The following is a 48,041-nucleotide window of genomic DNA, read 5'->3' as shown; positions in this document are numbered from 1 at the left end:
CTGTGATCTGTTGCGCCTTTTGCCGCGGCAGGCAGTGTGCCCGCCCCTTCGGTTCCCACACCCCGGCAACGCGCCTCCTGGTGCCGTTTCCGTCAGGCGTGGCCGATAGAAGCTCGGCCATCATCTTCACAGAAAATCTGTCATGGCGGCGGTAGACATGCGGCCACTCGGGGATTAGGCTTTTCCGCGGACAGAACCGCAGTAGCAAGCAGGTCGGCAGGAGGAAGAGAAGGAGGCGGACACCATCAGGATCGCCCGGGCGAGGAAGTGAGCCGCTCGGGTACTGCGCGCTTCACCCTCCGGGCACCGCCTCAGGACCGACGTCTGAACTCCGTTTCCGCGCCCGCGCACGGCCGCCGCGCCCCGGGGACGTTCAGTCGCCGTCGGACAGGCCGGAGTCACAGCTGACCCGCAGCAGCCACGCAGACGAGCTCCGTCGATGTCGTCGCCGGAGCTCTTCGCCGTCAGCCTGACGCCAACCGGGCTGAGCACCGCGGTCGAGGTGTTACCTGATCTCGCGGCAGCCTCCGAGGCTCCGTGCCTCTGATTCACCGGGGGCCGGACGGGCCATCGGGACGTGGGACGGACGAGGCCCGCGCGCCAGGACACTGCTGTGGTCAGCAGACGGCGAGGGCCCAGCGGGGTGAGGGGTCGGGGCGCTGGAGGGCGTAGACCACCGCGCCCACGCTGTAGAGGAGACCGCCGGCCACGATCAGGGCGAGTACGGCCACTCCGCCGGTGTGCAGACCGTTCCGGCGTGGAGCCAGCCCCGAAGCTTCGGCTTGATCGGCTCCACCAGGTCGGCCGCCCGCTCCACCAGAGCGGCAGCCGGGTGAGAGCCCTCCCCGGCACTGTCACAGTGCTCTTCGCGGGGTTGGCCGGCTGGAGCACGTTCTCCCCTCACCGGGGCGAGGGGCACACTTCCGGATTCGGCGGCGTCGCGGGACACAGCTTCCGTCCTCCTTCGGGCTGTTGGGCCTCGCTGACAACCCGACAGCCACGGCAGGAGTCACCCCGCAACAGCGTGTGGGGAGGTCAGCCCCGGACCGCCGGGCCTGCATTGCCACAGCGGTCCGGTCAGGCCCGGGCCGGGTGCCCCAGCAAGGCCGACGCCGTCTCCAGTGGTGTGAGACCGGTCGGTGGCACGAGCGCGGCAGCCGGGCGGCACACGAAACCGAGGCGGCTCAGGGCTCGGGTCACTTCGCCGGCGGAGAAGTCACGACGGTCCTGCCCGGTGATGATCTCCCCGACCTGTTTGACGGGGTAATGGCGGCGGCCGATGAGCACGGACTCACCCGTGACGGGTTCGGGTTCGATGCCCTTCATCGCATCCTGCACCTCGGTCTTGAGCAGGTTGAAGGGGAAGCGGGCGATGACGACGCGCATAGTGCCTCTACAAGGTCGAAGAGAAGCCGGAAACGGATCACCGGCCCGGGCGGAGAAGTATCAACGGGTGAGGACGACGACGCCCGGGGCGTGCCCGTCCTCACCGATCACGGGTGAGGACAGGTCGACGATCATGTCGTCGCCGGCCTGCGATCCCGGCGACGTCATGACGGCGCCGGCTGCCTTGCCCGAGCAGTCCGCCTGGGAGTAGCTCTGGAGCATCAACGAAAGCCTCCGTGACGAGGGTGATCCGACGAGCTGGGGGTGATCGTCCGGGACCGGCCTAGGCGGCCCGGGCCGAGGAGGTCTGCCGCGCCGTCGGTGTCGCGGTTCGGGATGATCCGGCGGCACGGCGGGCCTGGGCGGGGCGGCTGCGGCGGCCGCGCGTGGAGGAGCCGCTGCGCTTGGCGCGTTCGACGACTGGTGCGGCGATGGTGACCGGGATGCCGGAGGGTGCCTGGGCGCCGGTGATCCGGCTCAGTTCGGCCTCGCCGGAGCGGACCTGGGTGGACTGCGGGGTGATGCCCGCGTCCGCCATCAGGCGACTCATGGTGCGGCGCTGGTTGGGCAGGACGAGGGTGACGACGCTGCCGGACTCGCCGGCGCGGGCGGTGCGTCCGCCGCGGTGCAGGTAGTCCTTGTGATCGCTCGGTGGGTCGACGTTGACGACGAGGTCGAGGTTGTCGACGTGGATACCGCGGGCCGCGACGTTGGTGGCCACCAGGACGGTGACATGTCCGGTCTTGAACTGGGCCAGGGTGCGCGTGCGTTGGGGCTGGGACTTGCCGCCGTGCAGGGCCGCGGCGCGCACGCCGCTGCTCAGCAGGTGTTTGGTGAGGTTGTCCACCGCGTGCTTGGTGTCCAGGAACATGATCGACCGGCCTTCGCGGGCCGCGATCTCGATGGTGGTGGCGTGCTTGTCGGCACCGTGGACGTGCAGCACGTGGTGCTCCATCGTGAGCAGGGCGGTGACCTGGGGCATGAAGCCCATGTCCGCCATCTGGTCGGCCTCGTCCAGCACGGTGATGGCGACCTGGTTCAGCCGGCAGTCACCGCGCTCGATGAGGTCCTTGAGCCGTCCCGGCGTGGCGACGACCACTTCGACGCCGCCGCGCAGTGCGCTGGACTGCCGGCCGATCGACATCCCGCCGACGACGGTGGCCAGCCGCAGCTTCAGCGACCGGGCGTAGGGGGTGAGTGCATCGGTGACCTGCTGGGCCAGCTCCCGGGTGGGGACCAGGACCAGGGCCAGCGGCTGGCGGGGCTCGGCGCGCTGGCCGGCGGTACGGGCCAGCAGGGCCAGACCGAAGGCCAGCGTCTTGCCCGATCCGGTGCGTCCTCGGCCGAGAACATCGCGTCCGGCCAGCGAATTCGGCAGCGTGGCGGCCTGGATGGGGAACGGGGCGGACATGCCTTCCGCGCCGAGGGCCGCCAGCAGCGCCGGCGGCATGTCCAGCTCGGCGAAAGTCTCGGCCGGGGGCAGGGCGGGAGTGTGGGTGACGGGCAGAGCGAACTCGCCCTGCAGTGTCGCGGGACGCCGTCCGGGGCCTCCGGAACGGCCCGTGCCCGAGCGGTTCGGCCCACCGGAGCGGTAGCCGCCGCGGCCTGAGCCGGACGAGCCGGCAGAGCGGGAGTAGCGGTCATTCGTGCGAGCTGTGCGGTTCATGGAGAACCTTCCTCGATGCGGTACGTCGAGGAATTCTCGGTGGCAATAAGCCGCACACAAGAATCGCCAGAACGAACCGATGAAATGAGATGAAACGAAGCGGGGCGGAATATTTCGCCCCTGCACGCCGAAGCGGGGCCGGCAACGCCGAAAAGAAGAGCGAAGCAGTTGCCGGATCATGGATCCGGGCGGATTGCCCGTCGCGGGATAGCGGCCGGGAACCGAACTCGCTGCCCGCCCGCCGCTTGTGCGGCCGTTGCGGGGCCCACGGGAAACACCGAAAAGCAACGAGCTGGGGCCCGCACCCAAGGTGCGGGCCCCAGCTACGGTGTACGCGTCAGCGTCAGGCGGGCACGATGTTCTCGGCCTGCGGGCCCTTCTGGCCCTGCGTGACGTCGAAGTTCACCTTCTGGCCCTCCTGCAGCTCGCGGAAGCCCTGGGCAGCGATGTTCGAGTAGTGGGCGAAGACGTCGGCGCCGCCACCCTCCTGCTCGATGAAGCCGAAGCCCTTTTCCGCGTTGAACCACTTCACGGTGCCAGTAGCCATGTCATATCTCCTTCGGGGCAGTGCCCGGAGCCCGCACCATGCGGGCTCCGTGTCGCTGCGTTGATTGCCCGTCCGGAAATAAGCACCGGAAATAAGAAAGCGCTCCGCCATGTACGACAGCGAGCACGCTTGAAGTCTTGGGAACCACAACTGCAACTGAGATCGACGGTAGCACGGTACTGGCGGCCATGCGCGGCACATGATCCCGACGCTTTCGGGAGCGTAAAAAACCCTTACCGCACCAGTGGCCATTTCTGTAGTTGCGGCATGAGATATTCAGCATCGGCGCTCGCCCCTATTCGACCGGAAAAGCGTCGCCCCCTCGGCCACCGCCCAGGCTCCGCAGGCACGGGCCGAGCACCAGCCGTGCCTGCCCGGATCACACCACACCGCACAACCGTCGGGGGCCCGACACTGCCTGAGGCAACCCCGACGAACCTTTGGAAGCGGGGTGGTGAGCACGCCGGCCCTGCACGCTTGCACCAGCAATCCGCCGCGAGTACCCGCGTGCCCCCTATTCCACCTGCCCGCAAGGGAACTTGACCGCAAGCAGTTGTCTCCCGACGACGCCCGTGCCCTCCGCATGCCCCGACGGGCGGTACATCACGGTCAATGCGGGCCCCCACCGACCCTCTTCACTCTGTCCCACATCCCGCGTTTACGCAGGGATGGGGGGCAGGCAGCCGGGTGGGGCGGGGCCGCGCGCCCGGCGCTCGGACGTGGTGGTTGTGCGCCGTGTGGTGTGGTGGGCGCTGGAGAGGGTGGCGGGGGCGCGGGCGGCAGCCGGGCGCAAGTGGGGGACGGCTGGAGCCCCCTGGTGCGCCTTCGCTACTGCGCGCAACGCCCAGGTGACTACTTGACTTTGGTCATCGCGATTCAGTCCCGCTTGTTGGGTATTGACTGTTCCATCCCGTTCTCTCTGGATATGCCAACGTGAATCGTTGGCGGCATGTGCTTGGAGGCGAACCCATGGCCGCCCGACCACTCGTCGCGCGTCAGACCAACCAGCGACTGCGGTCCCTCATCCAGGAGGCCTCGCTGTCCAACTCCGCTCTGGCTCGCCAGGTGAACGTCTTAGGGGAGGCCCAGGGCCTCGATCTGCGGTACGACAAGACGTCCGTGAGCCGGTGGCTGAGCGGTCAGCGGCCTCGCGGCCGGGTTCCCGCCGTCATCGCCGAGGCGCTGAGCGGCAGGCTGGGCCGCACGGTCTCGACAGAAGAGATCGGAATGGCCAACGGCAACAGCGTGACCTGCGGGGTCGGGCTTCATTTCGCGGCGACGGTGGAGGACGCGCTGGAGCAGGTCCGGGAACTATGGCACATGGATGCCGAGTCCCGGGGGCTTTTGTCCCGTTCTGCCATGACTGCCTCGGCGTTGGTCGAACCCAGCAGGGACTGGCTGATCAGCTCCCCCGACCCGCAGGTGGCGCGTAGCTGGCGGCTGGGGCCGCGGGTGGGGATGACCGATGTGGAGCTGGTCCGGGCGACCACCCAGGCGCTGGCCGAACTCGACCACCGGGTCGGCAGCGGGTACGTACGGCCGGTGGTGGTCTCGTGCCTCAGCAGCGTGCTGTCCGGGCTGATGGACGGGAGCTACGGCGAGTCCACGGGGCGGCAACTGTTCGCCGCCGCGGCCCGGTTGACGGAGTTCGCCGGGTACACGGCCCTGGACACCGGGCAGCCGGGCCTGGCGCAGCGGTACTACATCCAGGCGCTGCGGCTCGCGCAGGCCGCGGACGACCGTTGTTACGGCGGTTACGTACTGGCGGCCGGCCTGAGTCATCTCGCCGTCGGCGCCGGCTGCTCCAGGGAGGCGGTGCAGCTCGCACGGGCCGCCCAGGAAGGCACCCGGGGGCGGGCCCCGCTGGCCGCGCAGGCCATGTTCTACGCGACCGAGGCCCGCGGGTACGCCATGCTCGGGGACGCGCGGATGTGCAAAATACTCGCGGACAAGGCCATGGACGCCATGACGCATGTCGTTCCGGGGGACAGCCCCGAATGGATCGCACATTTCGACCGGGCCTACCTGGCCGACGAGTTGGCCCACTGTTTCCGGGATCTGAAGCAACCGCGCCCGGCCGCCCGCCGGGCCGAGGAAGCGCTTGCCCGGCACCCGCGGACCCGGGTGCGCCGCCGCGCCATCGACCTGCTGCTGCTCGCCACCGTGTTAGCGCAGGCCGGTGACGTCGAGGAGGCATGCCGGGCGGCGGTGCAGGCGGTGGCACTGCTCGGCCGGATGAAGTCGGCGCTCGGCGAGCGGTACCTCCAGAACTTCCGGGATGAGCTGCGGCCTTTCAGCGACGCGCAGCCGGTGCGCGAATTCGACGCTCTGGTCCTGGAGAGCGGAGTGCGGGTGCCCCGGTGAGGTGTGGTGCCCCGGTGATACGGGTCGTCGGGCGAGGCATCGGGCGGGCGGGATGCCTGCCGTACGGGTGCCGACGGCCGGCCGGCTCGTTCCGTCCCGCGGGGAGGTGCGGGGCCGGTGCCTGTCCGACCGTCGGCGGTAGGGAGTCACCCCGATGGGGTGCCGGTGCAGCGGCGGAGGTGTACCGGTCGCCGGTGGCGATCCGTCCGGCCGCTTGTGGTGGGGCGGGGTGGGGTGTGGTGCGCGCGGCCTCCGGTTCTCCGGACGGCTGCGTTGCCGGGTTGGGGTCCGCGCGGTCCAGTGGGGGCCGGTTCCCGGCTGAGGGTCCGTGCCGTCCGGTGGCGACCAGTTCCCGCGTGGGGCCCGTGCCGTCCGACGGGGGCCGGTTCCCGGGTGGGTGTTACGGCGCCATGCTGGTCGGTACGCCGGCTGTCAGCGGTATTGCTGCCCATACGGTGCAGCTGTCGTCGGCCTCGATCCTGCGGCCCCAACGTGACGAGGACTCGGCGACCAGCTCCAGTCCTCGGCCGTGCTCCTGCGCCTGGCTCGGCCGGCGCATCAAAGGCACCGACGCGGTCCCCCCGCGGTCGTGCACCTCGATATGCAGCAGGCTCGCCGATTTCCATATCCGGCAGGTGACATGCCTGCCGGCGGAATACTTGATGGCATTGCTGAAGAGTTCCGACAGGACCAGCAGCACCGGATAGCGGGTGTCGTCATCGTGGATGCCTTGTCCGTCGAGCCAGGCGCGGACCAGGTTCCGGCAGACCGGCACCGCCCGCTTCAGGGCCGGCAGACGAAATACCACGCAGGGTGCGGAGCGCCAGCAGTCGACGGGAATCAAGGAATTTCTTTCCCGAGGCCAGCTCGCGATATGCCGGGCGGTCACCATGACTTCGGCCGAATGCGTTGTGGTGGGTAACATGACTACCCCTTTCGTACGTGCCTCATGGACTTCGATGTCGCTTCTGCCTCATGAAGCACGGCCAGCGCCATCGCTCGATCTGTCCTGGCGGCGGCCTTCGCAGTGCGCCGCGCCTCCGGTGCGTACCGGGCCGCTTTCCGACTCGCTTTCCCGTCATCATTCAACCAGTCCGGGAGTCCGCCCGGGAAGGCGCACAGTGCAGCGGCGGGAGCAGGCGGGGGGATATCGCGACGCGAAATAATATCACCATAAAAAAACGGTTGCGCATTACCGTCGAGACAATTAACGGTAATGCGCAAGGAAGCGCCGGAGGGGGCGTCGCGGCAAGAATCTATCAGAAAAGGAAGTGGTTCGGAATTGCGGAATCCGTTTCTATGGCGTCGTGGGAGTGGGATGTTATGCGGGGGAGGCGGAGGGTGCGGGTGGGGGGTATGAGTGATGCATTTTCACAGGTTTTCTCCGGTTTTCTTGTGGGGGTCCGTTGCGGAAGAGGTGGGGGCGGACAGGGCGACGCCCGGCGGGCCGGGGAGCCCGCCGGGCGTGTGCGATCCCCGGGACCTGACAGGTCAGCTCGCCGTCAGCTCCAGGCCCAGATGCTGGGCGATACCGGCGGCGAGAGCGGCGAGGGTCGGGTGTTCCCAGACGAAGTTTCTCGGCAGGGAGATGGCGAAGGAGCGGTCGATGCGGACGCGCAGCTCCATGGCCAGCAGGGAGTCGAAGCCCAGCGATTTCAACGGCGTCTGCGGGTCGAGGGAGCTCTCCCCCAGCCGCAGGACGTCACGGGCGTGCCCCGCCAGATGCTCTTCCAGTGCGGCCCTTCTGGCCAGGCCGGGCGGCAGCGCGGTGAGCCGGGCACGGATGTCCTCGGTGTCCTCGCGCGGCGGGGCCGTCGCCTCCGGCGGGGCGTCCCTGGTCACCTGGCTGAAGAACGGGAGGTGACGGCCCGCCGGCGGCACCCAGGTGTCCGGCGGGCCGGGAAGCACCCCGGTCTGCACCCGCCGGTGGGCCAGCAGCGTCCGCAGCGCCGCCAGGCCGTGGTCCGTGGGAATGGTGCGGTATCCGCGGCGGCTGAAGTCGGTGGCGACCCCGATCTCGCCCCACGGCCCCCAGTTGACCGCCACGGTGGGCAGCCCCTGTCCGGAGCGCCAGGCCGCGAACCCGTCGAGCCAGGAGTTCGCCGCCGCATAGGCGCCCTGGCCGGGGTTGCCCAGCAGCGAGGCCATCGAGGAGAACGCCGCGAACCAGTCCAGCGTGTGCCCCTCCGTGGCGTGGTGGAGATGCCAGGCACCGACGACCTTGGGCATCCAGACCCGTTCCAGCTGGTCGTCGTTGACGTTGGTGATCACGGCGTCGTCCAGCACCATCGCGCAGTGCACCACCCCGCGCAGCGGGAATCCCTCGGTCACCGCCGTGGACACCAGCCGCTGGGCGACATCCGGATCGGCGATGTCGCCCAGGACCACCGACACCTTGGCGGTCCGGCCGATCACCGTGGCGAGCGTGCGGGCGACCTCGGGGGTCGGGGCACTACGGCCGTTGAGCACCACGTGGCCGGCGCCGTGTGCCGCGAGCCAGGTCGCCGTGGCCAGGCCCAGGCCGCGCAGTCCGCCGGTGACGATATAGGCACCGCCCTCCTCCACGGGCATGTCCCTTTCGGGCAGTACCGCGGGGGCGTCGCCCTCCTCGGGCACGGTCAGCACCAGCTTGCCGATGTGGTCGGCGGCCGCCATGGTGCGGAAGGCCGTGGTGGCCTGCGGCAGCGGATACTCCGTGCAGTGCAGGGGCTTGAGCCGGCCCTCCTCGAAGGCGCCGAGTACGTCCTTCCACACCGAGTCGAAGGTGTCGGGGCGGTTCTGGTGCAGCTCGATGAGGTCGACGGTGCTCAGGGTGACGTTGTGCCGCAGCGGCAGCATGCCCAGGGGGGCGTCCGCCATGATGTCGCGCACCCCCAGCTCCACGAACCGGCCGAAGGGGCGCAGCGTCTCCAGGCCCGTGCGGATGGCCGCTCCGGACAGGGAGTTGAGGACGACGTCGACGCCCTCGCCGTCCGTCGCCTCGCGGGTGCGTGCGCCGAATTCCAGGGTGCGGGAATCCATCACATGGCGGATGCCCATGCCCCGCAGGAAGCGGCGTTTGTCCTCGCTGCCGGCCGTGGCCAGCACCTCGGCGCCCAGCAGCCGGGCCACCGCGATCGCCGCCAGACCGGTGCCGCCGGTGGCCGAGTGGATCAGCACGCGTTCCCCGGCGGCGAGCCGGGCGACCGAGCGCAGCGCGTACCAGGCGGTCAGGAAGGCGATCGGCAGGCCGGCCGCGGCCACCGGTTCGATGCCGAAGGGGATGGGAGCGACCGCGCCGGCCGGGAGCGTGAGGAAGGAGCCGAAGGCGCCGCCCCGCAGATCGACGGCGATCACTTCGTCCCCGACCTGGAGACGCTCCACCCCGGTGCCGACCGCGCTCACCACACCGGAGCATTCGAATCCGATGCGGTAGCGGACGTCCGTGTCACCGGGGAGCAGGCCCATGGCCGTGAGCACATCGCGGAAATTCAGGCCGGTGGCGGTGACCCGCACCTCGACCTCGCCGGGCGCCGGTGTGCGTCGGCCGGTGACGGCGTACTCCAGGCTCGACAGATCGCCCAGCCGCCCCGCGCGCAGCCGGAAGCCGTCGACCCCGTAGCGCACGGTGCACGGGGTGGCGGCCAGGTCCTGCCCGTTCGGCGCGGCATGTTCCAGGCGGGCGACGTGCCGGCTGCCCGCACGCAGGGCGACCTCGTCGTCGTCCGTGTCCGCGAGCAGTTCCAGGGCCACTTCCTCGGGATCGGCGTCGAGCGGGTCGGCGTCCACCAGCACCGGCCGCATTTCGGGGTGTTCGAGCGCGCCGACCCGCAGCAGTCCGCGCACCGCGCTCTGGCCGAGGTCGACCTCGTCGTCCGGCAGCACGCTGCGGGCGCCGCGGGTGACGACGTACAGGCGGGGCGACGCGGTGGCCTCGGTGATCGCCTGTAGGGCGCCGAGCAGCCGGCGGGTGCGCCACAAGGACTGCACGGTCGGCTCCCCGCCCTCGGCGCGGCCGCACACCAGCACCACCCCGCGCGGGGTTTCGAGGGTGGCGGCCAGCCGTCCGGTCAGAGCGTCGCGGAACGCGCCGAGCGAGGTGTCGTCGAGCGGCCGGTCCCAGACCACCGTGCGGGCGCAGCGGGCCCGCAGTGCGGCGGCCAACGCCTGGGCCGAGCCGTCCGCTTCGCCCACGATGACCCAGCTGCCCGGTGCGTGGCCCCCGTCCGGGGTCGCACGGGGTGCGGACTGCCAGCCGATGTCGAGGAGCCAGTCGTCGACCTTCGGGGTCTCGCGCACGGCCCGCCGTGCGAAGCGCAGACCGTTGACGACGAGGACCACGCCGCCGCTGTCGTCCAGGAGGCGCACATTGGCCACGATGGCCTGCGGGGTGATCTCGCTGACGTGCGCGTGGCAGTACACGCCGCTCGCGGGATCGCCGGCGATGCGCACCGCCTGCATGCTCACCGGCAGCACCAGCGCCGGGTCGTCCTCGTCGATCAGGGGCGCCACGGCGAGCTGGGCGCAGACGTCGAGGAGGACGGGGTGGACCGGCAGGCCGGTCGGCGGGGTGCAGGCCTGGGGCGGCACCCCGACCTTGGCCCAGAAGCTGTCGTTGTGGCGGCCGGTGTGCAGTTCGAGGACACCGGTGAACGCCGGGCCGTGCTCCAGGCCGCGCCGGCGCAGGCTGTCGTAGAGCGCGGCCGGCTCCAGGGACACCGGGTGGCGCAGGCTCATGGCGTCGACGGATCTCGGCCGCAGTTCGGGCCGCACGCTCAGCCGGTGCAGCACCGCGTCGGCCTGCACCTCCCACTCGCCGTCCTCGTTGCGGGCGAGGATCTCGCACCGTGCCCGGTCCGGTGCCGTCATCGTGACGGTGGTGGACACCTCGGTCTCCGGGCCCAGCCGCAGCAGTTGGCGGAAATGGACGTCGGTGATCTCCACCTCGTCCGGTGCCGCGCCGAAGACCTCGCAGGCGGCGGAGAGCGCCAGGCCGCAGTGCGCCGCGCCGGGGAAGACCGCGTTGCCGTGCACCCGGTGGTCCCCGAGCCAGGGCAGCGCCCCGGTGCCGGTGTCGGCGCGCCAGCAGTGCCGTTCGGGTTCGCCGGGGAATTCGGTGTGGTGGCCGGGCAGCGGGGCCCCGGGCGCGTCGGGAGCGTCCTTGGGCGGGGCGGCGTCGGCCCAGTGGTGGCGGCGGTCGAAGGTGACGGTGGGGGCGTCCACGAGGCTGCCCTCGCCGTAGAGCTGCCGCCAGTTCACCGGCACCGCGGCGCAGTGCAGCGCGGCGAGCTGGGTGCGGAAGGTGGCCTGCTCGTCCTCCTCGCGGCGCAGGGTCGGCAGTACGACGGGTTCCGCGACGAGACCGGCCAGGCTCCGCTCGATGGAGTGGGTGACCACGGGGTGCGGCGAGACCTCGGTATAGACCACATGCCGGTCGGCCGCGGCGGCCGCGACCGCCTCGGCGAAGCGCACCGGGCGGCGCAGGTTGTCGCACCAGTAGTCGGCGTCGAAGGCCGGCGTCTCACCGGCTTCGACGACCGTCGAGTAGAACGGCACCTTGGGCGACCGGGGGTCGAGACCGGCCAGGGCCGACCGCAGGGCCGGCAGCACCGGGTCCACCAGCGGGCAGTGCGAGGCGACGTCCACGGCGATCGGGAACACCGGGATCTTCCGGGCCTCCCAGGCGGCGGCCAGCCGGCTCACCTCCGTGGTCCGGCCGGCCACGACGGTGGAGTCGGGCGCGGAGAGGACGGCGACCGACACGGTGTCGGCCGCGCTGTCCGCGAGTTCCGCCCGCACCGTGGCGGCGTCCAGGCCGACGCTCAGCATGCTGCCGGAGCCGGCGATATCGCTCAGCAGTCCGGAGCGCCGGCAGATCACCCGGACCCCGTCGGCCAGGGTCAGCGCGCCGGCCACCACCGCCGCCGCGACCTCGCCCATGGAGTGGCCGATCACCGCGGCGGGTTCGACGCCGTAGGAGCGCCAGGTGGCGGCGAGGGCGATCTGGAGAGCGAACAGGACCGGCTGCACCGTGCCGCAGCCGTGGACGGGACGGCCGTGCCGCACCACGTCGAGCACCGAGACCTCGCTCTGCGCCCTGATGAGTTCGTCGACCTCGGTCAGCGCGTCGAGAAACGCCGGTTCGGTCTTCAGCAGCCCGCGCCCCATGCCGGGCCACTGGGAGCCCTGGCCGGAGAACACCCACACCGGCTGCCGCTCCACGGCGGCGCCCACCGCGCCGGTCACGACCGCCGGGTGCCGCTGTCCGGCCGCGAAGGACCGCAGGGAGCCGATGAGTTCGCGGCGGGTGGAGGTGACCACGCCCAGCCGTCCGTGGCCCGCGCAACGGCGGAGGGCCAGGGTGTGCGCGAGGTCGCGCAGCGGCACGTTCGCGCCGTCGCCCTCCATCCAGTCCGCGAGCCGGGTGGCCGCGTCCGGCAGGACGTCGGGCGAGCCGGCCGGCACGAGGAAGACCTCGGACGCCCCCTGGGCCGGACGCCCCGAGCCCTGGTGCCGGGCGGCCGGGCGTTCCGGGGCCTGTTCCAGCACGACGTGGGCGTTGGTCCCCGAGAAGCCGAAGGAGGACACGGCGGCCAGCCGGGTGGGCGTCCGCAGGGGCCAGGCGGACAGCTCGGTGGGGACGAAGAAGCGGGTGCCCGCCGCGGAGATGGCCGGGTTCCAGCGGCGGAAATGCAGGTTCGCCGGGATGGTGCCGCGTTGCAGGCACAGCACGCTCTTGATCAGTCCGGTGACTCCGGCGGCCGGTTCCAGATGCCCCATGTTGGTCTTCACCGACGTCAGGGCGCACCGGCCGGGACCGTTGCCGTAGACCTCGGCGAGGCTGGCGAACTCGATCGGGTCCCCCACCGGGGTGCCCGTGCCGTGGGTCTCCACCATGCCCACGTCCCGCGGATCGACGCCGGACTGCGCCAGGGCCTCCAGGTACAGGGCGGTCTGGGCGGTCACCGACGGTGCCGCCAGCCCTTCGGACGAACCGTCCTGGTTGGTGGCCGACCCGCGCAGCACCGCCAGGACCCGGTCACCGTCCCGTACGGCGTCGCGGAGACGTTTGAGCACCACGACGCCACAGCCTTCGCCCCGGACGAACCCGTCGGCGTCGGCGTCGAAGGTCCGGCAGCGGCCGGCGGCCGACAGCATGCCCATCCTGGCGAAGGACCGGGTGACGCGCGGCTGGAAGCTCAGGGTGACGCCGCCGGCGAGCGCGAGGTCGCACTCGCCGGCGCTCAGCGCCTGACGTGCCATGTGCACGGCCACCAGCGAGGAGGAACAGGCGGTGTCCAGCGCCACACACGGTCCCTGGAGGCCGAGCAGATAGGAGATCCGGCCGGCGGCCACGCAGTGGCCGTTGGTCAGGATCGACCCCTCCAGTTCCTGTGGCTGCCCGGCCAGGCGGTCCATGTAGTCGCTGTAGCTGATCCCGGCAAAGACGGCCGTCGAGGAGCCGTTCATCCGGTCCGGTGGCAGACCGGCGTGTTCCAGGGCCTCCCAGGTGACTTCCAGCAGCAGGCGGTGCTGAGGGTCCAGGACGTCGGCCTCACGGCCCGAGACGCCGAAGAAGGCGGCGTCAAAACCCGTCACCTCGCGCAGGAAGCCGCCCTGACGGGGGGTCGGTGCTCTGCTCCCCGGTCCCGGGGAGTCCTCCGGGACGAGGCGCCGGCGCTCCGCGGGCAGTTCGCCCACCGCGTCCCGCTCCTCGACCAGCAGGTGCCACAGGGCCGCGGGCGAATCGGTGTCGCCGGGAAGGCGGCATCCCATGCCGATCACGGCGATCTGCTCTGTCTGTCGGGTGGGTGATGTCTCGGCCGTCGAGCCGTGCATGTCGTTGCTCATCGGGGCTCCGTACGTGGGAGGTGGTCTGCCCGTGGTCACACGGCTTCCGGACTGCCGAGGAGAATGGCGTTCTTCACACCGCCGACCTGGTAGTTGAAGCTCAGCGCGTAGTCGAAGTCGAGCGGCCGGGGCCGCACACCGGGGACCGGGTCGAAGGGCAGCCCGTCGGCCGGCTGCTCGCAGTTGGCGGTGGGGCAGACCTGCCCTCGCTCCATCATCATCAGCGTCATGGCGACGCCCAGGCAGCCGGCCGGGGCGCCGTTATGGCCAAAGCAGCCTTCCTGGGACGTCATCAGCAGGTCGTTGTCGGCCCCGTACAGCTCCTTGATGGCGTTCGCCTCGAAGGCGGTGACGACGACATTGCCGTCGCTGCCGCCGTGGACGTACGGCACATCGCTGATCCGCCACCGGTCGCCGAGGCAGCGGCGGACGGCGGTGACGAGTTCCGCGCCGGTGTCGTCGCAGGCGAGGGGGTTGGCCAGCCCGTCACGGGTCATGGCGGTGGACAGCACCTGGCCGTAGACGTGGGCACCACGCCGGGCGGCGTGCTCCCGGCTCTCCATGATCACCGTCGCCGCGCCCTCGCCGTGGTTGATGCAGTCGGCCCGGCGGTCGTAGGGCCGCATGAGGGAGGTGAAGGACGGCAGCAGCTCCGGCATGTCGGTCGTGCGGAGGGCGTCGTAGGTCTGCTGCGCCCCGCTCAGCAGCCGTTGGATGTTCTGGATGAGCTGGACGTTGAAGACGTCGACCCCGGTCACGACCGCGACATCGACCTCGCCGTGGGCGATCATCCGCTGGGCGTTGCCGATCTGCACGGCGGACGAGGCACAGCCGCACGAGACGGTGTAGCAGGGGCCGTTGGACTGGGTCAGCGCCGCCTGCACAAGCGCGACATCGGAGGGTGTCACGGCTTGTTCGGCCGCGACGAACAACTCCATGGCCTCCGGTGCGGAGGTCTTTCCGGGGTCGGCGCCCAGCACCGAAAGATAACTTTCGACATTGGAGTCCACACCCCCGCGTCCGACCAGAATCGCTGCTTCGCGCAGCGCACCGCCACAGAAAGTCAGCCCGGCATCGGTGGTGGCCTCCGCCATCGACACCAGGCCGAAACGGTGTGCCGCGGTGTAATGCCGGGAGAAGAACGGCGGGACGTCCGGGAGGCGTTCGTCGAACATCTCCTGGGTGAGCCCGACCGAGCCGTAGTAGACCTCGTCACGCTTGAGGCAGGATTGGCCGTTGGAGACGACGTCCCACATGTCGTCGGCCGTGAAGACCGGCTCGGTGCGACCGGGCAGACAGAATCCGACACCGGTCACCACAACATTCCGGCCGTCACTTCCGTTCTCATCTTTACCAGCTTCTCGGTTCACGACAGGACTCCGTTTCTCACCAGGTTCAACATGATCGTTCTCCTCTGCACATCGCTTTCTTCTTCGGGACGCACAGCACCTATTCGGCGATTCTTGTGCGGTAACACCAGCGGTACACGGGCACCGGCTCACCGCCCAACTCCGCGTATTCGCCGTAGAATTCGAAACGCTCGTACCCGTTGCCCCGCAGGAGCCTTATCGGATCTCCCGCGTTGTCGCGCGCATGCTGCGGCAGGGCAGTACCTTCCGGCCCGTCGACGAGGATCACCATTCTTCTTTTCGGCATGCCGTCCTCCGGTGTTCTGTCGCAGTGGGTTGTGGGGGGCAGGCTTCAGATGTGCGGTCGGGGGAACCCGGGGCACGTCATGGCGGAGGCGATTACCGGGGCCGGCCCGGCCGACTGCGGGGAGCGGGCCCGCTCGGCCCGGGGGGTTTACGGAACGGTGGCCGGCCGGCCTCAGACGACCGGCCGGCCACCGTGACCGGCGACCTGGCCGGCGAACGGACCGGAGGCGCCGGCGGCGGCAGCCGGAACGCTGCCGTCGCCGGCGGCAAGGCCGTCGCCGCGGGTCCGGCACATCCCGGCCGCGGCAGTGAAGTGGGGGGTCATCGCCGGGCCGGGGAAGACGGTGGCGGCAGGCGGCTCGGCCGGGGAGACCGTCATGGTGCGGTCCGAAAGCCCTGCGGAGGCCGTGCTTCCGTCGTCGTACGGTGCCTGGCGGAGGGAGTTGCGGAACGGTGCCGGCGTCCGCGTGCCGTTGCCGGCTGCGTGTGCCATGGCGGCCGTGGTGGCGGGGGTCGTTACCTCGCCGGGAGCCGGGGTCGTGAGGGTCGTGTCACCGCCGGACCGGGCAGGTGCCGGTGCTGTCACGGTGAGGCCCGGGGTCAAGGCGCGTAGACCGTTGACCCAGCGAATGATGGAAATGGTTCGCATGAAGCCCCCTGACCGAATGTGGGGGCCGATCGGCCGGTGCCGACGAATCGGCACCGGCTGACGGATCCAAAACCCTCTACCGGGGACGCCCATACGGCATCTCGGTCTGACCGCAACCAGGCGCTGAGCCGGGCCAACGGGTAGGCCAGGTGCCGCTCCCCGGAGAGGATGGGCGGCCCACCGGTTGGATGGGACTAGTTATCCATGCGGCTCGCCGGGCTACAACAGTCAACCGATAAGGCCACCCGTTCGGAGCAGCGCGAAAAGAACAAACTCGTACCAACTTGCGCAATGGCCTGAGGAGATGCCTTTATTCGACACATGACTGATGAAGCGTTTGATTGCTCACCGCTGCCGCTCGGTCGCGCAGGAGAACCGTGTGCAGCAGCAAGCTCGCCGCTTGTCATTCTTGTGCGTGGAACACAGCGACAACCGACGTGCTGTCAATAGGCGGCGGCATCGGGCCGGTCACGCCCGGACACCGGAAGTCACTGCGGCATCGGCAACCCTCACGCCGCATGCACAACTGCCTGCCGCCATAACTCAGTTGGCGATACGTTGACCATTCTCCCGTACCGGTGCCGGAGTCACGGGAGGCTCCGGGACGGCCCGACCTCGCCTCAGAGACCGGCCCTTTTATTGACCTTGGCCGGCTGTTGTTCCCCTCCGCAGCGGACAGCACGCCAAAGCGCTCTTCGCCGGGGCTCGCAGTTCACCACACCATCCACAGACATGAAGTCATCACGATTCCTCGACGCCACTTTCACGCTCAAGAGCGAATCACGCCATCAGTAGCGGCCGACCGAATAACTCCTCAGCAGACAAGGGTGATTCGATAATGAACCATAACGCCGGGGGACGGTTTCCGCAGGAGACCGACACCCACACGATGACACTCGCCGACTACGGGGAACGGAGGTGGCCGGCAGCGATGCACGGCCTGGAACCCCTGACCATGTCCCCCTACCTGGCCGGGTGGCGTCTGCGCGTCGTTCCCAGCATCGGACAGGTCCCCGTCCGGAAGGTCACGCGCCGCGTCGTCAACCGTGCGCTGCACTGCTGGATCGCCGACGAATGCGGGCTGTCGACGGTGAAGAACAGCCTTGCCGTCCTCGTCCGGGTCCTGGAACAGGCCGTGCGCGACGGCGTGCTGGACGCCAACCCGGCCCGGGTGGCCGGCTGGCAGCAGGAGTACCAGCGGGCGCAGAGCGAGCGCACCAGCCCGAGGGCGCTGGCCCTGCCGGACGCGGAGGCGCTGGAGCGGCTGGCGGCCACGCTCGTCCAGCGGTCGTCGGACGGCTATGAGGGGTGGGGCGACATCGTCCGGTTCGCCGCCTGGACCGGTACCCGCTTCAGCGAAGTGTCCGCCCTCCAGGCCCAGGACATCGATATGAGCACCTGGACCTGGCAGGTCCAGCGCTTCACCGTGTCCGAGCCGGAGGGCCTGGACGACCGCGCCTGTAGAGGCAGACACCAGCGGGTCGTGCCGCTGCGCCCCGCCGTGCGGGAACTGGCGGCCGGACGGCTGGAGGCGGCGCGTCACACCCCCGTGGCGCGGCTGTTCACCGGCCCGCACCGGAGCCGGTTCACCGCGGCGGTGCTGCGGGACACGACCCGCTGGGACGACGTGGTGGCCGAACTCGGTCACGAGTACCTCCGGCGCCAGGATCTGCGCCACACCGGCCTGACCTGGATGGCGGACGCGGGGCTTCCGTTGCCCTTGCTGTGCGGCGCCGCCGGGCGTCCTCCGCAGGACGCCCGGCGGTACCTGCCCCCTGACGGACCTCTGCGGTCCACAGCGAGCCATGGGGAGCCACCGGCGAGTTCGGCCCCCGCCCGTCTGACGGGCGGGGGCCGAGACGCTTTCCGGCGCCCCCCTGCGGAGTGACAGCACCCAGTTCCCGGACGGGGTCCGGACGGGTCACGTACGGCCGCCGGCCCTCAGCCGGAACCCGGGCTGTCATCCGGTGGGGCGGGCCGTCACAGGTAGGTGAACGACCCGGCGTTGGCGCTACCGCCCAGCGTCTGCACGGTCACCTGCACGGTCGACCCGCTCGTTCCCGGCGGAACGACCCCGGTCAGGGAAGTTCCGATGCCGTTGACCACCACGCCCGTGGCGGGTGCGGCCCCGAAGAGCACGCTCGCCCCGAAGAGGTTGGTCCCGACGATGGTGAACGTGGCTCCCGCTGCCGCCGTGGCCGGCGTCACCGTTCCCGTGACCGTCGGTGCCGGCGGGAGGTAGGTGTATCCACCGGGGACGGTCGTGGTGCCGCCCGGAGTCGTCACGGTGACCGGGACGTTGCCGCCCGCGGGGAGCCCTGCGGGGGTGACGCCGAACAGGACGGTGCCCGTGGGGTCCGTGCCCAACACGGTCGCCGGGCTGCCCCCGAAGGTGACGGTGGCGTTCTGAAGGTTCGCACCGACGATGATGAACGAGGTGCCCCCCGCGACCGGCCCCGAAGAGGGGGTGATGACCGCGGCGGTCGGCGCGCCCGCGGCAACGTAGACGTACGTCGCCGGGTTGCTGGTACCGCTACTGGTGGTGACGGTGACCTGCACGGCGCCGGCGGCATGCGCCGGAGCCAGCACCGTGACGGTCAGCCCCAGCGGGTCCTGCCCGACGACGGTCGCCGTGGTGCCTCCGAAGAGGACACTGGTGGCGCCGGCCAGCCCGAGCCCGAAGAGCTGCACGGTGTTGCCGCCCGTGGTCGGCCCCGAGCCCGGCAGCGCGCCGAGCAGGATGGGTCCGAAAGGCAAGGGGAGGGAAGGCAGAGCCGGTTGAAGTGTGGGTGTGGACATGGAGGTCCTCCTGCTGTGTGAGCTCGTTGCTCGGCCCGCTCGTGACAGACGTGGCTCACGAACCGGGGCCCGAGCACTGGCAGCAACCGGCCGTACGGGAGGACGGCACAGACGGCGCACAGTGGCCGGCTCACACCGTGGCGGTGCAAGGGGCCGTCGTGCTGCCGGCCGTCCTTCAGGCCCCACAGCGAAGAGGGCTGGAGGGCGGGCCGACTGCTGAAACCCGAGGGGGATGGGCGGCCCACCGACCAGGCACCACCAGTAACCCAGAAGAGGGGGCACCGGACAATCGCGTTGACGCCGGAACACCCATACGGCGCAGCGCGAAGACCGGCAATTTCACCACCCCTCCGGCACCGGCCCCGCTCCTGCCGTCACCCTGTCCGTATCGGACTCCCCCCGTCGGCCGGGGCGGTGGCCGCGGCGGCGGCCAGTGACGGGTAGTCCTCCAGCGTGATGGCCGCGGAGATGTCGTGGCCCTGTTGCAGCATGGCGGCGACGGCGGCCGGGGTGTTCAGAGCGGCGTTGCGGGCGTCCATGGCCTCCTGGGTGATCGGTGCCAGGAACTCCCCGGCCCCGCGGCCGCCTTCCTGGCACCGGGTCACATACGGGCGGAGTGTGTGTTCATAGCGGGCGAAAGCCGTCCGGTGGTCGCCTTCGGCGAGGGCCAGCTCGCCGGCGAGCACATAGGCGCCGATGATGGCCGCGCCGGTGCCCATACCGCCGACCGTGGCGCCGTAGGCGGCGTCACCGAGGAGCGCGATGCGGCCCGTGGACCAATTCGGCACATCGACGCGGCTGATGGAGTCGAAGTAGAGGTCGTCGACGGCCCCGAGCGTGTCGATCAGTTCCGGTGTCCGCCAGCCGGCGCCTGCATAGGCCCGGGCTATCGCCTGCTTCTGGGACCGGGGGTCGCGCCGTTCGTGGATCAGTTCTTCCTCGGAGGCGAAGACGCAGAAGGATTCGCCTGTGTAGCCCGGCTCTTCGGCGCGGCGGTGGGTGCGGCCGACGGTGGCCAGGCGCCCGGGCTCGCCGTAGCCGACCGGGCGGGCACCGAGGTCCCCGGCACCTTCGGGCAGGTCCCAGGCGGCGACGTAGTAGCCGAGGTGGCGGACGAAATCCGTCTCGGGGCCGAAGGCGAGCCGGCGCACGGTGGAGTGCAGGCCGTCGGCGCCGATCACGAGGTCGAAGGTGCGCGACGCGCCCCGTTCGAAGGTGATATGAACGCCGTCGGTGGTCTGTGTGAGGGAGGAGACGGAGTCGCCGAAGAGGTACTCGGGTGGGTTGCCGAGGGTGTGAGAGGGGTCGAGCGGACTCAGGCTGTGCCGGCAGAGGATGCGGGACAGCTCGGAGCGGAGGATTTCGACCTCGCCGCCCGCGAATTCCGCGGGCAGCGGGGCGATGGGGCAGCCTTGGCCGTCGATGAAGGTCAAAGGGGTGCCCTCGCCGGTGCTGTGACGGGTGATCTCGTCCAGGACGCCCATGCGTTTCAGGACCGTCAGCTGCGCCGCCCCGCGGAAGTCGACCGCGAAGCCGCCGCCGCGCAGGGCGGGAGCCACCTCGATCACCGTGGACCGGAAGCCGTAGCGGCCGAGCCAGTAGGCCAGGGCCGGGCCGGCCACGCTGGCGCCGGAGATCAGAACGGTCCGTTGCGATGGTGCCGTTCGCCGCCCCCGCGCCCGGCCGGGCCCGGCCGCACCCTCGCGCCCCGTTGTCGTTTCGTACGCCATCGCACGCTCCCCCGTCGATCCGTCGTACTGACAAAAGAAACTGTATCCGATGGACACTGTTCCGTGTACCCCGGACACAGTTTTAGGATGCGGAGGTGGCTGGAGATGACGGGAAACGCAGCGTGTTCGGGGATCAGGCCGGCAGTGCCGAGTTGCTGTGGGGCGGGCGCGAGCGGCCCAGCCGCGGCCCCAAGCCTGCGCTGAGCCTGGAGCGGATCACGCGTACGGCCATCGCCCTCGCCGACACCGGCGGGCTCGGGGCGGTCTCCATGCAACGGGTCGCGGGCGAACTGGACTTCACCAAGATGTCCTTGTACCGCTATGTACCGGGGAAGAGCGAGCTGGTCGCGCTGATGATCGACATGGCGATGGGGGAACCGCCGGGCGCCCCCTCGCCCGGCTCCCCCACCCAGGGCGACAGCGGGCGGTGGCGGGTGGCGCTGCGGGCCTGGGCCGAGGCGCTTGCGGCGGTCTACCACCGGCACCCCTGGCTGCTGGGCGCGGCCGTCGGGCCCCGCGTGATGGGCCCCAACGAACTCGGCTGGACCGAGCGCGCCCTCGCCGCGCTCGCGGACACCGGGCTGACCGGCGGAGAACGGCTCGACGCCGTGGTCGTGGTGAACGGCCATATCCGGTCCATCGCCCAGGTGTCGGCCTCGATGGGACTGGGCAGCACGCGGGCCAAGGAGCCCGAACAGGTCATGAGCGCGGCGCTGAACGAACTGCTGGCCGGCCGCGCCGACCGCTTTCCGGCGGTCGCCGCGGCCGTCGCCGCCACCGAGGCCGACCACACCTCCCGGAACCAGGCATGGGAGTTCGGCCTGGAGCGGATCCTGGACGGCCTGGCGGCCTATATGGCCGGGGACCGGGGCATCGGCTAGCGCGTCGAGTCCACGGACCGCGCAGGCAAGGACCGCAGCCAGTCGACGAGGAGTTGGTTGACCTGCTCGGGGCGTTCCTGTTGGACCCAGTGGCCGCAGCCTTCGAGGAGGTGGGAGGAGGACAGGCCGGGGAGGGTGTGGGGGAACGCCTTGATGGCGTCGGCCATCCAGTGGGTGGTGGCGTCGTGTTCGCCGCCGATGAAGAGGGACGGCTGGGTGAGCCGGGCACCGTCCCAGGCGGCGAGGTCTTCCCAGTCCCGGTCGACGTTGCGGTAGCGGTTCAGTGCGCCGGTCAGGCCGGTGCGCTCGAACTCGCCCGCGTAGAAGTCGAGATCGGCGTCGGTGAGCCAGGGCAGGGGCCGGGGGAGGCCGGCCGGGAAGCGGTCGGAGAGTTTTCCGCCCCGGGGCACCGAGAACTGCCCGATGTGGTCCCGGTCGGCTCGGGCCTCGGCATCGCCCGAGGCCATGGCGTAGAAGCCCGCAAGCCAGCCCCGGACATCCGGTTCGATCTCCGACTCCGCCCGGCCCGGCTCCTGGAAGTAGCTGACGTAGAACTCCCCGGCGCCGCCGAGCCCCGCGAAGGCGTCGCTGGGCCGGAGCCCGCCGCGGGGCGCGTACGGCACGCTCAGCAGCGCCACGGCCGTGAAGAGGCCGGGCCGCAGCAGCGCCGAGTGGGCGGCGATGGGCGATCCCCAGTCGTGGCCGACGATGATCGCGCTCTCCTCGCCGAGGGCGCGTACCACCGCGACGTTGTCGGCGACATGGGCCAGCATCCGGTAGGCCGCCACGTCACGGGGTTTCGAGGAACGCCCGTAGCCCCGTACGTCGATGGCGACCGCCCGGTAGCCCGCGGCGGCGAGCGCGGGGAGCTGGTGGCGCCAGGAGTACCACGACTCGGGGAAGCCGTGGACCATCAGGACGAGGGGGCCGCTGCCCTGCTCCACGAGGTGGATACGGCCACCGGGGACCTCCACCGAGCGAGGCACCGCCTCCGGCAGCGGACCGGAGGGTGGGTGCGGTGCCGGGCCGGGCGGCGAAGTGGGCGGCGTGGACGGCGTCTTGGCGGGCTGCGGCATGCATCCTCCTGGGGAGTCCGGCGTGCGGGCGGCAGCGGAAGGGCGCGGGCCGGCAGTCGGCCGCCCGCAGTCCCCCTGACCGCTCCCCCACGATCATGGCGGCGTCGTCACCGCACGCGCGAGGATTCTTGCCGGGACGGCAAACCCAGCCGGGGCACCCGGGCCCCGCCCCCTACAGCCGTACCGTCCGCCGCGGTTGCTCCTTCGCGCCCGTCAGCAGGCCGTGCAGGGTGGCGAATTCGTCGACGCACTTGGCGGTGCCGTTGACGACGCAGTCCAGGGGATCGTCGGCGACCATGACGGGGACGCCCATCTCCTGGCGCAACCGCCGGTCCAGTCCGCGGAGCAGGGCGCCGCCGCCGGTGAGGGCGATACCGTGCTCGACGATGTCGCCGGAGAGCTCCGGGGGGCAGTCGTCGAGGGTGCGGTGGACGGCGCGGACGATCGCCTCGACGGGTTCGGCCAGTGCCTCGCGGATCTCCTCCTCGGTGATCTCCTGGATGCGGGGCAGGCCGTTGACGTGGTCGCGGCCGCGGACCGTGTAGGTGGACGGGCGCTCCGGCGCGCCGTCCTCGTCGACGTCGACCGGGGTCCAGACCGCCGAGCCGATCGCGATCTTGATGTCCTCGGCGGTGCGTTCCCCGATGTCCAGGGCGTGCTTCTTCTTGATGTAGGCGCTGACGGCGGCGTCGAGGGCGTCACCGGCGACCCGTACGGACTGGGCGGTGACCAGGCCGCCCATGGAGACGACGGCGACCTCGGTGGTGCCGCCGCCGATGTCCACCACCATGCAGCCGACCGGCTCGTCCACGGGCAGGCCCGCGCCGATCGCGGCGGCCATCGGCTCCTCGATGAGGTGCACTTCGCGGGCGCCGGCGCCCCGGGCGGAATCGATGACCGCGCGTCGTTCGACGCCCGTGATGCCGGAGGGGACGCAGATGACCACCCGCGGCCGGGAGAAACGGCGGCTGGGCAGGGCCTTCTTCATCAGGGCGCGGAGCATCTGCTCGGCGGCGTCGAAGTCGGCGATGACGCCCTCCCGCAGGGGACGCATCGCGGTGATCCCGGACGGCGTACGGCCGATGGTCCGCTTGGCCTCCGCGCCCACGGCGATCACCTCGCCCGCGGCGTTGACCGCGACCACGGACGGCTCGTTCAGCACCACGCCCTTGCCGCGGGCGTAGACCAGGGTGTTGGCCGTGCCGAGGTCGATGCCTATGTCGTACGTACCGGACGAAGTGCTGGACGCCATGGGGGGTTCGTGTGCTCTCTCGCGACGGACGGGGATCCTGGGGGCATTGCGCCGCAGACAACCCCATGGGCGAGCAATGGCGTTCATTGCGGGCAATTGATAAGACTACTGAGGGGCCGGAATGGTTCCCCTCACACCGGCCCGTCGGTACTTCACCACTGCTCCTGCCCGTCCCGGGCCCCCCTTACCCGCTGCCGTTGCTCTCCGTCTCCCCTGGTTCGTCCGGCTCCCGGGACAGCGCCTCCGCCAGATCGTCGAGGGCGTCGAGCTGGAGGTCGGCGACGCGCAGGGCGACACCGCGGCTCTCGTCCTCCGCGTCCCACCTCTCCCATACGGCCCGCAGATCACTCCAGTTCACCTGGCCCCGCTCCCGCACGGCGCGGGTCGCCTCCTCCAGGGAGGAGCGCAGTTCGAAGGCGAAGGCGGTGGCACCGGGCGAGGACGCGGCGTCCCGCTCGGGGAGATGGACCTCCAGGATCATCGTGACCCGGCCCATCGTGGCGAGCGCGGCACTGGCAGCCTGCGCCGAGGCGAGGGAGAGACCGCGGTGGCGCACGGGTTCCTTCTCGGCGCGGGCCTCGCTCTCCTCCCAGGCGACGCGGGCGGCACGGGAGTCCAGCAGGGCGTCGCGGACCTGCCGGGGGCGGCGCTCGGCGGGCTGCGCATACAGGTCGAAAACGGCCAGCGCATAGCGCCCGTTGGCCTCCAGCCACTCGGCCAGGCGGTCGCGGAGCTTGGGGGTCTCCCAGGCGGGGAACAGCGCGTACGACAGCATCGCGAGCAGTCCGCCGAGGAGGGTGAGCACGACGCGCTCCTGGACGGTCTGCTCCCAGCCCGCACCGGCGATGCCAAGCAGAAAGACGACATAGGCGGCCACCGTCGCCGAGGTCACGGAGAGGCCGGTGCGCATCAGCAGATACATCAGCCAGACGCAGACCACGGCGAGCCCGGCGCTGACGTAGGTGTCCGGATGCGCCAGCGCCATCAGTGCGCCCGCGACGGCGACGCCGACGAGGGTGCCGGCGAAGCGGGCGATGCCGCGGGAGTAGGTCTGGGCGAAGTCGGGGCGCATCACCATGACCGAGGCGAGCGGCGCCCAGTAGCCGTGACCGAACGGGAGCACGGTGCCCAGCAGATAGCCGGCGCCGGCGACCGCGGCGACCCGCAGGGCGTGCCGGAGGATGTGCGAGGACCAGCGCGTCTCGCGGTGCAGGGAGCGCAGCGCGCCCGGCACCAGCCGGGGGACGCTGGGGCGCAGCAGATGGCCGCGTTCGGCCTCGGTGGTGGGGCGGGTGGCGCGCACCGGCTCGTCGGTGAGCTCAACGGCGTCGGCGAGCAGCGAGATCAGGCGGTACGCGGAGCGGCGGGCGGCGCCGTGGAGCATCGGGCCGGTGGCGGGGACTTCGAGGGTGGCCATCGCCTCGGGGGGCAGCCGGACCGGTTCGGCGTGCCGTACCGCGTGGGCGACGGCGTCCAGGACGGTGGCCGCGGCGCCCAGCAGATCGCGGGCCCGTTCGCGTTCGGGCCCTTCCAGCGGGGGGCCGACGACCGGGTCGGCGAGGGAGGCGAGGACCGGCCGGACGCGTTCGGCGAGTCCCCGGGGGCCGTGCAGCTGTACGGGGCGGCGCCTGGCCTGACGCGCGGTCACCGCTGAGGCGAGCCGGGCGTCCATCAGGGGGGACGGGTCGAACGGGGCGACCGGGTCGTGCCGCAGCCGGCGGGCGTAGTCCGCCTCGTCGGCCAGTGCGTCGGCGAGCGCATCGCGCTGGACGCCCCAGGGGCGGACCGGGAAGACCACGATCAGGGTGGCCTGGACGAGACCGCCGAAGAAGATCAGGGCGGCGTGTTCCAGGGCGCCGAGGACGGACGTCGGCAGGGTGACGGTGACCAGCATGATGGCCACGGTCTGGGTGCCGATCAGCCCGGCGACCGGGCCGATCGCCCAGGCCATGCCGGCCAGGAAGGTCCAGCCGGCCAGGAGCAGCAGGAAGGCCAGGAGATGGGCGGCGGCCAGATAGCCGAGGAAGGTGGAGACCGCCAGCGCACCGGCGACCACGAGGGCGAGCACCGGGCGGGGCCGCATACTGCGCTGGAAGGTGACGATCCCGGAGGAGAACGCGCCGAAGGCGGCGGACACCGCGAGGGTCGGGTCGCCGCGCCACAGGCACAGGCCGATGACGAGGGCGACGCCCGCCGCGCCGCGGATGGCGATCAGCGGGGTGAGCTTGGTCCGCTCGACGGCCAGCCCCGAGCGAGCGGCCTCCTTGAGCGCACGCGACCAGGTCATAGCGAGAGGATACGGTCCGAAGACGGGCATTTAGGCCTGGCCGGAACGGGTGTGGCCTCCGCGCGTCCCACCGCCCCGCCACCGGGAAAATCCTGGTAATCCACCCTTCCGGCGTGCGTAAAACGTCCCAGGTCACAAAGGGGATGACCGGATTCCGGGCAGCGGTGCGAGGAAGCCGACACTCCGGAAGGGAAACCAGGGCCCGCGCCGGGCCCCTCTTGCTGGTCAGCCGGGACGACTCCCGGGTGTCCGCCAAGGAGAAGACCCCGTGCGCAAAGCCCTGTTCCCTCCGGTGATCGCGCTGATCGCCCTGACCGTTCTCGTCGCCACGGCCGGCTGCGGCACCGGCGCCACCCAGGCCTCCCCTCTGCGGTTCGGCGGTCCCCGGACGGACGCCGCGCTGCACGCCACGCCCCCGGGGAAGCGGTCGCTGGTGCAGTGGCCCACGCGTCCGATCAGCTTCGAGGAGGAGAGCCGGGTCGGCGGGGCCGGCCGGAACACCCCGATAGGCGTGACCACCCTGCACGGCCCGAAGTCGGGCTTCACCGGGAAGGTGTGGGTGTGGGCGCCGCCGGAGTACTACGAGAAGCGGAACGCGAACAAGGGCTTCCCGGTGATGGAGGCGCTGCCCGGCTCGTACGGCTTCCCCTCCAACTACTGGACCGGCTCCGACCTCAAACTGGAGGAGAGCCTCGCCCAGTGGTCCAAGAACGGCAGCAGCCTGCCCTTCATCGTCGTCATGCCCGTACTGAACCCGGATGACAAGCAGTACTACGACGGCAGCGACATACCGGGACAGCCGAAGATGGGTACCTGGCTCAGCCAGGACGTGCCCGATCTCGTACGGCAGAACTTCCGCACCCTCAGGACCCGTGACGCCTGGGCCGTCATGGGCTCCTCCTCGGGCGGGTTCGCGGCCCTGAAGAACGTGCTCCAGCACCCGGACACCTTCAAGGTGGCGATCCCCAACGGGCCGGACATCGTGCCCGACTCACCGCTGTGGAACGGCCACGCCGAGGAGGAGCGGGAGAACAACCCGGAGGTGCTGGCCCGCCGTCTGATAGCGCGCGGCGGACCGCCGGTCTTCCTCGCCTTCCAGGACGGCTCCCAGGAACACACCGTGCTGCCGAAGGTGCGGAAGTTCATCGACCGCTACGGCCACGGCCCGGTGCACACCCGGCTTCAGATAGTGCCGGGCGGCACGCACAGCGCGGCGACGTACGTCCGGGGCCTGGGCGAGGGCACGATGCGCTGGGTCAGTGCGCGGATGCAGGGGCCGACCGCCTGACAGCGGGCGGCCGGCCCCGGCGTCACCGCGCGCCTCACTGCCCGCAGTCGACGTCCTGAAGCACGATCGGGCGGGATTCCAGGCCCACATAGGCGGTGAAGGAGCTGCGCTGCCCGCCGTCCGAGAGGGGGCGCGGCCGCGGCGGCCGGGCCGGAGGCGGCGAGGGTGAGGGTCAGGCCGTCGCCCCGGTCAGTCCGCCGCACCCGGCCGGGCCGCCGTCACGGCACCGAGCCCGCCGTCACGACACCGACCAGACCCGCCGTCACGACACCACGTCCTTGCGCGCGAACCCCCGGAACGCCAGCGCGCCCAGCACCAGCGCATACGCCACCGACACCGCAGCGCCCTGGATCATCCCGGCCCACTCCATCGTGGGCTGGAGCGCGTCCGCCCAGGAGTACTGCCAGTGGGCGGGCAGCACCTTGCGCCAGCTGCCGAGGGCGGTGACCTGGTCGAGGACATTGCCGACGATGGTCAGCCCGACGGCGCCGCCGACCGCGCCCAGCGGCGCGTCGGTCACCGTGGACAGCCAGAACGCCAGGGCCGCGGTGACCAGCTGGCTGACGAAGACATAGCCGACCACGACCGCCAGCCGCCCCACCGCCTCACCCGCGGGCAGCGCGCCCCCGGTGGGCAGTTGCAGCGGGCCCCAGCCGTACGCGGCGGTGCCCACCCCCAGCGCGACCAGCGGCAGCAGCACCATCGCGGCGGCACTGAACAGCAGCCCGACGGTGAGCTTGCTCAGCAGCAGCCGGGCCCGGGGGACCGGCGCGGCGAGCAGATAGCGCAGGGAGGACCAGCTCGCCTCGGACGCGACCGTGTCACCGCAGAACAGGGCCACCGGCACCACCAGCAAGAAGCCCGCGGAGACGAACAGGGCGGTGGCGGCGAAGTTGGCGCCGGAGGCGGTGGCGCTGTCCATCAGGGTGATCCGGCCGTTGCCGCGCCCGTTCGGATCGCCGCCGATCGCGAACGCCAGCGCCAGCACGAACGGCAGCAGCGCCAGGACGGCGGTGACCACCAGCGTGCGGCGGCGGCGCAGCTGGCGCCGCGCCTCGACGCGCAGCGGGAGGGTGCGGCGCGGGCGGTAACCCGGCGCCCGCGCCGTGGCGTTCGCGGTCATCGGTCACCTCCGATCAGGGTGAGGAAAGCGTCCTCCAGGCGTCGGTGCGGGCCGATGCGGTCCACCGCGATCTCCAGTCGGAGGAGTTCGGTGAGCAGCTCGGTGGTGGTGGCGCCCCCCAGCCGTACGAGGAGGCCGCCCTCGGCGCGTAGGGCCGAGACGACCCCGGGCAGCGCGTCCACCTTCTCCACCGCGGCGTCGCTCACCGTGCCCGCGACCCCGACCAGCAGGGTGTCGCCGGAGCCGGTGATCTCGGCGACCGGACCCGCCTGGATGAGCTGCCCGTGGTCCATGACGACCAGATGCGTACAGCTCTGTTCCACCTCGGACAGCAGATGGCTGGAGACGATGACGGTGCGTCCGTCGGCGGCGTAGCGGATCATCACCTCGCGCATCGCACGGATCTGCGGCGGGTCGAGCCCGTTGGTCGGCTCGTCGAGGATCAGCAGATCCGGCAGGCCGAGCATGGCCTGGGCGATCGCGAGCCGCTGCCGCATGCCCTGGGAGTACGTGCGCACGGCGCGTTGCAGGGCGTCGCCGAGACCGGCGATCTCCAGGGCCTCGTCGAGATGCGCGTCGGCGGCGGGCCGCCCGGTGGCCTGCCAGTACAGCTCGAGGTTGGCGCGGCCCGACAGATGCGGCAGGAAGCCGGCGCCCTCGACGAACGCCCCGACCCTCGACAGCACCTCGGCGCCCGGCCGGACGGCCTGCCCGAAGATCCTGATCTCGCCCTCGTCGGGCCGGATCAGGCCCATCAGCATCCGCAGGGTGGTGGTCTTGCCGGCGCCGTTGGGCCCCAGCAGGCCCAGCACCTGCCCCTTCTCGACGTGGAAGGTGAGGTCCCGTACGGCATACCTGTCGGTGGACCGGGCGTAGCGCTTGCTCAGGCCGCTGATCTGGAGCGGGACCTCGGCCAGCGCCGGGTCGGGGGCGGGCGCCGCGCTCCTGCGGCGGGCGGTGAGCAGCAGCAGCGCGGCGACTGCCGCAGCCCCGGCGGGCAGCTGCCAGGTCCAGGCCGGCAGCGGTGCGGCCGCGCTGCGCACCTGGGGCGCCGTGGGCACGCTGAGGGTGCCGCCCTTCAGGGAGACGCTGTAGGTGGCGGGTTCGGCCGGTGAGGCGTAGCCGAGGTCGGTGGCGGAGAGCACCAGCCGCAGCCGGTGGCCGGCCGCCAGGTCATGGTCGACGGCGGGCAGCCGCAGCCGTACGGTCCTGCCGTCGTGGGCGTCCTTGACGCGGTAGGGCGTGACGAGCTGGGACGGCAGCACCTGGCGGCGGCCGTCCGGGGCGACGTCGTAGACCTTGGCGAAGAACACCGCGTCCCGGGAGCTGGACCGCAGGTGCACGGTGGCGGTGGGGCTGCCGGTGAGATGGACGGGGGTGCGCAGCGGCGCCGAGGCGAAGGCGGCGTACTGGCCGGGGAAGTCCAGGGACAGGCCCCCGGCGCCGGCCGAGGCGAGGTTGCCGAGCGCGCCCACACCGGGCACCGCGGAGATGGCGGGCGGTCCGGCGCCGGCCGGGTTGCTGAAGGTCTGGGGGCGGCCCGCGAGCCGGATCCGCCGGGGATCGTTCTCCAGGCCGGTGTAGCGGTCCGCGCTCGCGCCGCGCAGGCGCACCGCGCCGTCGGTGGAGTCCACTCCCCCGGTGCGGCTGATGCGGAACGCGGGCCCGGTGCCGGCGTGCTTGTCGCCCTTCAGATAGCGGTCGAACCAGTCCTTCGTACGGGCCTCCAGACGGGCGAGCTCCCGGTCCCCGCCGTCGTGCCCGCCGGCGATCCAGTCGACATCGACCGGCGCGCCGTTCCTGCGGATCGTCCGCTGCATGGCGTCGGCCTGGTCGAGCGGGAACAGCGAATCGGTCTGGCCCTGCATGATCAGGGTCGGCACCTTGATGCGGTCGCCGACGGCGGACGGGCTGCGGGACTCCAGCAGCCGGCGGGCCGCGTCGTCCGGTCTGCCGTTGACGGCGACCCGCTCGTACGTCCGGCACAGCTCCGGCTCGAAGCGCACACAGCCGCCGGGCGCCGTGGGCGCGACGCCCGGCGCGCCGGCGGACGTGCCCGCAGGACCGGTGGTGAAGAAGATCCCCGCCCACAGCTTCTTGAAGACGCCGTGGGGGAAGAGGGCGTCGGCGAGGTTCCAGTAGGTGATCTGCGGGGCGATGGCGTCGACACGCCGGTCGTAGCCGGCCGCCAGCAGCGAGATCGCGCCGCCGTAGGAGCCGCCGGCGACGCCCACCCGGGGGTCGCCGGCCTTGTCGAGCTGCACCTCGGGGCGCTTGGCCAGCCAGTCGATCAGGCGGCGGACGTCGGCGACCTCGCCGTGCGGGTCGTTCAGCCCGATCTTCCCGGTGGACTTGCCGAAGCCGCGCGCCGACCAGGTCAGTACGGCGTATCCGTCCCGGGCCAGCTTCTCGGCCTGGGGGCGGAGGGTGGCCTTGGTGGCGCCGAAGCCGTGGGCGAGCAGCACCGCGGGCCGCCGCCCGCGGGAGCCCCCGGCAGTGAAGAAGGAGGTGTCGATCCGTACCTCCTTCTTGCTGCCCGGCCGGTCGGGCATCGTCATCACCCGGTCCGCGCGGTGCACGGCAGGGGCGGCGTCCGAGGAAGCGGCCGTCCAGGTGCCGCCTCCTATGAGGACGGCCAGCGCACCCACGGTGGCGTACAAGCGCCGTCCGCGCGGTCTGACACCTCGGAGATCCATACCGTGAATCCTAGGTACGGACCGGAGCGGGCTGCCGGTACCCCGGGCGGAGCCCGGTGGCCTCCCCGGGGAGTAGGGTTCGCCGCCGCCGTACCCCGCGGCTGCGGTACGGGCCCGGCGGGACCGCGGCCCACGGCACCGGGGCACTGCCCGCCCGTCAGTACTGCGGCGGCCCGAACCCGCCCTGCGGGGGCTGCGGGGCGCCGGGCGGCATCGGCGGGGCACCGGCCGGCGGCATCGGCGGGCCGCTGACCGGGGGCACCGGGCCGGCGGGCGGCTGCCAGGCCGGCGGGCCCTGCGGACCGGGCGGGACGAAGCCGGGGGCGGCGAACTGGGGAGCCGGGGACGGCGGATACCAGGCGGGGGCGGCCGGCTCACCGCGGCCCATCAGGACGAGCAGCGCCGACGAGCCGAACAGGTCGAGCAGCAGCCCGATGTCGGAGAGGACGGTCAGGCCCGGCGTGGAGCGGGCCTCGAAGAGGGTGCCGTCGCTCGCCAGCGCGATCACGGTCACCAGGGCGCCGGGCAGCGTCACGATCGCCAGCCCGAAGGCCAGGCCGCGGGCCGCGGCACCGCGCATCAGGCTGCTCAGTGCGGCCACCGCGCTCAGCGCGAGGAAGACCAGGGAGGACCAGCCGGGAGCCAGGCTCAGCAGCGTGCTGAGGACGCCCTTGCCGAGGTAGAACATTTCGAGGGAGCCGGTGCCGCCCTGCACCAGCCAGTAGACCTGCCACGCCAGGCACACCAGCGCCATCGCGCCGAGCAGCAGACCGGCCACCGTGCCGGCCGTCCGGGCCGGGCGCATCGGCGGGTCACTGGGCGTACGGCGCGGCCAGGAACGCATACCGGCGAGCAGCACGATGGCGGCGGTGAAGGACAGCAGCAACAGGAAGGCGCTGCCGATGAAAACGCCGTCGAAGGTCGTGGTGTCGTTCTCCGCGTGCAGGAACCAGCGGTTGTCGCTGGTGTGGATGCCGGTGCCGATGAAGGCCTGAAGGGCGGTGGCGAAGGTGAGGGTGGTGGCGACGGCCAGCAGTCCGCCGGCCACCCGCTGACCGGCGAAGGCCGCGAACACCGCCGCCACCTGCACGGCGGCGAGGCCGAGATGGAAGGCGGTGGTGACCTGGTTCGTGCCGGCGCGTTGGCTGGTCCAGGCATCCCAGAGGCCGACGATGCCGAACTCGCTGAGGTCCACGGCCAGCCAGTAGGCCGTGAACAGGAAGAACAGCAGGCAAAACGCCCCGCCGGTGATGCGGACGCCCTTGACGAGCGCCATGGGTTGCGGCATGGGTTGCGGCATGTGGTCCCCCGGTTTTTGTGTCGGTGCTCCGCGAGGGAGCACCGTAGCAACGCGCCGGGCCACGGTCTCCCCCCGGACCTGCGGGTTCTTGTGCCCCCTGCACAGCTGCCGCCCCGACCTGTCACCCCTTGCGCCGACATGCCGGACCCCCTGACGGCGGGAGGCCGGCAGGGGGTCCGTCAGAGGGTCCGTCAGTGGTTGCTGGGGAAGCCCAGGTTGATGCCGCCGTCGGACGGGTCGGGCCAGCGGGTGGTGACGACCTTGCCGCGGGTGTAGAAGTGCACGCCGTCGTTGCCGTAGATGTGGTGGTCGCCGAAGAGCGAGTCCTTCCAGCCACCGAAGGAGTGGTAGCCGACCGGCACCGGGATCGGCACGTTCACACCGACCATGCCGGCCTCGACCTCCATCTGGAAGCGGCGGGCCGCGCCGCCGTCCCGGGTGAAGATCGCGGTGCCGTTGCCCCACGGCGAGTTGTTCATCAGCGCGATGGCCTCGTCGTAGGTCTCGACGCGGACCACGGACAGCACCGGGCCGAAGATCTCGTCGCGGTAGGCGTCCATCTCCGGCGTGACGTTGTCCAGGAGGGAGACGCCCATCCAGTGGCCGTCCTCGTAGCCCTCGACGGTGTAGCCGGTGCCGTCGATGACGACATCGGCGCCCTGGGCCGCGGCACCGGAGACATACGAGGCGACCTTGTCACGGTGGACCTTGGTGATCAGCGGGCCCATCTCGGAGGCCGGGTCGTCGCCGGGGCCGATCCGCAGCTGGTCGGCGCGCTCCTTGATCTTGCCGATCAGCGGGTCGGCGGTCTCGCCGACGGCCACGACGACGGAGATCGCCATGCAGCGCTCGCCGGCCGAGCCGTAGGCGGCATTGATCGCGGAGTCCGCGGCCAGGTCGAGGTCGGCGTCCGGCAGGACCAGCATGTGGTTCTTGGCGCCGCCCAGCGCCTGGACGCGCTTGCCGTTGGCGGTGCCCGTGGTGTGGATGTAGCGGGCGATGGGCGTGGAGCCGACGAAGGAGACCGCGGCGATGTCCGGGTGCTCCAGGATGGCGTCGACGGCCACCTTGTCACCGTTGACGACGTTCAGCACACCGTCGGGCAGCCCCGCCTCGGCGGCCAGCTCGGCCAGCTTGAAGGCGGCGCTGGGCACCTTCTCGCTCGGCTTGAGGACGAAGGTGTTACCGCAGGCGATGGCGAGCGGGAACATCCACATCGGCACCATCGCCGGGAAGTTGAACGGCGTGATGCCGGCGACCACCCCGAGGGACTGGCGGATCGAGGAGACATCGACGCGGGTGGAGACCTGGGTGGACAGCTCGCCCTTGAGCTTCTCGGGGATGCCGCAGGCCAGCTCGACGATCTCCAGACCGCGGGCCACCTCACCGAGCGCGTCGGAGTGCACCTTGCCGTGCTCGGCGGTGATCAGCTGCGCGATCTCCTCGCGGTGCGCGTCGAGCAGCTCGCGGTACTTGAACAGCACCGAGGTGCGCTTGGCCAGGGAGCTGGTGCCCCAGGTCCGGAAAGCTTCCTTGGCCGCGCGGACGGCCGCGTCGACCTCGTCGACCGAGGCGAAGGCGACCTGCTTCTCCTGGGCGCCGGTGGCCGGGTTGTAGACCGGGCCGAAGTTGCCGGAGACGCCCTCGACGGGCTTCCCGCCGATCCAGTGGCTGAGGGTCTTCATGCGGAGGGCCTTTCTGGGTGACGACTTCGAGCGGAGTCAGAGGTGGCGACGGCGCCCGGCGGTGTGCCGGTCGTACGCCTCGCGGGCAGCCACCGCCGCCGGACGTGTCGCGGTCTCGGCAACAGGAACATCCCACCAGGCCTGGGCCTCCGGCGCGCCCGGCACAGTGTCGGCCGTTTCGGTCTCGACATAGACACATGTGGGCCGGTTCGCGCCCCGCGCCTCGGCGAGCGCGGCGCGCAGCTCACCGACGGTGGCGGCACGGAGCACCTGCATGCCGAGCGAGGCGGCGTTGGCCGCCAGATCGACCGGCAGCGGCGCACCGGTGTACGTGCCGTCCTCGGCGCGGAAGCGGTAGTCGGTGCCGAAGCGCTCACCGCCGGTCGCCTGGGACAGCCCCCCGATCGAGGCATAGCCGTGGTTCTGGATGAGGACGAGGGTGATGTTGATGCCCTCCTGTACCGCGGTGACGATTTCGGTGGGGTTCATCAGATACGTACCGTCGCCGACCAGCGCCCACACCGGCCGGTCGGGGGCGGCGAGCCGGACACCGATCGCGGCGGGGATCTCATAGCCCATGCAGGAGTAGCCGTACTCCAGGTGGTACTGCCTGCGGGACCGGGCGCGCCAGAGTTTGTGCAGGTCACCGGGGAGGGAACCGGCCGCGTTGATGATCACGTCGGTGTCGTCGACGACGGCGTCCAGGGCGCCGAGGACCTGCGTCTGGGAGGGCCGTACGGACGCGTCCTCGGCGGCGTACGCGGCGTCCACCCGGCGCTCCCAGCCGGCCTTCGCCGCCCGGTAGGCCGACTCGTACTCCGCGTCGACGCGGTGGCCGGACAGCTCCTTGGTGAGCGCTTCGAGCCCGGCGCGGGCGTCGGCGACCAGGGAGGCGGCGCCGAGCTTGTGGGCGTCGAAGGACGCGATGTTGAGGTTGACGAAGCGGACACCGGGCTCGGCGAAGAGGGTCGAGGAGGCGGTGGTGAAGTCGGTGTAGCGGGTGCCGACGCCGAGGACCAGGTCGGCCCCGCGGGCGAGGGAGTCGGCGGTGGCGGTGCCGGTGTGGCCGATGCCGCCCACGTCGGCGGGGTGGTCGTGGCGCAGCGAGCCCTTGCCGGCCTGGGTGGACGCGACGGGGATGCCGGTGGCATCGGCGAAGGCGCACAGCGCCTCCTCGGCCTCGCTGTGGTGGACCCCGCCGCCCGCGACGACCAGGGGCCGGCGGGCGCCCCGCAGGGCGCGTACGGCTGCGGCGAGGGCGTCGGCGTCGGGGGCGGGCCGGGGGACGCGCCAGACCCGGTCGGCGAAGAACTCCGCCGGCCAGTCGTACGCCTCCGCCTGGACGTCCTGCGGCAGTGCGAGGGTGACCGCGCCGGTGTCGACGGGGTCGGCGAGCACCCGCATGGCCTGGAGGGCGGCGGGGATCAGCGCCTCGGGCCGGGTGACACGGTCGAAGTAGCGGGAGACCGGGCGCAGCGCGTCATTGACGGAGATGTCTCCGGCGGAGGGCACTTCGAGCTGCTGGAGGACGGGATCGGCGGGGCGGGTGGCGAAGACGTCGCCGGGCAGCAGCAGCACCGGGATCCGGTTGACGGTGGCGAGCGCGGCGCCGGTGACGAGGTTGGTGGCCCCGGGGCCGATGGACGTGGTGACGGCCTGGGCGGAGAGCCGGTCGCACTGCCGGGCGTAGCCGACGGCGGCGTGCACCATGGCCTGCTCGTTGCGGCCCTGGAGGTACGGGAGCGCCGGGGGTCCGGGAGCTGCCCCCGGGTGGGACGCAGCACCGGATTCCAGCAGGGCCTGGCCGAGACCGGCGACATTGCCGTGGCCGAAGATGCCCCAGCAGGCATGGATCAGGCGGTGCCGGCGGCCGTCGCGCTCGGTGTACTGGTGGGCGAGGAACTCGACCAGGGCCTGCGCGACCGTCAGCCGGCGGGTCGTCGGAGCGTTCATCGGGCGTCTCCTGCGGGCGCTTCGTAGAGGGGGAGGCGGGGATCGACGGGCTGACCGGGCCAGGTGCCGCGGATCCAGCCGTGGTCGGGGTGGTCGCAGATCAGCCACTCGCGCGTCTCGCCGGGGCCCGCCATGACGTTGAGGTAGTACATGGCGTGACCGGGGGCGGCGATCGACGGGCCGTGCCAGCCGTCGGGGATCAGGACCGCGTCGCCGCTGCGGACCTCGGCCAGGACATCGGTGCCCCGGCCGTGTCCGGAGGGGCTGACACGCTGGTAGCCGACGCCTTCCGCGCCGTGCGCGGACTCGATCTCGAAGTAGTAGATCTCCTCCAGCTCGGACTCTTCGCCGGGGCGGCACTCGTCGTGCTTGTGCGGCGGATAGGACGACCAGTTGCCGCCGGGGGTGAGCACCTCCACCGCGATGAGCTTGTCGCACGCGAAGGTGCCCGCCGCACCGAAGTTGTTGACCTGGCGGGAGCAGTTGCCGGTACCCCGCAGCTCCACGGGGACATCGGACGCGGCGCCGTAGCGGGCGGGGAGAGCGCGGTCGCAGCGGGCGCCGGTGAGCGCGAAGCGGCCGCCGTCGACGGTGCCGATCCGTACCTGGGCGTCGCGCGGTACGTACGCGAAGTCGGTGACACCGTCGAACACGCTCTCCCGGCCGGTCAGTTCGAAGGCGTCACCGCCATCGGTCAGCACCGTGCAGCCGCCGGACAGCGGCAGCACGATCCATTCGCTGTCGCCGGTGGCGAAGGAGTGCCGGCCACCGGGCGGCAGGTCCAGGACGCGCAGCGAGGAGTGGGACCAGCCCGCCCGCTTCGGGTCGATGTCCAGCGCGTACGGGCCGTCTGCCGCCGCTCCGGCCTTCAGGTGGAATTCAGTGCTCATATATCGAGTCTCCTGCGGAAATCGCGGTGTTCACAGCAGGCCTGCGGCGGTGTTCACAGCAGACCCACGGCGGTGTCCACGGCCGCCGCGACATCACCGTCGGCCGGGTAGAGCAGCGAGCGCCCGACGACCAGGCCGTGGACCGTCGGCAGCCGCAGTGCCTTGCGCCACTTCTCGTAGGCGGCCTCCTGGTCCTGGACGGTGCTGCCGATGTCGCCGCCGAGCAGCACCGTCGGCAGGGTGGTGGTCTCGCACACCCGGGCCATGGCGTCGGGGTCGTCGGTGACCGGCAGCTTCAGCCAGGTGTAGGCGGAGGTGCCGCCGAGGCCGGAGGCGATGGCCACCGAGCGGGTGACGGCCTCGGCGCTGAGGTCGTTGCGGACCGCCCCCTCTATCCGGGAGGAGAGGAACGGCTCGACGAAGGTGGGCAGTTGCCGCTCGGCCATGGCGTCGATGGCGCGGGCGGTGGCCTCCAGGGTGGTGAGCGAACCGGGGTCGCTGTAGTCGATGCGCAGCAGCAGCTTGCCGGCGTCGAAGCGCAGCCGGGCGAGGTCCTGGGGACGGTGGCCGGTGAACCGGTCGTCCATCTCGAAGGAGGCACCGGCGATGCCGCCGCGGTTCATGGACCCCATGACGACCTTGCCCTCGAGGGCGCCGATCAGCAGCAGGTCCTCCAGGATGTCGGCGGTGGCGAGCACCCCGTCCACACCGGGCCGGGACAGCGCAAGGACCAGGCGTTCGAGCAGATCGAGGCGGTTGGCCATGGCGAGCTGCCGGTCTCCGACGGCGAGCGCACCGCGGGCCGGGTGGTCGGCCGCGACGATCATCAGCCGGCCGCTGTCCCCGAGGAGCGGACGACGGGTGCGCCGGGCGGCGGCCTCCGCGACGGCTTCGGGGTGGCGGGCCCGCAGCGTCGCAAGGTCACTGATGCGAGGGTTCAAGGCTCAACTCACCTTCTTGAGTACACAGGTGGGGCGGGGGTGGCCGGAGGGAGGGGGGTGACTGGGGGGAGGTGGCCTTGGGGGTGGGGGTGGGTGCGGCCGTGGGGGCGGGTGCGGCCACAGAGGTGGGGAAGGCCGTGGGGGCGGGTGCGGCCACAGAGGCGGACACAGCCGCAGGAGCGGATGCGGCCACGGGGGCGGATGTGGCCATCGGGGATCACCGGCCCGCGAGGAACGCGTCGACCTCGTCGGCCGTGGGCATCGCGGAGGAGCAGGCGAGGCGGGAGGCGACGATGGCGCCGGCGGCGTTGGCGTAGCGCATCATCGGCTCCAGGTCCCAGCCCGCCAGCAGCCCGTGACAGAGCGAGCCGCCGAAGGAGTCGCCGGCGCCCAGACCGTTGACGACCTCGACGGGGGTGGGCGGGACCTCGGCGGTGCGGCCGTCGCGGTGCACGGCGAGCACGCCCTTGGGGCCCTGCTTGATGACGGCGAGTTCGACGCCCATGTCCAGCAGCGCCCGGGCGCAGGCCTGGGGATCACGCAGTCCGGTGGCGACCTCGGCCTCGTCGACATTGCCGACCGCCACGGTGGCGTGCCGGAGGGCCGCCTCGTAATACGGGCGGGCGGTGGCCATCGCCGCGGCACCGCTCGCCCCGCCGTCCCCGGAGGCGCCGCCCACGCCGCCCCAGAACATCGGCCGCCAGTCGAGGTCGAAAACGGTCGTGCCCCTCTTGGCGCGGGCCTCCAGCGCGGCGAGGGTGGCGCTTCGGCTGGGCTCCTCGCACAGCCCCGTACCGGTGATCCAGAAGATCCGGGCGGCCGCGATGGCGTCCCGGTCGAGCTCTTCGGGGCGGATGACCAGGTCGGGGGCCTTGGGGCGCCGGTAGAAGTAGAGCGGGAAGTCGTCCGGCGGGAAGATCTCGCAGAAGGTGACCGGCGTCGGATAGGCGTCGACGGGCGTCACCCAGCGGTCGTCCACGCCGAAGTCGCGCAGCGCCTGGTGGAGATAGTCGCCGAACGGGTCGCTTCCGGTACGGCTGATGACCGCGCTGCGCCTGCCGAGCCGGGCCGCGGCGACCGCGACATTGGTGGCCGAACCACCGAGGAACTTCCCGAACGTCTCCACCTGTGCCAGCGGCACACCGGTCTGCAACGGGTAGATGTCGACTCCGATGCGGCCCATGGTGATCAGGTCGTACGGCTCGGTCATGTGCGCCCCTTCGGGTCGGCCGGCACGGCAGGTTCGGCGGGTTCGGCTCCGAGGAAAGGTCTAACGGGGAGAGTCAGACCCTGTCAACAATTTGTCCTTACATACTGACGTCGACCAGCCGCCAGGCCGAGCCCCGAGACTCCACCCCGGACCGGAGAATCACCCCACCCACCGTCCACAAAATCCACCCACCCCACCCACTCCACCCGAAAGGTGCCCGCCCCGGGCGCACGCCCCGGGCGCATCTCCGGACGCACCCCAGAGCGGACCTCCGGACGCACCTCCGGACGCCCCTCAGGGCGCACCTCCGAGCGCACCACACACGACAAAGTCCTTAAGTCCTTATGTCAGGACGAAGTCTTGACACTCCCCGGGGCGCCAGAGAGGCTGTGCCCCACGACCCACCCCAGCGCCTCCCGGTCACCGCCGACCGGCGAGAGGAGAGCCGCAGCATGTCCGTTCCCCATGCCGCCCCGCCCGTCCTGGACCGCCTCCGCATCGGCTCCGCACCCGACTCGTGGGGAGTCTGGTTCCCCGACGACGACCAGCAGGTCCCCTGGCAGCGCTTCCTGGACGAGGTCGCCGAGGCCGGTTACGAGTGGATCGAGCTCGGCCCGTACGGCTACCTGCCCACCGACCCCGCCGTCCTGCACGACGAGATCGCCCGCCGCAGCCTGAAGGTCTCGGCCGGCACGATCTTCACCTCGCTGCACCACGGCCCGTCCGTATGGGACAAGACCTGGGCGCATGTCTCCGAGGTCGCCACCCTCACCCAGGCGATGGGCGCGGGGCACCTCGTCGTCATCCCGTCCTTCTGGCGGGACGACAAGACCGCCGAGGAGATCGAGCCGCGCGAGCTGACCACCGAGCAGTGGAAGCATCTGACCACCGGCATGGAGCGGCTCGGCAAGCGGGTCCGGGACGAGTTCGGGCTGGACATCGTCGTCCACCCGCACGCCGACACCCATATCGACACCGAGGAACACGTCGAGCGCTTCCTGCATGTCACCGACTCCGACCTGGTCAACCTCTGCCTGGACACCGGCCACTACGCCTACTGCGGCGGCGACAGCGTCAAGCTCATCCGCACCTATGGCGAGCGGATCGGCTACCTCCACCTCAAGCAGGTCGACCCGGACATCCTCGATGAGGTCGTCACCAAGGGCACCCCGTTCGGCCCGGCCGTCAAGCAGGGCGTGATGTGCGAACCGCCGCTCGGCGTGCCCGCACTGCCGCCCGTCCTCCAGGCCGCCCAGGAACTGGATGTCGATCTCTTCGCCATCGTCGAGCAGGACATGTACCCCTGCCCGCCCGACCAGCCGTTCCCGATCGCCGACCGCACCCGCCGCTTCCTGCGCTCCTGCGGCGCCTGAGCTGCCTGCGCCTCATGCGCGGCCCCATGCGCAGCCTCAAGCGCACCACGTCCGCGTGCGCCTCAGGCGCGCCGCCTGCGCGCGCCTCGACGCGCGGAGGGCGGCATGCGGGGGCGGTACGCGAGGGCGGTACGCGTGCGCCTCGATCCGCGGGCCCGGCATGCGCGCGCCTCGCGCGCGTGCACCTCTTGACGAAGGTGCACGCCTTGAAGGTGCACGCCTTGATGGAAGTGCACGCCTTGATGGGCGCGCCTCGTGGGTGCCTTGCTGCGTGCGTCTTGTGCGTGTATGGCTCGCATGCGTATGCCTCACGACGCCTCCTCACACCCCGGCAACGATTACGGAGCGTAATCAGTTCCGAGGGTACATCACACTCTGTAGCACGTAAGGACTTGAGGACGACATGACTTCGCACGAAACGCTCGGTGTGCTCGGCGTGGCGGTCATCGGCACCGGCCGGATGGGCGCCGACCATGTGCGCCGGATCAACGAGGTGATCAGCGGCGCCCGGGTGGCCGCGGTGGTCGACATCGATGCGGCACGCATCAAGGACCTCGCCGACGGCATCGAAGGGTGCACCGCGTACACCGACCCGGCCGCCGCCATGGACGACCCCGAGGTGGACGCCGTACTGATCGCCTCCCCGGGCCCCGCGCACGAGGCGACCCTGCTGGATGCCTTCGCGCGCGACCTGCCCGTGCTGTGCGAGAAGCCGCTGACGCCGGACGCCGCCTCCGCACTGCGTGTGCTGGAGGCCGAGCAGGCGCTGGGCCACCGCCGTGTCCAGGTCGGCTTCATGCGCCGTTACGACGCGGACTACCGCACCCTCAAGTCCCTTCTGGATCAGGGCACTTACGGCCGTCCGCTGATGCTGCACAACAAGCACCGCAACGCCGACACCCCGCCCGGCTTCACCAACGCGATGATGATCAATGACTCGGTGGTGCACGAGATCGATGTGACCCGCTGGCTGTTGGAGGAGGAGATCACCGCGGTCCGCGTGCTGCGCCCGACCCCCACCGGCAACGCCCCGGAGGGTCTCAGCGACCCGCAGCTGATCCTCTTCGAGACCGCGGGCGGCCAGGTCGTGGACACCGAAATCTTCGTCAACTGCGGCTTTGGCTACCAGGTCAGCTGTGAGGCGGTCTGCGAGGGCGGCACCGCCCGGATCGGTGACGACCACGGAGTCTTCAGCAATGCCGCGGGCCGCTGGGGCGGCGCCGTTCCCCCCGGCTTCGTCGAGCGCTTCGAGGAGGCCTACGACCGGCAGGTGCAGCGCTGGGTGAGCGCCACCCGGCGCGGCGAGGTCGAGGGCCCCAGCTGCTGGGACGGCTATGCCGCGGCGGCGGTGTGCGAGGCGGGTGTGCGGGCGCAGACCACCGGCGAGCGGGTGGCCGTCGAGCTGATCGAGCGGCCCGCGCTGTATTGCTGAGGCGCGCTGTACCTGTACCGCCGAGGCGCGGCCTGTCGGCGGCCCGCGCGGTACCGCTGAGGCGCGCCCGTCACCGGCCCGCGCCGTCCCACGCAGAGGCGCGCCCGTCACCAACCCCGCCGTCCCACGCAGAGGCGCGCCCGTCACCAACCCCGCCGTCCCACCGAGGCTCGGCCCGTCACCGGCCCACGTCATCCCGCCGAACCCCGGCCCGCCGAGCCCCGAGGCAGCGCCGCTCCTGATCCACCGAAAGCTGCTCCACCGCAAGGCCCGCTCCACCGAAAGGCCCCGCACCATGCTTGTAGTCCTCGATGCCGCCCCGCTCCACCCCGGCCGCCCCATACCCCTGCGCCGCTCCCCCGCCCCGGCCGCCGGGTCGGCCGGCAAGGCGTACCGGAGCTGACGGTGGCCGCTCCGACCAGCCAGGTGGCGCCCGCCGGTCCGCGCGAGAGTGCGCGGACCCGCAGCGCCAAGCGCTTCATCGTCGGCATCGCTGCCATTGCCGCCCTCGGCGGCGCCCTTTTCGGCTACGACACCGGAGTGATCTCCGGCGCCCTCCCCTTCGTGGAGGGCCACTTCGGCCTCACTTCCCTGGGCGAGGGCATCATCACCAGCGCGCTGCTGATCGGCGCGGCCTTCGGCTCGCTGATCGGCGGCCGGATGTCCGATGCGCTGGGCCGGCGCAACTCCCTGCTGTGGGCGGGCTCCGTGTTCATCGGCGGGGCGCTGGCCGTCGCGCTCTCCCCGAGTGTCCCCTTGATGACGGTGGCGCGCTTCGTTCTCGGCCTGGCCGTCGGCAGCGCCTCCGTCATCACCCCGCTCTACCTCTCCGAGATCGCGCCGCCGCACATCCGCGGCCGGCTGGTCTCGTTCAACTCACTGATGATCGTCAGCGGTCAGCTGCTCGCCTATCTCATCAACGCCGTTCTGGCGCACTGGGCGGCCTGGCGCTGGATGCTGGGCCTTGCGGCGCTGCCCGCCGTGGCGCTGTTCGTCGGGCTCTTCTTCCTCCCCGACACCCCGCGCTGGTACATCAGCAAGGGCCGGACGGACGAGGCGGCCCGGGTGCTGCACCGTACGCTGCCCGCCGAGGACGTCCCCGCCGAACTGGCCCGTATCGACCGTGCCCGCGCCCTGGAGGCCGATGCCCGGCGCGGCGGCCGGCAGCAGTTGCGCACCCCGTGGATACGCCGGCTGCTGCTGGTCGGCATCGGTCTGGCGGCCGTCCAGCAGATCACCGGCGTCAATGCCGTGGTCTACTTCGCGCCCAAGATCCTGGCGTCGACCGGTCTGGGGACCGGCGCCTCGATCACCGCCACCATCGCGGTCGGCGTGATCTCGGTCCTGGCCACCGCGATCGGGATGTCCCTGATCGACCGGGTCGGCCGGCGGCCCATGCTGCTCACGGGTCTGGCCGGGATGGCCGTCTCGCTCGCCCTGCTCGGCGCCTCCTTCCGCCTGCCGCACTCGACCGCCGTCAGCTTCCTCGTTCTCGGTCTGATGGTCCTCTACATGGCCTTCATGCAGGCGACCCTCAACACGGGTGTCTGGCTGCTGCTCGCCGAGATGTTCCCGCTCAAGGTGCGCGGACTGGCCATGGGCGCCGCGGTGTTCGTGATGTGGCTGGTCAACTTCGCGGTGGCGCTCGCCTTCCCGCTGCTGCTCGACGCGGTCGGCGCCGGCACCACGTTCTGGTTCTTCGGCGTGATGTGTGTGCTGTCCCTGGTGTTCTGCAAGCGGTACGCACCGGAGACGAAGGGGCTGGCACTGGAGGACCTGGAGCACGAGCTGCGCAAGGCGGCGACGAGCGAGGCGTGACGGCGCCGAACGGACGCTGCCGAAGGGGAGCCGTCGGCGACGGGAGCGGCCACCGGCGTACGAAAAGTGATGGGCCGTCGGCGGAACCGCGAACCGCTCCCCCGTCGTCAGAACGGGTGGAATCACATCCAACGGGGGAAACGGTGGAATTCGTGAATGCCAATGCTCTCAGCCATGCCGTCAAGCGCACGGCCGTCCTCACCGCAACCGCGGGGCTGCTGACCGCCGGACTGCTCACCGGCCCGGCGTCCGCCGACAGTCCGGCCGGTGGCCGGCCCGGCACCCTGGCCGCCTGCGCGTACTACAACGGAAACGCCCTCACGGTCTACGGTCAGCGCGGCGACCGCGTCTCGCAGGTGCAGTGCCTGCTGGCGAACCGCCGCTATCTCCCCTGGGGAGATGTGACCGGGTACTTCGGTCCCAAGACCCGGGCCGCGGTGAAGAAGTTCCAGGCCCGGCACCATCTGACCGCCAACGGCAAGGTCGACAAGAAGACCTGGCGCGCGCTCTACGCCTGATCCGCGTCCGGCGGTCCGGCGGCTCGGCGGTCCGGGCCCCCCCCCCCCCCCCCCCCCCCCCCCCCCCCCCCCGCCCCCCCGCCCCGCCCCGCCCCTCACCGCCCCGGTTCCGGACCACCCCGCCCCGGTTCCGAGCTGCCCCGACCCGGTTCCGGACCGTCCCGCCCCCGTCACAGCCATCCGCCCCGCGTCACGGCTGTCACCGTTACGCGGGGTTTCCGTCACAGCCGATCAACAGCCCCTCCCCGATGGTTACTCGGTGTCGTTGTCCAGGCACAGGGTGAGTGATCACCAGGCCGTACGCAGCCCCCTGCCGGTTCCCCCGGGCCGACCCTGCGAACGGCGCTCAGGAGGTGGCAGAGATGACCGACCGCAAGCTCTGGTCGTACAAGGAGATCGCCGCGCACATCCAGGTGCAGCCGGACACCGTGCGCTCCTACCGCAAGCACGGGCTGCTGCCCGAACCGGATCTGGTGGAGGGCGGGAAACCGTACTGGTTCGCCGACACGGTCAGAGCGTGGGTGGCCCGGCGGCCGGGCCAACGCGGCCGGCGCTGAGCGCCACCGGACCGGACCGGGCCCCGGCGGCCCCCGGTGGCCCCGGCGGCCCCGGACGCTGCCAGGCGATGCCGGGGGCCGGGCGACACCGCCCGCCACGCCTTCCCGGCTCTACGATCGAGGTATGCCCCAGAAACCCCAGGCAGCGGCGCCCGCCCGGATCGCGGTGATCGGCGGCGGCGCGATCGGTGGCTACACCGCCGCCCTTGCCCGGTGGGCCGGTCTCGACGTCACGCTGTGCGTCCGCAGCCCGCTGGAGAGTCTCAGCGTCGAGAGCGGCGGCACGGTCCGGCCCGCGGCGGTACGTATCGTCACCGACCCGGCACAGGTGACGCCGGTCGACTGGGTGCTGCTGACCACCAAGGCGCAGGACACCGCGGGCGCCGAGGGCTGGCTGCGGCGGCTGTGCGGCCGGGACACGGCCGTCGCGGTGCTTCAGAACGGCATCGGCCTGGAGGAGCGCGTCGCTCCGCTCGTTCCCCGGGGCACCCGCATCCTTCCCACCGTGGTCTACATCTCGGCGGAGCGCACCGCGCCCGGCCGGATCCTGCATCACGTCGCCAGTGAACTGCATGTTCCCGAGGGCCCGTTGGCGGACCGGTTCGCCGCCGTGCTGGACGGCAGCGGGCTGCGGGTGCACCGCGTCGCCGACTTCACCACGGCCGCCTGGCGCAAGCTGTTCACCAACCTCGCGGCCAATCCGATCACCGCCCTGCTCCAGCAGCGGATAGGGATTCTCGCCGACCCGGAGATGGCCGCGCTCACCCGCGATCTGCTGCGTGAGGCGGCCGTCGTCGCGCGCGCCGAGGGCGCGGAGATCGGCGAGGCGGACATCACCAGGACGCTGGAGCTGTATGCCACCGCACCTCCGGACGGCGGCTCCTCCATGCTCTACGACCGCCTCGCGGGCCGCCCCCTGGAGCACGAGTTCCTCACCGGCGCGGTGGTCAGGGCCGGTGAACGGCAGGGCATCGCCACCCCGTTGAACAGGATGCTGCTGACGCTGCTGCGAGCGGTGGACCACGAGCTGCGGCGCGAAGGGACGCACAGACGCAGGGATGTACAGGCCTAGGGACGTACAGGCATAGGGACGTACAGGCATAGGGACGTACGGGCGCAGGGACTTGAGCCTGCGCGGGGGTCAGACGGGTCGGGGCGGTGCCGTCGAGCCCCTGATCTCCAGTTCCGGGGCCACGAGTTGCTGACCGGCCGGGGCGTCCGGGCGTTCCATACGGTCCAGGAGGCAGCGCGCCGCCCGTCGGCCGACCTCGTGGCTGGCGTTGTTGACCGAGTTCAGCCAGAGGTGGCGGATACGGGCGAGGTAGGTGTTGTCGTAGCCGACGAGGGAGAGGTCGGCGGGGACCTCCAGGCCCAGCTCCTGGGCGGCGGACAGTGCGCCGACGCCGGAGATGTCGTTGAACGCGAAGACGGCGGTGGGGCGTTCGGCGACGGGGCGCCGGGAGCCACGCGACGGGTTGAGCAGCCGGACGGCGGCGCGGTAGCCGCCTTCCTCGGTCCCGTCGCCGTTCTCCACTACGGCGCTCGCCGCCATGCCGTGGGCGCGTACGGCGGACTCGAAGCCACGTCGGCGGAGTTCGCCGACCAGCCCCTGCCCGGCGATATGGGCGATCCGTCGGTGGCCGAGGCCGATGAGGTGCTCGGTGGCGAGCCGGGCGCCGCGCTCGTCGTCGTTGGCGACCAGGTCGACGCGCGGCAGCCGGGGTTCGTGGTTGCCCGCGATGACGGTCGGCAGCCGTTCGGCGACCTCGGCGAGACCATCGGTGTCCGGGAGCGTGCCGACGACGACGATGCCGTCGACCCGCAGCTCCTGGAAGGTACGGGCGAAATCCTGGCCGGCCCGCCGGTCCAGTCGGCCGTCGGCCATCAGCATGCGCAGGCCGTGCGCCTGTAGCAGGGAGTTCAGGCCGTCGAGCACCTCGACGAACCAGGGGTTGCGCATATCGTTCAGCAGCACGCCGACGGTGTGCGTACGGCGTGCGACAAGGCTGCGGGCCGCGGCGTTCGGCCGGTAGCCCAGCTCCTCGATGGCCTCCAGCACGGCCTGCCGCTTGGCGTCGCTGACCCGCGGCGAGCCCTGCAATACGAGCGAGACCAGCGACTTGGAGACGCCCGCGCGCTCGGCGACACCACGGATCGTCGGGGGCCGGTCCGCTCCCGCTCGCGCTCCCGGTCGCTCTCCGGCCCTGTCGCCGGACGGCTCTCCGGATCGCTGTCCGGACCCGCCTCCGGACCGCTCTCCGGGCCGTCCGTGGGCTCGCTGGTTGGACCGTTCCATAGCCGGAAATCCTTCCATCGGGGCGGGTGAGCGTCAATCCATGGGAGCGGGTGGGCCTCAATGCACCACTGCTTCCCTGTAGAGCGGTTGACATGCGGACATCAGGACATGCAGGGTGCCGGTGATGGCGAGCGTTGGACCGTTCCAAGTAGTCGTGGCGGACGTCTCCCTCCCCCTCCCGCCTCACCTCCCGCCCTCCCCTCCCTCCTCCCCCTCCCTCTTCGCCCTCCGTACTTCCGGAAAGGACCCGAGGCATGAAGATCGGTCTGATCGGCACCGGGCGCATCGGCGCGTTCCACGCCCACACCCTGCGGAGCGTCCCGGGCGTCACGGACATCGTGGTCGCGGATGTGGACACCGCCCGCGCCGCGTCACTGGCACAGACCCTCGGTGTACGGGCCGCCGCGAGCATCGAGGAGATGTACGCGGACGGTCCGGACGGCGTGGTGATCACTGCCGCGACCAGCGCCCACGCCGCCCTGATCCACCAGGCCCTGGACGCCGGAGTGCCGGTGTTCTGCGAGAAGCCGGTCGCACTGGACGTGCCCGGCACCGTCGGTGTGGTGGAGCGGGCGCAGGCCGGCACCGTGCCCGTACAGATCGGCTTCCAGCGTCGCTTCGACGCGGGCTACCGCGCCGCCCGCGAGGCGCTGCACTCCGGGGAGCTGGGCTGGCTGCACACCCTGCGCGCCTGCACCAGCGACCGGACGCCGCCGCCCGCCGGCTATATCCCCACCTCCGGCGGGCTGTTCCGGGATTGCAGCATCCATGACTTCGACATCCTGCGCTGGCTCACCGGCCGCGAGGTGGTCTCGGTCTACGCCCAGGGCGCCAACCGC

The 48,041-nt window shown here is 71.5% G+C and carries 34 protein-coding genes (1 of these 34 only partly in view); 11 read left to right on the top strand and 23 right to left on the bottom strand.

All coding sequences use genetic code 11. From position 1 onward, the window contains the following. Nucleotides 1–1,077 precede the first annotated feature (1,077 nt). The 4 genes from IF67_RS0126015 to IF67_RS0126000 form a co-directional block, all read right to left on the bottom strand. The gene (locus IF67_RS0126015) at nucleotides 1,078–1,386 is read right to left on the bottom strand and encodes an SCO5918 family protein (protein ID WP_030989592.1); all 309 of its coding nucleotides are present in this window, start codon (nucleotides 1,384–1,386) and stop codon (nucleotides 1,078–1,080) included. Nucleotides 1,387–1,446: 60 nt separating this feature from the next. Beyond that, nucleotides 1,447–1,608 carry a hypothetical protein gene (locus IF67_RS43895; RefSeq protein WP_158713167.1) on the bottom strand — a complete coding sequence of 54 codons (162 nt, stop codon included), beginning with the start codon at nucleotides 1,606–1,608 and terminating at the stop codon, nucleotides 1,447–1,449. Between the two features lie 61 nt (nucleotides 1,609–1,669). Then, complete coding sequence (locus tag IF67_RS0126005; RefSeq protein ID WP_030989591.1) at nucleotides 1,670–3,052, bottom strand: DEAD/DEAH box helicase; 1,383 nt, start codon at nucleotides 3,050–3,052, stop codon at nucleotides 1,670–1,672. 343 nt (nucleotides 3,053–3,395) lie between these two features. Continuing rightward, nucleotides 3,396–3,599: a cold-shock protein gene (locus IF67_RS0126000; RefSeq protein WP_006604711.1), complete on the bottom strand. Its 204-nt coding sequence runs from the start codon at nucleotides 3,597–3,599 to the stop codon at nucleotides 3,396–3,398. Nucleotides 3,600–4,568: 969 nt separating this feature from the next. Here IF67_RS0126000 and IF67_RS0125995 point away from each other — a divergent pair. Beyond that, nucleotides 4,569–5,963, top strand: a complete 1,395-nt coding sequence (locus IF67_RS0125995) for a hypothetical protein (RefSeq protein WP_030989588.1) — start codon at nucleotides 4,569–4,571, stop codon at nucleotides 5,961–5,963. 400 nt (nucleotides 5,964–6,363) lie between these two features. Here IF67_RS0125995 and IF67_RS0125990 read toward each other — a convergent pair whose 3' ends face one another. The 5 genes from IF67_RS0125990 to IF67_RS0125970 form a co-directional block, all read right to left on the bottom strand. Continuing rightward, nucleotides 6,364–6,888, bottom strand: coding sequence for an ATP-binding protein (locus IF67_RS0125990; protein WP_234341338.1), 525 nt, complete (start codon nucleotides 6,886–6,888; stop codon nucleotides 6,364–6,366). A gap of 566 nt (nucleotides 6,889–7,454) precedes the next feature. Continuing rightward, the gene (locus tag IF67_RS0125985) at nucleotides 7,455–13,793 is read right to left on the bottom strand and encodes a type I polyketide synthase (protein ID WP_030989584.1); all 6,339 of its coding nucleotides are present in this window, start codon (nucleotides 13,791–13,793) and stop codon (nucleotides 7,455–7,457) included. A gap of 35 nt (nucleotides 13,794–13,828) precedes the next feature. Then, on the bottom strand, nucleotides 13,829–15,112 hold the full coding sequence (locus IF67_RS0125980; RefSeq protein WP_234341336.1) for a beta-ketoacyl synthase N-terminal-like domain-containing protein: 1,284 nt from the start codon (nucleotides 15,110–15,112) through the stop codon (nucleotides 13,829–13,831). Between the two features lie 130 nt (nucleotides 15,113–15,242). Beyond that, nucleotides 15,243–15,434, bottom strand: coding sequence for a DUF5988 family protein (locus tag IF67_RS0125975; protein WP_030082257.1), 192 nt, complete (start codon nucleotides 15,432–15,434; stop codon nucleotides 15,243–15,245). A gap of 186 nt (nucleotides 15,435–15,620) precedes the next feature. Further along, complete coding sequence (locus IF67_RS0125970) at nucleotides 15,621–15,941, bottom strand: hypothetical protein (RefSeq protein ID WP_030989580.1); 321 nt, start codon at nucleotides 15,939–15,941, stop codon at nucleotides 15,621–15,623. A gap of 994 nt (nucleotides 15,942–16,935) precedes the next feature. Between IF67_RS0125970 and IF67_RS0125965 the strand changes: the two genes are divergently transcribed. Continuing rightward, nucleotides 16,936–17,985 carry a tyrosine-type recombinase/integrase gene (locus tag IF67_RS0125965; protein WP_030989578.1) on the top strand — a complete coding sequence of 350 codons (1,050 nt, stop codon included), beginning with the start codon at nucleotides 16,936–16,938 and terminating at the stop codon, nucleotides 17,983–17,985. 92 nt (nucleotides 17,986–18,077) lie between these two features. Here IF67_RS0125965 and IF67_RS0125960 read toward each other — a convergent pair whose 3' ends face one another. Further along, complete coding sequence (locus tag IF67_RS0125960; RefSeq protein WP_234341335.1) at nucleotides 18,078–18,854, bottom strand: IPT/TIG domain-containing protein; 777 nt, start codon at nucleotides 18,852–18,854, stop codon at nucleotides 18,078–18,080. 416 nt (nucleotides 18,855–19,270) lie between these two features. Then, a complete protein-coding gene (locus IF67_RS0125955) occupies nucleotides 19,271–20,626 on the bottom strand; it encodes an FAD-dependent monooxygenase (RefSeq protein WP_078889632.1) in 1,356 nt (451 codons plus the stop codon). Nucleotides 20,627–20,721: 95 nt separating this feature from the next. On the opposite strand from IF67_RS0125955, the gene IF67_RS0125950 reads away from it, so the two are divergent. Next, on the top strand, nucleotides 20,722–21,507 hold the full coding sequence (locus IF67_RS0125950; RefSeq protein WP_234341333.1) for a TetR/AcrR family transcriptional regulator: 786 nt from the start codon (nucleotides 20,722–20,724) through the stop codon (nucleotides 21,505–21,507). Here the strand turns inward: IF67_RS0125950 and IF67_RS0125945 are convergent. The 3 genes from IF67_RS0125945 to IF67_RS0125935 form a co-directional block, all read right to left on the bottom strand. Continuing rightward, entirely contained in the window at nucleotides 21,504–22,583 is a 1,080-nt protein-coding gene (locus tag IF67_RS0125945; RefSeq protein WP_030989570.1) for an alpha/beta fold hydrolase, read from the bottom strand. The genes IF67_RS0125950 and IF67_RS0125945 overlap by 4 nt on opposite strands. Before the next feature lie 172 nt (nucleotides 22,584–22,755). Further along, complete coding sequence (locus IF67_RS0125940; RefSeq protein WP_030989569.1) at nucleotides 22,756–23,835, bottom strand: rod shape-determining protein; 1,080 nt, start codon at nucleotides 23,833–23,835, stop codon at nucleotides 22,756–22,758. 184 nt (nucleotides 23,836–24,019) lie between these two features. Continuing rightward, the gene (locus IF67_RS0125935; protein ID WP_030989568.1) at nucleotides 24,020–26,122 is read right to left on the bottom strand and encodes an FUSC family protein; all 2,103 of its coding nucleotides are present in this window, start codon (nucleotides 26,120–26,122) and stop codon (nucleotides 24,020–24,022) included. Nucleotides 26,123–26,390: 268 nt separating this feature from the next. Between IF67_RS0125935 and IF67_RS0125930 the strand changes: the two genes are divergently transcribed. Continuing rightward, entirely contained in the window at nucleotides 26,391–27,410 is a 1,020-nt protein-coding gene (locus IF67_RS0125930) for an alpha/beta hydrolase (RefSeq protein ID WP_030989567.1), read from the top strand. Nucleotides 27,411–27,672: 262 nt separating this feature from the next. Here IF67_RS0125930 and IF67_RS0125925 read toward each other — a convergent pair whose 3' ends face one another. The 8 genes from IF67_RS0125925 to iolC form a co-directional block, all read right to left on the bottom strand. Further along, nucleotides 27,673–28,533 carry an ABC transporter permease gene (locus IF67_RS0125925; RefSeq protein WP_030989566.1) on the bottom strand — a complete coding sequence of 287 codons (861 nt, stop codon included), beginning with the start codon at nucleotides 28,531–28,533 and terminating at the stop codon, nucleotides 27,673–27,675. Further along, nucleotides 28,530–31,229 (bottom strand): alpha/beta fold hydrolase, encoded by a 2,700-nt coding sequence (locus IF67_RS0125920; protein WP_030989565.1) that lies wholly within the window; start codon nucleotides 31,227–31,229, stop codon nucleotides 28,530–28,532. Before IF67_RS0125920 ends, IF67_RS0125925 begins: the two co-directional genes overlap by 4 nt. Before the next feature lie 157 nt (nucleotides 31,230–31,386). Continuing rightward, nucleotides 31,387–32,517: a hypothetical protein gene (locus tag IF67_RS0125915; protein ID WP_234341331.1), complete on the bottom strand. Its 1,131-nt coding sequence runs from the start codon at nucleotides 32,515–32,517 to the stop codon at nucleotides 31,387–31,389. Between the two features lie 203 nt (nucleotides 32,518–32,720). Then, on the bottom strand, nucleotides 32,721–34,214 hold the full coding sequence (locus tag IF67_RS0125910) for a CoA-acylating methylmalonate-semialdehyde dehydrogenase (RefSeq protein WP_030989563.1): 1,494 nt from the start codon (nucleotides 34,212–34,214) through the stop codon (nucleotides 32,721–32,723). Nucleotides 34,215–34,250: 36 nt separating this feature from the next. After that, a complete protein-coding gene (gene iolD / locus IF67_RS0125905; protein ID WP_030989562.1) occupies nucleotides 34,251–36,167 on the bottom strand; it encodes a 3D-(3,5/4)-trihydroxycyclohexane-1,2-dione acylhydrolase (decyclizing) in 1,917 nt (638 codons plus the stop codon). After that, nucleotides 36,164–37,057, bottom strand: a complete 894-nt coding sequence (gene iolB, locus IF67_RS0125900; RefSeq protein WP_030989561.1) for a 5-deoxy-glucuronate isomerase — start codon at nucleotides 37,055–37,057, stop codon at nucleotides 36,164–36,166. Before iolB ends, iolD begins: the two co-directional genes overlap by 4 nt. 53 nt (nucleotides 37,058–37,110) lie before the next feature. Then, on the bottom strand, nucleotides 37,111–37,998 hold the full coding sequence (locus tag IF67_RS0125895) for a Cgl0159 family (beta/alpha)8-fold protein (protein WP_030989559.1): 888 nt from the start codon (nucleotides 37,996–37,998) through the stop codon (nucleotides 37,111–37,113). A 217-nt stretch (nucleotides 37,999–38,215) separates the two neighbouring features. Next, nucleotides 38,216–39,208, bottom strand: a complete 993-nt coding sequence (gene iolC / locus IF67_RS0125890; RefSeq protein WP_030989557.1) for a 5-dehydro-2-deoxygluconokinase — start codon at nucleotides 39,206–39,208, stop codon at nucleotides 38,216–38,218. 452 nt (nucleotides 39,209–39,660) lie between these two features. Here iolC and IF67_RS0125885 point away from each other — a divergent pair, with 452 nt between their 5' ends. The 6 genes from IF67_RS0125885 (at nucleotide 39,661) to IF67_RS0125860 (ending at nucleotide 45,978) form a co-directional block, all read left to right on the top strand. Beyond that, entirely contained in the window at nucleotides 39,661–40,581 is a 921-nt protein-coding gene (locus IF67_RS0125885; protein WP_030989556.1) for a sugar phosphate isomerase/epimerase family protein, read from the top strand. Nucleotides 40,582–40,984: 403 nt separating this feature from the next. Then, nucleotides 40,985–42,013 (top strand): Gfo/Idh/MocA family protein, encoded by a 1,029-nt coding sequence (locus IF67_RS0125880; RefSeq protein WP_030989554.1) that lies wholly within the window; start codon nucleotides 40,985–40,987, stop codon nucleotides 42,011–42,013. Between the two features lie 405 nt (nucleotides 42,014–42,418). Next, nucleotides 42,419–43,831, top strand: a complete 1,413-nt coding sequence (locus IF67_RS0125875) for a sugar porter family MFS transporter (RefSeq protein ID WP_030989552.1) — start codon at nucleotides 42,419–42,421, stop codon at nucleotides 43,829–43,831. A 152-nt stretch (nucleotides 43,832–43,983) separates the two neighbouring features. Further along, entirely contained in the window at nucleotides 43,984–44,349 is a 366-nt protein-coding gene (locus tag IF67_RS0125870) for a peptidoglycan-binding domain-containing protein (RefSeq protein ID WP_030989550.1), read from the top strand. 362 nt (nucleotides 44,350–44,711) lie between these two features. Beyond that, complete coding sequence (locus IF67_RS0125865) at nucleotides 44,712–44,906, top strand: helix-turn-helix transcriptional regulator (RefSeq protein WP_030088067.1); 195 nt, start codon at nucleotides 44,712–44,714, stop codon at nucleotides 44,904–44,906. A gap of 124 nt (nucleotides 44,907–45,030) precedes the next feature. Next, on the top strand, nucleotides 45,031–45,978 hold the full coding sequence (locus tag IF67_RS0125860) for a 2-dehydropantoate 2-reductase (RefSeq protein ID WP_051818598.1): 948 nt from the start codon (nucleotides 45,031–45,033) through the stop codon (nucleotides 45,976–45,978). 69 nt (nucleotides 45,979–46,047) lie between these two features. Here the strand turns inward: IF67_RS0125860 and IF67_RS0125855 are convergent, their stop codons facing one another. Beyond that, the gene (locus tag IF67_RS0125855) at nucleotides 46,048–47,202 is read right to left on the bottom strand and encodes a LacI family DNA-binding transcriptional regulator (RefSeq protein ID WP_030989545.1); all 1,155 of its coding nucleotides are present in this window, start codon (nucleotides 47,200–47,202) and stop codon (nucleotides 46,048–46,050) included. 254 nt (nucleotides 47,203–47,456) lie between these two features. Here IF67_RS0125855 and IF67_RS0125850 point away from each other — a divergent pair, with 254 nt between their 5' ends. After that, nucleotides 47,457–48,041: the 5' portion of a Gfo/Idh/MocA family oxidoreductase gene (locus IF67_RS0125850; RefSeq protein ID WP_030989543.1), read on the top strand. It continues 447 nt past the right edge of the window; only the first 585 of its 1,032 coding nucleotides appear in the window; the start codon lies at nucleotides 47,457–47,459; its stop codon lies beyond the right edge, outside the window.

The organism is Streptomyces sp. NRRL S-1813, assembly GCF_000719605.1.
GTDB classification, from domain to species: domain Bacteria; phylum Actinomycetota; class Actinomycetes; order Streptomycetales; family Streptomycetaceae; genus Streptomyces; species Streptomyces decoyicus.
This window is presented reverse-complemented; position numbering and strand designations above follow the sequence as displayed.

Coding starts and splice junctions, on each gene's coding strand:
- IF67_RS0126015 (WP_030989592.1), bottom strand. CDS start 1,386: ATGCGCGTCGTCATCGCCCGCTTCCCCTTCAACCTGCTCAAGACCGAG.
- IF67_RS43895 (WP_158713167.1), bottom strand. CDS start 1,608: ATGCTCCAGAGCTACTCCCAGGCGGACTGCTCGGGCAAGGCAGCCGGC.
- IF67_RS0126005 (WP_030989591.1), bottom strand. CDS start 3,052: ATGAACCGCACAGCTCGCACGAATGACCGCTACTCCCGCTCTGCCGGC.
- IF67_RS0126000 (WP_006604711.1), bottom strand. CDS start 3,599: ATGGCTACTGGCACCGTGAAGTGGTTCAACGCGGAAAAGGGCTTCGGC.
- IF67_RS0125995 (WP_030989588.1), top strand. CDS start 4,569: ATGGCCGCCCGACCACTCGTCGCGCGTCAGACCAACCAGCGACTGCGG.
- IF67_RS0125990 (WP_234341338.1), bottom strand. CDS start 6,888: ATGTTACCCACCACAACGCATTCGGCCGAAGTCATGGTGACCGCCCGG.
- IF67_RS0125985 (WP_030989584.1), bottom strand. CDS start 13,793: ATGAGCAACGACATGCACGGCTCGACGGCCGAGACATCACCCACCCGA.
- IF67_RS0125975 (WP_030082257.1), bottom strand. CDS start 15,434: ATGGTGATCCTCGTCGACGGGCCGGAAGGTACTGCCCTGCCGCAGCAT.
- IF67_RS0125970 (WP_030989580.1), bottom strand. CDS start 15,941: ATGGCACACGCAGCCGGCAACGGCACGCGGACGCCGGCACCGTTCCGC.
- IF67_RS0125965 (WP_030989578.1), top strand. CDS start 16,936: ATGAACCATAACGCCGGGGGACGGTTTCCGCAGGAGACCGACACCCAC.
- IF67_RS0125955 (WP_078889632.1), bottom strand. CDS start 20,626: ATGGCGTACGAAACGACAACGGGGCGCGAGGGTGCGGCCGGGCCCGGC.
- IF67_RS0125945 (WP_030989570.1), bottom strand. CDS start 22,583: ATGCCGCAGCCCGCCAAGACGCCGTCCACGCCGCCCACTTCGCCGCCC.
- IF67_RS0125940 (WP_030989569.1), bottom strand. CDS start 23,835: ATGGCGTCCAGCACTTCGTCCGGTACGTACGACATAGGCATCGACCTC.
- IF67_RS0125935 (WP_030989568.1), bottom strand. CDS start 26,122: ATGACCTGGTCGCGTGCGCTCAAGGAGGCCGCTCGCTCGGGGCTGGCC.
- IF67_RS0125925 (WP_030989566.1), bottom strand. CDS start 28,533: ATGACCGCGAACGCCACGGCGCGGGCGCCGGGTTACCGCCCGCGCCGC.
- IF67_RS0125920 (WP_030989565.1), bottom strand. CDS start 31,229: ATGGATCTCCGAGGTGTCAGACCGCGCGGACGGCGCTTGTACGCCACC.
- IF67_RS0125915 (WP_234341331.1), bottom strand. CDS start 32,517: ATGCCGCAACCCATGGCGCTCGTCAAGGGCGTCCGCATCACCGGCGGG.
- IF67_RS0125910 (WP_030989563.1), bottom strand. CDS start 34,214: ATGAAGACCCTCAGCCACTGGATCGGCGGGAAGCCCGTCGAGGGCGTC.
- iolD (WP_030989562.1), bottom strand. CDS start 36,167: ATGAACGCTCCGACGACCCGCCGGCTGACGGTCGCGCAGGCCCTGGTC.
- iolB (WP_030989561.1), bottom strand. CDS start 37,057: ATGAGCACTGAATTCCACCTGAAGGCCGGAGCGGCGGCAGACGGCCCG.
- iolC (WP_030989557.1), bottom strand. CDS start 39,208: ATGACCGAGCCGTACGACCTGATCACCATGGGCCGCATCGGAGTCGAC.
- IF67_RS0125885 (WP_030989556.1), top strand. CDS start 39,661: ATGTCCGTTCCCCATGCCGCCCCGCCCGTCCTGGACCGCCTCCGCATC.
- IF67_RS0125880 (WP_030989554.1), top strand. CDS start 40,985: ATGACTTCGCACGAAACGCTCGGTGTGCTCGGCGTGGCGGTCATCGGC.
- IF67_RS0125865 (WP_030088067.1), top strand. CDS start 44,712: ATGACCGACCGCAAGCTCTGGTCGTACAAGGAGATCGCCGCGCACATC.
- IF67_RS0125860 (WP_051818598.1), top strand. CDS start 45,031: ATGCCCCAGAAACCCCAGGCAGCGGCGCCCGCCCGGATCGCGGTGATC.
- IF67_RS0125855 (WP_030989545.1), bottom strand. CDS start 47,202: ATGGAACGGTCCAACCAGCGAGCCCACGGACGGCCCGGAGAGCGGTCC.